The following is a 57,671-nucleotide window of genomic DNA, read 5'->3' as shown; positions in this document are numbered from 1 at the left end:
GCGCTGCGTGTCCCGCCGTGCGGCGTTGCCGTCGCCGGCGCCGCGCAGCGCATTGTCGCGATTGGCGTTCTGCGCGCGGTTTTGCAGTTCGGGGTTCGCCGTGCCGCCGTGGCGGATCCCTTGCAGGCGCTCGCTCGCGCTGCCGCCCAGATTCTGGCCGGTGCGGCTCTGCAAGGTCTGCTGTGCCTGAGCGCGGGCGTTGTCCCGGCCGCGATACGCCTCGCGCTGCGTGCCGCCGACGTTGTTGTTCAGGTTGCGTTCGAGATTCGCGTTGTTGACGTTGCGGTTGACGTTGCTATTGCGATTCCAGTTCGTCGTGCTGCCGTTCACGTTGAGCCGGTTGTTCACGTTGATCGTGTTGTACCGGTTCACGTTGATATTGACGTCATGCGAGTTCCAGTTGAAGCCGCCCCACAGTGCGTTCGCGACGGCGATACCCGTGCCGAATGCGAGGCCGGCCATGAAGCTGGTGGCGATGGTGTAGCCGGGCGGCGGCGGCACATAAACGGGCGGATACGCGGGATAGGGCCACACGCCGTAGACCACCGTGGGGTTGTAGGTCGGCACGTACACCACCTGCGGATTGGCCGGCACGATCTGAATCGTGCTCTGCTCGACCACGACTGTTTGCTGCGCACTCGTTTTCAGATTGCCGGCCGCTTGCGCTTGCCTGCGCAGACGCTGCACGGAGTCCATCACGTCGCCAGGCTGGGCAAGGAACGCGGTGCCGAGTTGCGCGACCCAATCGGATTTCGAGGCCATGGTGGCGAGCACCTGCGGAAAAGCGACGAGTGACTGCACGCTCGCGTCCCACGGCTCGGCTGCGACCGCTCTGACCGCGTCGTCGCCCTGCAGCCTGGCGTTCGCTTTGGACCATGCGGCCGCAGCCCGCACGTCTTGCGGAAAGGTCGAGGCCATCAGCACCTGGGCGAGCAGGGCGTCCGGATAAAGCGCCACGGGAGCGGCCAGCGAATCGAGCTGCTGGTTCGACATTCTGGTAGCGGCTTGCGCATGGACGGCGTCCGGCGTGGCGAGCCCGCTGAAGAGCGGCGCGCCCGCGAGAACCGCGCAGATGAACAACGCACGCGAGCGGTGTGCTCCGGATCGTTTCACGATGAATTCCTCCCGGTGGTGTTGATAAGACGCGACGTGGATTCGCAGTACTGACTGCGTCGGTTCGTCGCAATGGAATCTGCCATGGAGTGGCGGAGCGAGCAGGTGTCCGGTTTGCCGTCAAGTGGCTCGGCGCAAACACGTGCTGCTAGAGGGAAACGTTCGATCCTATCCGATTGTTTCGCACCACCAGGCGATACGGCGTGCGGCGTTTTGCAGCACGTCATTCCCGCGTTGATCGCGCTATCGACGACAACCGCTAAGGAGTTCTGCGTAAATTAAGGGGTGCGGATCAGTCCGTCAATCTTGTCTGAGGAAAGAAATTGTTGCGAAATCGGGTAAGCATTTGCTGAGTAATGCGTATTATTTTCCGGGAGATGCGTCGATTTAACGCAGTTCGCGTTGATGGCCGTGAGAAGTGTGCGAGGCGCTGAAGGGCGTTGAAGGGCGTTGAAGGGCGCTGAAGGGCGCTGAGGGAATAACAGGCGGGAGAGGGCGAGGCGGGCCGGACTCGTGGATAGTCCGGCCATTGATGCACGGCACTGTTCCGGTGGCGAGTCCCACGAGGGGACTTCCTTCGGGCGTGCCGGCAGGTGCGGCTTATTGCGCCGGTTGCGGCTTGTTCGACAGCGCGAGTCGCAGCAGGTCGGCGACCGTGTTGACGTTGAGCTTTTCCATGATGTTCGCGCGGTGCGCTTCGACCGTCTTGATGCTGATGCCAAGGTCGTCGGCGATCTGCTTGTTCAGGCGGCCCGCGATGATGCGTTCGAGCACCTGGTGCTCACGCGCGGTCAGCTTGCCCAGACGCTCGGCGGCGGCGCGCTGCTGCTGCACGCTGCTGCTTTCGCTACGCGCCTTGTCGAGCATGCGCTCGACCAGCTTGCGCAACTCGGCTTCGTCGAACGGCTTTTCGATGAAGTCCATCGCGCCTTTTTTCATCGTGGACACAGCCATCGGCACATCGCCGTGGCCCGTCACGAAGATGATCGGCAGCGACGCGTTGTCGGCGATCAGGCGTTCCTGCAACTCGAGCCCGCTCATGCCGGACATCCGCACGTCGAGGATCAGGCAGGCGATCTGGCCCGGATGCGTGTGCGGCTGCCATGCGTCGATGAACTGCTCGGCGCTGGAGAAGCATTGCACGCGGTAGCCGTTCGCCTCCAGCAGCCAGCGCAGCGAATCTCGCACGGCCTCGTCGTCGTCGACGACAAAGACAGTTTCCTGTGTGGTGACTGGGCTGTTCATAGCTCTCCCGTAACGGTTTGTGGTGTCGGCGCCTGTGACCCGCCGTTGCTCGGGCCGTCAGGCTCTCCAATAGGCAGACTGCAATGGAACGTGGCGCCCGTGATGTGGCCGTCAGATTCGACGTTGTTGACCACCCACAGACGGCCGCGGTGCGATTCGATAATCGAACGGCAAATATTCAGCCCCATGCCCATACCATCGGACTTGGTGCTGTAAAACGGTTCGAACAGCCGCTCGGCTGTTGCTTCGTCGACGCCTGGCCCCTGGTCGACGACGCTGATGCAGACAAACCCGCCTTCCAGTCGCACGACCACGCGGATCACCGGATCAACCGCGTTCGGACGGGCTTCGGCCATCGCTTCGGCGCCGTTCTTCAGCAGGTTGACCAGCACCTGCTCGATCAGCACCGGATCGACGTAGATCACCGGCAGGCGTGCGCGCAGATCCGTAACGATGCGAATGCGGCGCTTTCTCGCCTCGAGTTCGGCCAGACCCACCGCGTCCGCGACGATATCGGCCACGCGCGTGGCCTGACGCTTCGGCTCGCTGCGCTTCACGAACTCGCGAATGCGCTTGATGATCATGCCGGCACGCACCGCCTGCTGGGCCGTCTTTTCGAGCACGGGCAGCAGATTGTCAGGTGTCGTCCGACCGGATTTAACCAGTGCGACGGTTCCGGAGCAATAGTTATTGATCGCGGCGAGCGGCTGGTTCAACTCGTGGGCGAGCGAGGAGGCCATTTCACCCATCGTCATGAGACGGCTGGTGAACTGCAGCTTTTCGTCCTGCTGGCGCGACAATTCCTGCGCCTGCTTGCGCGTCGTGATGTCGGTTGCGATCTGCATCTGCGCGAGGTGGCCGTCCACCCACTGGATGTACTGGCGGCGCACTTCGAACCACTTCTGGATGCTTTGCACGTAGACTTCCTGCGCATCGGCGGTGCTTTCGGTCAACGCCGCGGCGGGCAGCCCGGCGTAGGTATCCACCATATCGATCGAATCGGACGACGCCTGTGCGCTATCGAACCCGCCGCCCGCCAATTCCAGATGTCCGTCCGGGCGAATCCCGAACAGGTGCCGGTAATAGCGGTTGGCGAACAGCAGTTCGGCTTCGTCGGCGGCCAGCACGGACACGGCCGCGTCGAGGCTTTCGAGCACGGTGGTGAAGCGCTCGTGCGCGGCGGCGAGTTCTTCGCGCGCGCGTTTCGGCTCGGTGATGTCGGTCATCGACGACATCCAGCCGGTCTGGCGGCCCGAACTGTCGATCAGCGGCGAGACGTACAGACGCGCATGGAACAGCGACCCGTCCTTGCGGCGCACCCGCAATTCGAAGCCCGACGAGGGCGCCTTGCCGCGCAGCGTCATGTCGAGCTGGCGCTGCATTTCCGGATAAGCGTCGCGCGGCCAGTAGGCGAACGGCGCGTTCTTGCCGACCAGATCGCTTTCGTCCCAGCCGGTCATGCGGCAAAACGCTGGATTGACGTGGGTGATGCGTCCGTGCATGTCGAGCACGCGCATGCCGATCAGCACCGAGTTTTCCATCGCGCGGCGGAAAAACGCCTCGGCATACAGCGCCTGCTGCGCCTCGAAGCGTTGGCGCGTGTGTTTCCACAAGCTCCACAGGCTCCACAACACGAAACAGGACAGACCCGCCACCAGCCACACCAGCGTGTTGTTGGTGAAGTTGGTCATCTGCGGGAACGCGTAGACGCGCACCGAGACGCCTTGGCCCGGCGGGTCGAGCGGCAGGTCGTAGAACATGTCGCGCGGCAGGCGCGGGCGGGTCGACGTGGTGGTCAACTCGCGGTTGTTCACGTCGATGATCGAGATTTTGTATTTCGCCGAGAGCTCGGGCGGAATGTCGTGCTTGAGGATCCCTTCCACCGAGAACACTGCGGCGATCGTGCCGAGGAAGTCGCGGTCGCGGAACACCGGCGTTTGCAGCGTGATGTAGCCGTTGCCGAGGTCGTCGTAGATGAGCGGCGAATAGACCTGGCGGCGCGTATTGCGCGCCTCGGTGAAGGCGGCTTTGACCGCTTCGTCCATCTGCGTGTCGTTCGGCCTCGCGAGCCGCTGGCCGAACACCGGCAGCGCGGTATTGGGCCAGCGCGGCTGCTGCTGGCTCGTGTACCAGTTCATGTAGAGGATCTCGGGATGCCCCTGCATGATGTCCGTGGTGGACACCTGGAACGAATGCGGATCGGCGTGGCCGGCGACCAGATCGCGCGCGAGCGCCTGGATCTGTTCCTGCGCGCCGGTCATGGAAAGGCGGATCTGCTGCTGCGCCCACGCGACATTACGGTAAAGCGTGTCTTCCTGCTGTTGCTGTTCGCGCCGGTTCAGGCTCCACAGAATCAGACTCATGACGACCAGAAACACCAGGATCGACAGGAGCGGCGTGAGCAAATAGGAATTGGACCACCACGGTCCGTGGTGCCAGCGGGAGGACGGCGTCGAATCCGCAGGCGAACCGGCGGTGCGCGCCGAGCGTGCGAAAAGCCGTTCGGTCAACATGCGAGGCATTGTAGCGCAGCGTGAAGCTAGTAAATGGCGCAAAAAAGCGCTGAAAGTGCCATTAATCGGCGCAAACTAGCCGACGTATCCGTCGATCGGCAGTCAAATCAGGTTGCGTCGCAACAATTTTCCGCATTATGAGAATCGATCTCGTAATTCGAAAATTTTGTTGCGCGGACGTCGGGACCCTTATTACAATCGGCCGAAGCTGCCGCGGCCGTGCTTCGTCCGCGTCGTCTGTTCAAAGAGCGTTCCTCTACATCCAGGAGACGAGCATGTCCGCTGTACCCGACGAAGTCATGAAATATGTCGCTGCTGAAAAAGACGACGATCCCCAGGAAACCGGCGAATGGCTTGAAGCGCTGGATGGCGTGATTTCTGCTGTGGGCCCCGATCGCGCTCACTACCTGATCGAGAAACAGATCGAGTTCGCCCGCGTGCATGGCGAACATCTGCCGTTCTCCGCCAACACGCCGTACATCAACACGATTCCCGTTTCGCGCCAGGCGAAGATCCCCGGCGATCAGGACATTGAACACCGTATCCGCTCGTACACCCGCTGGAACGCCATTGCCATGGTGCTGCGCGCCGGCAAGGAAACCAACGTGGGCGGCCATATCGCCTCGTTCGCTTCGGCCGCCACGCTGTACGACGTCGGCTACAACCACTTCTGGCATGCGCCGTCGGCTGAACATGGCGGCGATCTCGTGTTCGTGCAGGGCCATTCGTCGCCGGGTGTGTACTCGCGCGCGTTCCTGCTCGGCCGCCTGACCGAGAACCAGCTCGACAACTTCCGCCAGGAAGTGGGCGGCGAGGGCATCTCGTCGTACCCGCACCCGTGGCTGATGCCGGACTTCTGGCAATTCCCGACCGTCTCGATGGGCCTCGGCCCGATCATGGCGATCTATCAGGCGCGCTTCATGAAGTACATGCAGGCGCGCGGCATTGCGAAGACCGACGGCCGCAAGGTCTGGGCGTTCCTCGGCGACGGCGAAACGGACGAGCCGGAATCGCTCGGCGCGATCGGCATGGCCGGCCGCGAACGCCTCGACAACCTCGTGTTCGTGATCAACTGCAACCTGCAGCGTCTCGACGGTCCGGTGCGCGGCAACGGCAAGATCATCCAGGAACTGGAAAGCGAATTCCGCGGCGCCGGCTGGAACGTCATCAAGGTCATCTGGGGCAGCCGTTGGGACGCGCTGTTCCAACGCGACAAGTCGGGCGCGCTGATGCGCCGCATGATGGCTGTGGTCGACGGCGAATATCAGACGTACAAGTCGGAGTCGGGCGCGTATGTGCGCGAACACTTCTTCAACACGCCGGAACTCAAGGCGCTGGTCGCCGAATGGTCCGACGAGGAAATCTGGAACCTGAACCGCGGCGGCCACGATCCGCACAAGATCTACGCAGCGTTCCAGGAAGCGTCGAATTCGCAGGGCCAGCCGACCGTCATTCTCGCGAAGACGATCAAGGGCTACGGCATGGGCGAAGCCGGCCAGGCCATGAACATCACCCACCAGCAGAAAAAGCTGCACGTGGATCAGCTGAAGAAATTCCGCGACCAGTTCCGCCTGCCGATCTCCGACGAAGATCTCGTCAACGTGCCGTACCTCAAGTTCGAAGAAGGTTCGAAGGAACTGGAGTACATGCGTGCTCGCCGCCAGGACCTCGGCGGCTATCTGCCGGCGCGTCGCCAGAAGGCCGAGTCGCTGCCGGTGCCGGAGCTGTCGGTATTCGAGCCGCTGCTCAAGGGCACGGGCGAAGGCCGCGAGATCTCCACGACCATGGCGTTCGTGCGGATCCTGAACATTCTGCTGAAGGACAAGGCACTCGGTAAGCGCATCGTGCCGATCGTGCCGGACGAGTCGCGTACGTTCGGTATGGAAGGCCTCTTCCGTCAGATCGGCATCTGGAATCAGGACGGCCAGAAGTACGTGCCGGAAGATTCCGACCAGCTGATGTTCTACCGTGAGTCGGAAACCGGTCAGATCCTGCAGGAAGGTATCAACGAAGCCGGTGGTATGGCCGACTGGATCGCAGCCGCGACGTCGTACTCGACGCACGGCGAGATCATGATCCCGTTCTACATCTTCTACTCGATGTTCGGCTTCCAGCGCATCGGCGACCTGGCATGGGCAGCGGGCGACATGCGCTCGCGCGGCTTCCTGCTTGGCGGCACGGCTGGCCGCACGACGCTGAACGGCGAAGGTCTGCAGCACGAAGACGGCCACTCGCTGCTGTGGGCGGCTTCGGTGCCGAACTGCATCAGCTACGACCCGACGTTCGGTTACGAACTCGCGGTCATCATGCAGGACGGCCTGCGCCGCATGGTCGCGGATCAGGAAGACGTGTACTACTACATCACGGTGATGAACGAGAACTACGAGCACCCGGCTATTCCGCAGGGCGACGCTGTAGCGGCCGACATCATCAAGGGTATGTACGCGTTCCGTAAGGCCGAAGCGGACAAGAAGGCGCCGCGCGTGCAACTGATGGGCGCGGGCACGATCTTCAACGAAGTGATCGCCGCCGCCGACCTGCTGAAGAACGACTGGGGCGTCGCCGCCGATCTGTGGAGCGTGCCGAGCTTCACCGAACTCGCGCGCGAAGGCCATGAAGTGCAGCGCTGGAACCTGCTGCACCCGACCGAAGAGAAGAAGCTCTCGCACGTCGAGAAGCTGCTGAAGGATGCGCAAGGTCCGGTCATCGCTTCGACCGACTATGTGCGCGCGCTGACCGAGCAGATTCGCGCGTTCGTGCCGCAGAAGTTCGTCGTGCTGGGCACGGATGGCTACGGCCGTTCGGACACGCGCGAAAAGCTGCGCCACTTCTTCGAAGTCGACCGCTACTGGGTCACGGTTGCCGCGTTGAATGCACTGGCAGATGAAGGCACGATCGAACGCAAGGTCGTCGCCGAGGCGCTCAAGAAATACAACCTTGATCCCGCCAAACCCAACCCGATGACCGTCTAAGGCATCCTTCCCCGTGTGCCACGGCGTGCGCACCCGCCCCCTGATCGACAGGGGCCGGGCGCGTGCGCGGCCCAGGAGACACTAACAATGAGTCAAGCGATCGAAGTCAAGGTGCCGGACATCGGCGATTACAAAGACATCCCTGTGATCGAGGTGCTGGTGAAGGCGGGTGACACCGTCGAGAAAGAGCAATCGCTCGTTACGCTGGAATCCGACAAGGCGACCATGGACGTGCCGAGCTCGGCCGCCGGCGTCGTCAAGGAAGTGAAGGTCAAGGTCGGCGACAACGTCTCGGAAGGTTCGTTGATCGTCGTGCTGGAAGGCGCTGAAGGCGGCGCGGCTGCGCCTGCTCCGGCGCCTGCCGCTGCACCGGCTCCGGCTGCGGCGCCGGCACCAGCTGCCGCACCCGCGGCCGCCGCGGGCGGCGGTCTGCAGGAAGTCAAAGTACCGGATATCGGCGACTACAAAGATATTCCCGTGATCGAAGTCGCGGTGAAGGTCGGCGATCGCGTCGAGAAAGAGCAGTCGCTCGTGACGCTCGAATCCGACAAGGCGACCATGGACGTGCCGAGCTCGGCTGCCGGTATTGTCAAGGAACTGAAGGTCAAGGTCGGCGATACCGTTTCGGAAGGCTCGGTGATCGTGGTGGTGGAAGCGGAAGGCGGCGCGGCTGCGCCGGCTCCGGCTCCGAAGCAGGAAGCCGTCGAGAAGCCGTCCGATGCGCCGGCCACGCCGTCGCCGGCTCCGGCGGCGCCGTCGGCGCTCGCTCAGGCACCGGTCATTCCGGCCGGCGAAGGTGGCGCGCGTCACGCGAGCCATGCGTCGCCGTCGGTGCGCAAGTTCGCGCGCGAACTCGGCGTCGACGTGACACAGGTGCAGGGCACGGGTCCGAAGGGCCGCATCACGCAAGCCGACGTGACCGCCTTTATCAAGGGCGTCATGACCGGCCAGCGTGCGGCGCCGGCCGGTGCTGCTGCGCCGGCTGCGGCAGGTGGTGGCGAACTGAACCTGCTGCCGTGGCCGAAGGTCGACTTCACGAAATTCGGTCCGGTCGATCCGAAGCCGCTGTCGCGCATCAAGAAAATTTCGGGCGCGAATCTGCATCGCAACTGGGTCATGATTCCGCACGTCACGAACAACGACGAAGCGGACATCACCGATCTCGAAGCGCTGCGCGTGCAGTTGAACAAGGAGAACGAAAAGGCAGGCGTGAAGATCACCATGCTGGCTTTCGTGATCAAAGCTGTTGTTTCGGCCTTGAAGCAGTTCCCGACGTTCAATGCCAGCCTCGACGGCGACAACCTGGTGTTCAAGCAGTACTTCCATATCGGGTTTGCGGCTGACACGCCGAATGGTCTGGTCGTTCCTGTCATTCGCGATGCGGACAAGAAGGGCTTGATCGATATCGCCAAGGAAATGGCCGAGCTCTCGAAGGCCGCCCGCGACGGCAAGTTGAAGCCGGATCAGATGCAAGGCGGGTGCTTCTCGATTTCGTCTTTGGGTGGCATTGGCGGCACGAACTTCACGCCGATTATCAATGCGCCTGAAGTCGCCATTCTTGGTCTGTCGCGCGGTGCGATGAAGCCGGTTTGGGATGGTAAGCAGTTCGTGCCGCGTTTGATCCTGCCGCTTTCTTTGTCGTATGACCATCGGGTGATTGATGGTGCTGCGGCGGCCAGGTTCAATGCGTATCTTGGGGCGCTTCTTGCCGATTTCCGGCGTGTGATTCTTTGATGTGGTGATGGTTGTGCGGGGCGCGGGTTGTTTTTCTGTGATCCGCGTCTCTCTGTAGAACCTGCTTTTTTGTCGGTCTATTAGTGTCGCCCCTGTGCGGGGCGGCACCTACTTTTCTTTGTCCCACAGGGACTACCTTCGGGTCGTCTTCCAAAGAAAAGTAGGCAAAAGAAAGGCGCGTCCTTCGGCGGACTGCAAAGGATGATTCTGTTCGCCGCGCTGCCAGCTTGTAGGCTGCTTTTTTGAGGTTCTTCCTTCATCACGGTCAATAAGAGAAGGGGACACTAATGAGTCTCGTCGAAGTAAAAGTGCCGGATATCGGCGACTTCAAAGACGTCGATGTCATCGAAGTCAATATCAAACCGGGCGATGTCATCGAGAATGAACAGGCGCTGATGACGCTCGAGTCCGACAAGGCCTCCATCGAAGTGCCGAGCGATACCGCCGGCACGGTCAAGGAAGTCCGCGTCAAAGCCGGCGACAAAGTCTCGCAAGGTACGGTGATCGCGCTCGTCGAAACATCGGCGGACGCGGCGCCCGCGAAAGATGCACCGAAGGCTCCGGCCAAAGAACCCGAGAAAGCGCCCGCTCAAGCGGAAGCCAAACCGCAGGCGGCCCAGGCTGCGGCGGCTCCGGCCAAGGCGGCAGCACCCGCGCCGCAAGCCGGCAGCTATTCCGGCAGCGCGGATATCGAATGCGACATGCTCGTGCTCGGTTCGGGCCCCGGTGGTTATTCCGCCGCGTTCCGTTCCGCCGACCTCGGCATGAAGACCGTGCTCGTGGAGCGTTACTCGACGCTCGGCGGCGTGTGTCTGAACGTCGGCTGTATTCCGTCGAAGGCGCTGTTGCACACCGCGCTCGTGATCGACGAAGCCGAAGCGCTCGGCGCGCACGGCATCACGTTCGGCAAGCCGCAAATCGATCTCGACAAGCTGCGCGACTTCAAGTCTGGCGTCGTCAAGAAGCTGACCGGCGGTCTCGCCGGCATGGCGAAGATGCGCAAGGTCGAAGTCGTGACGGGTAACGGCTCGTTCGTCGATCCGTACCACATGGAAGTGCAGACCGAGGGCGGCAAGAAGGTCGTCAAGTTCAAGCAGGCGATCATCGCCGCGGGCTCGGAAGCGGTGAAGCTGCCGTTCATTCCGGAAGATCCGCGTGTGGTCGATTCGACCGGCGCGCTCGAACTGCGTCAGATTCCGCAGCGCATGCTGGTGATCGGCGGCGGCATCATCGGTCTGGAAATGGCCACGGTGTACGCCACGCTCGGCGCGAAGATCGATGTGGTCGAAATGCTCGACGGTCTGATGGCCGGCGCGGACCGCGATCTGGTCAAGGTCTGGGAGAAGTACAACAGCAAGCGTTTCGCCAACGTCATGCTGAAGACCAAGACTACCGGTGCGCAAGCCAAAGACGACGGCATCTACGTGTCGTTCGAAGGCGAAAAAGCCCCGGCCGAAGCGCAGCGTTACGACCTCGTGCTGGTCGCCGTCGGCCGTACGCCGAACGGCAAGAAGATCGGCGCGGACAAGGCCGGCGTCGCGGTGACGGAGCGTGGCTTCATCGACGTCGACAAGCAGATGCGCACCAATGTGCCGCACATCTTCGCGATCGGCGATATCGTCGGTCAGCCGATGCTCGCGCATAAGGCCGTGCACGAAGGCCACGTTGCCGCCGAAGCCGCGCATGGCGAGAAAGCGTACTTCGACGCGCTGCAGATTCCGTCGGTGGCCTACACCGACCCGGAAGTGGCATGGGCGGGCAAGACGGAAGACCAGTTGAAGGCAGCCGGCATCAAGTACGGCAAAGCGGTGTTCCCGTGGGCGGCTTCCGGCCGCGCGATCGCCAACGGCCGCGACGAAGGCTTCACGAAGCTGCTGTTCGACGAGGAAACGCATCGCGTGATCGGCGGCGGGATCGTCGGTCTGAATGCGGGCGACCTGATCAGCGAAGTGTGTCTCGCGGTCGAGATGGGTGCGGACGCAACGGATATCGGTAAGACGATTCACCCGCATCCGACGCTCGGCGAATCGATCGGTATGGCCGCCGAGTTGTATGAAGGCGTGTGTACCGACTTGCCACCGCAGAAAAAGAAGTAATGCGCTCTGGCCCGCCCGCATTCATGCGGGTGGTCCGGATAAAAAAACGGCGCGTCCCGCAAAGGACGCGCCGTTTTTCTTTCGGACAGCAGGGCAGAGCCATTACCGTGCAATGACGCACGGTATCAAATCCGCTCAACGTCACCGGCGCCGGAACAGACGCGGCGGGAAAAAAAATCCCGGCCTTGCGCCGGGCAAACGATACGCTGTTCAACGTATCGGAGCGTTCGGCCAATTAACACCGTGTGAGCGGCAACGGCACGACGCTGTTGCTTGCGGTAACGCCGGCACAGCGGTGAGCCGTGCCGGCGTTGAATGCTGCCTGCAGAGGTGATGCTTGAGACGGAAGCTTAGACGGCCTTCTTGGCCGAGCGCGACGCTTGTGCTGCAGCTTGCGAAGCTGCCTTCGATGCGGCCGTTGCGGCTGCATTGAAGTTGCTTTCAGCGATTTCGACCGCTTGCTTGGTTGCCTTGTGAACCGTTTCGTACGTGGTGTTGGCGGCGGTGATAGCCGACTTCATCACGGCGACAGCGGTTTCCGAACCAGCCGGGGCATTCTTTGCAACGTTTTCGACGAGCGATTGAACCTTGCGGTTTTGCTCTTCGAATTGCGCTTCAGCGACGCGGGCGAATTCGCCTTGCGTTGCCGAAACGATCTCATACACGTGACGGCCATACGACAGCGCCTTTTCGGCTACCGGCTGTGCAAGGCTTGCCTGCAGTGCCAGCAGTTCCTGCGCGTCTTTCACCGACAGCGCACGTTGAGCATTTTCCTGGCTTTCCGCGAGCGTCGATTTCACGACCTGCAGGTTCAGCTCAACCAGCTTTTCGACGCCTTCGAATGCTTTGGTCGTCAGGCCGAACAGCGTTTCAAAGTTGGCTTTCTGGGCTGCGGCGAATTGCTCAGGGGTCAGCAGAGTCATGGTTTACGCTCCTGGATCGCGGTCTGTCTGTGCGGACCGCATTGGTGGGTGGTGAGACACATTGGTGCGTCCCGCCGGACCGCGATGTATGGTGCATCGCAGCAATGGTTCCCATTTTAGGATGGCCACGACGAATGTCAAGTGTTTTTTGTGCGTCGCACCATATTAAGAAACCGCTGATAAAACAAGATGTTATGCGTTGGGCATGACGTTCGCGTGACGCAGGTCAAATTGAGCGCTGCACCGCGCTGGTGCTAACGAAATACTGTCGTTATTGCCGCGTTGTGGGGCATTTCGACCTCCCGTCACACGCCAGCAAGGGAAGCCGGTAACATCCGACAATTAACAAAACGCCGCAAATGCAAATCGATGTAAACCGGAAAGTGTCACGGAACGTTAATGACTGAATCCGGTCGAATGCGCGTTGGCGGTTTCCAGTGGACGTTTAACACGCCGCTGGATTGATCCCAACTTCGTACTGTGGCACTGGCAGCACCCGTTCGCCCGTGCTCTGACCGTATTTCCCCTGATCAAGGTTGTCTCGAAATTGCCGTTATGCTGGAAGAATCACCTCGATTCTGGCGCATGGCGGCAGCCGCGAGGCGAAACGCCTGGGCGATCGTTTTTTTCGATCGAGGCGTGGCACTTATTCGTGTTTTTGCGATCGGAGCTTACAAGCCGGTTTAAGGAGCGCGTATAAGTGCTTCAAATTGCTAATTTTTCGTTGTTTTACTACACTTGCGGAAAACCTCTCGCCGCTCCCTACCGAACACCCATGAAAACCGACATGTTTTCGTCGCTAAAAGTGATCCACGGCGCGGCCCGCAGCACCGCTCTGTCGGTGGCCGCCTCCATGGTCATCGCAGCGGCGTTCGCCACGCCTGTGAGCGCTTTTGCCGCCACGCCCGCTGCACCTGCAAAAACCTCCAAACACGCGAAAGCAGCCAAAAAGCCGGCTGCCGCCCCCGCCAAGGTGTCGAAGGCATCGAAAGCGGCGGCTGCAAAGTCGGTAGCCGCTGAGGACGACGCGCCACGCGCGGGCGTCAAGCGCAAGCGCGTAACCTATACGTCGAATGGCCGTCACCACTCGGTGGTGCGCCGTGTCGCGTATGAACCGCGTTCGCCGAGCGTCGGCCAGGCTTTCGGCCTGCACGAAACGCCGGACGCGCTCATGCTGCGCTCCAGCGTCGCCTACGTGATCGATCAGAACTCCGGGGAACCGCTGTTCGACAAGAATTCGCGCGCCGTGGTGCCGATCGCGTCGATCACGAAACTGATGACGGCGATGGTGGTGCTCGACTCGAAAGAGCCGATGACCGATCAGATCGAAGTCACCGACGAAGACCGCGACTACGAAAAGAACACCGGCTCGCGTCTGTCGGTGGGCTCCGTGCTCTCGCGTGAAGACATGCTGCATATCGCGCTGATGGCATCGGAAAATCGCGCGGCCGCAGCGCTGTCGCGCTACTTCCCGGGCGGCCGTCCGGCGTTTCTCGCGGCCATGAACGCGAAGGCCAAGCAACTTGGCATGACCGACACGCACTTTGAAAACCCGACGGGTTTGACGAGCCAGAACGTATCGAGCGCGCGCGACCTCGTGAAGATGGTCAACGCCGCGTATCAGTATCCGGTGATTCGCAAGTTCTCGACAGATCACAGCTACGAGGTGTACACCGGCAAGCGTTCGCTGGCGTACAACAGCACGAATGCGCTGGTGCGTAACCCGACTTGGGACATCGGTCTGCAAAAGACCGGCTTCATCAACGAAGCGGGTGAGTGCCTCGTGATGCAGGCGACCATTCACGGCCGTCCGATGATCATGGTGCTGCTGGACTCGTCGGGTAAGTACTCGCGGTTCGCGGACGCAACGCGTCTGCGCACGTGGCTGGACAATGGCGGCGACCAGCCGCGCATTACCAGCGCGGACGCCGGCGGTTCGGGTACCTGAAGCCGCTCGTGAGCGGCCGGTTTCCGGATCGGCCTGTAGAAAAAAGCCTCGCATTTGCGAGGCTTTTTTATTGCGCTGAAAGTCAGGCGCCAGCTTACGCGTGATGGCTATGCGAATGGTCTTGCGCCGGTTGCGGCCGGTAGCCGAGCGACTCGGAGATCATCAGCGCGGTCTGGCTGAGTTGGCCAAGCCAGGAGTCCTGCAGGCGGTCTGCCGGCGCGGACAGCGACAGACCGGCGACCAGTTTGCCGGTGTCGTCGTAAATGCCGGCGGCGATGCAGCGCACACCGAGTTCCAGTTCTTCGTTATCACGCGCGCAGGCTTGCTGACGCACGTGCGAGAGTTCGCGCTCCAGTTTCGTCAGGTCGGTGATGCTGTTCTGCGTGTGGCCCGACAGGCCGGTACGGGTGGCGTAGGCGCGCACGCGGGTGGATTCGTCTGCGGCGAGGAACAGCTTGCCGACCGACGTCAGATGCAACGGCGCCCGCCCGCCGATGGCGCGCACGACCTGCATGCCGGAACGCTCGGAATAAGCGCGCTCGATATAGACGATCTCGTCACCCTGACGTACCGACAGGTTCACCGTCTGGCCGGTCTGACGGTGCAATTCACGCATCGGCGTGAGCGCCGCGTCGCGTACCGACAGGCGGGCTTTCACCAGATTGCCGAGTTCGAGCAGGCGCATGCCCAGACGGTAAGTGCCGGGGTCGGACCGGTCCACCAGCCGGCACATCACCATGTCGTTCAGGATGCGGTGGGCGGTGGAAGGGTGCAACTCGGTGCGGATGGCGAGTTCTTTCAGGCTGACCGGGTCGCTATGCGCAGCAAGGGCATCGAGCAAGCGCATCATGCGTTCGATCACCTGGATCGAAGTCTTGGGATCCGGGTTCGTATCGCTCATGGGGAGGAATCGGTTGACGCGTCAAACAGCGGAAATTGATTGTATCCCGTATTGTGAAAAAAAAGAAAGCGGTTGGAGGCGCTATTCCAATCGGACTTGATCTGTGTCCTATGCCTTCCGGCCGTTGGTATTGTGCGCCAAACAGCGGATAATCAGGGACGTTTTCCCGAAGGAGGGCTCATGCGAGTCGGATTGTTCGTTACCTGCCTGATCGACCTGATGCGTCCTGAGATCGGGTTTTCGGTCATCAAGCTGATCGAAGCCGCGGGTTTCGAGGTGATGGTGCCACCTGCCCAAACCTGTTGCGGGCAGCCTGCCTACAACTCAGGGGAACGGCGCATCGCGCGCGATCTGGCCGAGAAAACGCTGCGCGAGTTCGAACAGTTCGATTACGTCGTGGTGCCGTCCGGTTCGTGCGGCGGCATGATCCGCGCGCATTACGGCGACCTTTTCGCCGACGATCCCGAAATGATGAACCGCTTCGGCCGCCTGCGCGCCAAAGTGTTCGAACTGACCGACTTCCTCGTGAATGTGGCCAAAGTGCAGTTGCAGCCGGGTGAGTTCGCGGGTCGCGTCACGTATCACGATTCCTGCTCAGGGTTGCGCGAATTAGGCGTGAAAGCGCAGCCCCGCGCGCTGTTGGCGCAGGTCGGCGTGACGGTGAGCGAGATGAAGGACTGCGAGCATTGCTGTGGCTTCGGCGGCACGTTCGCGCTCAAGTACGGCGATATTTCCACGGCGATCGTCGACGAAAAATGCGCGAATATCCGGGCGAGCGAAACCGGCACGGTGGTGCTCGGCGACCTGGGCTGCATGCTGAATATCGAAGGCCGTTTGCGGCGTACCGGCGACGTCACCACGCGGGTGCTGCACGTCGCCCAGGTCCTGGCCGGCGACGTGTAACGCTGCTCGCCGCATTCCCGCCGTTTCAGATTCGCGCTTCAGCTTTCAGGCGCGTTTTGCCCGATTCCGCATAAGGCCGTCATGCAAGTCCAATCCATGCAATTCAAGGCGCGCGCTGGTCAAAAGCTCGCCGATCAGCGCTTGCAGCAGAACCTGACCAAGCTGTCGACCAAATTCGTCACGGCCCGCGCCTCGGCCATGACCGAGATCGACTTTCCGGCCACGCGCGCCGCGCTGAAGGAGCGCCGCAATCGCGCGCTGGACAATCTCGACGTGTGGCTGGAAACCTTCGAGCGCGAGGCGGCCCGGCGTGGCGTGACCGTCCTGTTCGCCGAGACGACCCAGGAGGCAGCGCGGCTCGTCGGCGACATTGCCCGTCGTCACGAGGTAAAGAAGGTGATCAAGACCAAGTCGATGGTCACCGAAGAAATGCGCCTGAACGAAGTGCTCGGGCAAATGGGCGTGCAATCCATCGAAACGGATCTGGGCGAGTACATCCTCCAGATCAACGACAACGAGCCGCCGAGCCACATCATCGCGCCGGTCGTCCACAAAGATAAGGACGAAATCGCCGAATTGTTCGCAAAGACTCACAACCGGCCGCGCCTGACCGAAATCACCGACATGACGCGCGAAGCGCGCGAGATTCTGCGTCCGCATTTCATGACGGCGGACATGGGTGTGACAGGCGGCAATTTCGTGGTGGCGGAAACCGGCTCGGTCGTGCTGGTCACGAACGAGGGCAATGAAGGCATGTGCACGGTCATGCCACGCGTGCATGTGGCCGTGACCGGTATCGAGAAAGTATTGCCCACGCTCGAGGATCTGGCTACGGCCATGCGTCTGCTGCCGCGCTCGGCGACCGGGCAAGCGACCTCGAACTATTTTTCCGTGTTGACCGGGCCGCGCGGCGAGGGCGATCAGGACGGTCCCGAACATATGTACGTAGTGCTCGTCGACGGCGGGCGCACGGGGCTGATCGGCGGCGACTTCCAGGAAATGTTGAGGTGTATCCGCTGCGGCGCGTGCATGAACCACTGTCCGGTGTACCAGAAGGTGGGCGGCCACGCGTACGGCTGGGTGTATCCAGGGCCGATGGGTTCGGTGTTGACCCCAAGCTATGTCGGTATCGACAAGGCATTGGATTTGCCGCAGGCCGCGACCTTGTGCGGCGAGTGCAATAGCGTGTGCCCGGTGGGGATCCCGCTATCGGATCTGTTGCGCAAGCTGCGCGAGAAGCAGGTGGAGCGGCGGCTGCGCCCCTGGAAAGAACGCGTGGGGCTCGCCGTGTGGGGTTTTCTGGCGCTGCATCCGGATGCTTATGCGCTCTTTACGAAGCTGGCCGTGCGGGTGCTGGAGCGCATGGGTGGCACGAACCGGTCGATTGCCAGGCTGCCGTTAGGCGGCGCGGGCTGGACCGATACGCGGGATATGCCCGCGCCGGTCGGACGGACGTTCAGGGAGTTGTACGCCGCGCAACGCAGTCATATCGGCTGAGCGGACAGGGGCAGGCGGGGCTTGGTGTCGTAGGTCCGAAGTCTCGCGGCATCGTGCGCGAGCCGTAGATTCCGGCATCGCGCTGTCTGCCTGCTCATCTTGCTTTCTGGCTGGCGCGTCGAATGATCTCAGCCAGAGTCGCGGAAGAGGCGCCAGTGCGCTCCCTTGGCCGTTAATTGGAGCGCGGTCGCCAGGTGGATTCGTGCGCCGCGTCGGAACCCGCGTCGGAACTCCAACGCGAACGCTTGACTCAGTGGTCCGTCATCTGGCCGGACTGTCGGCCCGGCACCCCGCGCACGGGTGCCGCGTTGTTGCCGTTGCCATGGCCGCCATTCCCTGCCTGTTGAGGCGGCGGCGGAGGCGGCGGGGCGCCGGCTCCCGGGCGCGGCGCATTCGATCCGCTCGGCCCCCGCGGTCCGCCCGCCGCGCCTTGAGGCGGCGGTCCGCCGTGCGATCCACCGCCACCGGGCTGGCCATGCCAGCCGCCGTTGTCGCCGTGGTTGCCGTTATTTCCATAGTTGCCGTTATTCGGCCGACCGTGGTCGGGATAGCCGCCATAACCGGGCCCGGGGCCGTAATAACGGCCCGGGCCGCCGTAGTAGCCCGGTTCCGAGTAGTTGCCGTAGCCCATGTAGACGTTGGTTTGCGGCACGACCGGCACGCCAGTGGCGTACCCGTCGTACCCGTCATAGGCGTTATAGCCGTTGTATCCGCCATTGGCATTGCCGTACATCGGCGTGCCGTCCGGGTACACCGCACAGCCGCCGAGCAGAGCGGCGACCGCGAGACAGACGATTGGTGCGAAGCGTTTCATGTGAGATAGACCAAGATAGACCAGTGCGAGGGCATGTATTTATAAGACCGCTATTATCGCCATCCGTCACAAGAGCTTTGTATGCGTTTGTAAGGATTTCTTTTTCTGCCGCAAGCCGCGCGCCCGCGATGCGCGCCGCAAACAGCCGATCGACTGTTTCATTGAGAGCAACGATCTGTCTCGCGGCGTTGGGTTTTTCCCGATTGCATATTCCTATAGGATTTGGACTGGGCATAGTGGGCTACAAGCTCATCCGCCCACAATCGGAAGAAACGACATCATGAAAAAGACAATATCGGTGTACTGGCCACTAGCCATCGTTGTGCCGCTCGCTGCGGCTGCCTATCTGCACATTTGCGGGAACACCGCATCGCACGCGTCGCAAGCCCCGCTCGCTGCCGATCAACTGACGGCTGAACTCGCTCGCGCAGTCTCGTACGGCATGGTCGATGCCGCCTCGGCGCTGCCGGCGAAACCGATGCGAGCTGTCACCGCGATGCCGCTCGCGGAAGCGTCGTAAACACGAAGGTAAGTACAAGGTACGCGCGACCGCAGCGGCGCAAGTGTCATCGCCGCGTAGCGCCGCGCCATCCCAAACTGCCGCGCGCCGGGCTTCCGGCGAAATTCCGGCCGGCTTTGTATAATCGCGGCTCCTGTTTGCTAACCGTCGGCCGAAGCGCTGGCGCGCCGGAAAAGCCTCTGATGAAAACCGTGTCGATCTGCTTTGTCTGCCTCGGCAACATCTGCCGTTCACCGACTGCGGAAGGTGTGATGCGCCATCTGGTGAGCGAGGCGAAGCTCGCGGAGCGCATTCTGATCGATTCCGCAGGCACGGGCGACTGGCACATCGGCGAGCCGCCTGACGAGCGCGCGCAGCACGCGGCCGGCCGGCGCGGGTATGAACTGGCCGCGTTGCGCGGCCGCCAGATCGCCCCCGCGGACTTCGAGCGTTTCGATCTGCTGATCGCAATGGACGACAAAAACGTCGCCGCCCTGCGCCAGGTCTGCGCGCCGGAACAGCACGACAAGATTCGTCTGCTGATGGAGTTCGTCCCCGAGGCGGACGTCCGCTGGGGCGGCGCCCGCGAAGTCGTGGATCCGTATTTCGGCGGCGCGGAAGGTTTCGAGCAGGTGCTGGATCAGTGCGAAGCGGCCTGCCGTGGCCTGATCGCGGCGTTGCGCCCGCACTTGCTGGCTTAAGCGTTTGGCGGCCGAGGGCGTTAGTGCGCCGAGCCTATCTCGCAATTAAGCGAATGACCCAAATCGCGATAGGGATACTTGACTAAATCGCTCATGTATTTATACTTGACAAAACTTGTCGAGAATTGCGGTTCCCCTACATATGAGACTCACCACGAAAGGCCGTTTCGCCGTCACGGCGATGATTGACCTGGCGCTGCGCCAGGAGCAGGGCCCGGTGACGCTTGCGGGTATCAGCCAGCGCCAACATATCTCCCTGTCGTACCTCGAGCAGCTGTTTGGAAAGCTGCGTCGTCATGAAATCGTCGAGTCCGTGCGCGGGCCGGGTGGTGGCTACAATCTGGCCCGCCGCTCTGAAGACGTGACCGTGGCCGACATCATCATCGCGGTCGACGAGCCGCTCGACGCCACCCAGTGCGGCGGCAAAGGCTCCTGCGAGGGTACCAAGCAGCACGACGGCCACTGCATGACGCACGAACTGTGGTCCACGCTGAACCAGAAAATGGTCGAGTACCTCGATTCGGTCTCCCTGAAGGATCTGGTCGACCAGCAGCGTTCGCGCGAAGGCGCGCCGGCCGTATTGCGCGACAGGCGCAACGAGGCGCCGGCGGTCGAACCCGTCCGCGTGGCGCCCAAAGGGCCGAATTCCGTTTTCAACATGGCCGGTTCCTAGGCGCGGTATCGAGCAGAAACCGCAGCCTGATCAGAAACCCAGAAGCCAGAGCACATGACGTCCCCGGAGCAATTGATGAACAACGACACTCTCCATCTGCCCATCTACATGGACTACAGCGCGACGACGCCGATCGATCCGCGCGTGGTGGACAAGATGATTCCGTATCTGCGCGAGCAGTTCGGCAACCCCGCATCGCGCAGCCACTCGTATGGCTGGGACGCGGAGCGCGCAGTCGAAGAAGCGCGTGAGAATGTCGCCGCGCTGGTGAACGCCGACCCGCGCGAAATCATCTGGACCTCGGGTGCCACGGAGTCGGACAACCTGGCGATCAAGGGTGCCGCGCACTTCTACAAGAGCAAGGGTAAGCACATCGTCACGGTGAAGACCGAGCACAAGGCCGTGCTCGACACCTGCCGCGAACTCGAACGCGAAGGCTTCGAAGTCACGTATCTGGACGTCAAGGACGACGGCCTGATCGACCTCGAGAAATTCAAGGCCGCGCTGCGTCCGGACACGATTCTGGTGTCGGTCATGTCCGTCAACAACGAGATCGGCGTGATTCAGGACATCGAGGCGATCGGCGAGATCACCCGTGAAAAGGGCATTATTTTCCACGTCGACGCCGCGCAAGCCACCGGCAAGATCGCGATCGACCTGCAAAAGCTGAAGGTCGACCTGATGTCGTTCTCGGCGCACAAGACGTATGGCCCGAAGGGCATCGGCGCGCTGTACGTGCGCCGCAAGCCGCGCATCCGCATCGAAGCGCAGATGCACGGCGGCGGTCACGAGCGCGGCATGCGCTCGGGCACGCTGGCTACGCACCAGATCGTCGGCATGGGTGAAGCGTTCCGGATCGCGCGTGAAGAAATGGCGACGGAGAACGAACGTATCCGCATGTTGCGCGACCGTCTGCTGCGCGGCCTGTCGGAAATGGAAGAGGTATATGTGAATGGCGACATGGAAAAGCGTGTGCCGCACAACCTCAACATCAGCTTCAATTTCGTCGAAGGCGAGTCGCTGATCATGGCGGTGAAAGACGTGGCGGTGTCGTCGGGCTCGGCCTGTACGTCGGCTTCGCTGGAGCCGTCGTACGTGCTGCGCGCGTTGGGCCGTAACGACGAACTGGCGCACAGCTCGATCCGCTTCACGGTGGGCCGCTTCACGACCGAGCAGGATGTCGATTACGTGATCAACCTGCTGAAGACCAAGATTTCGAAGCTGCGCGACTTGTCGCCGCTGTGGGAAATGCACAAGGACGGGATCGATATTTCGACGATCCAATGGGCAGCGCACTGACGCGCCGTTTGGACTACGTCGAATTTATCGAATTGCGAATTTATCGAATTGCGAATTGCACGAATTGCAGGTTGAAACGAATCAAGGAGTGTCATCATGGCTTATAGCGACAAGGTTCTGGACCATTACGAAAACCCGCGCAACGTCGGTTCCTTCGCGAAGGACGACGATGCGGTCGGTACCGGCATGGTCGGCGCGCCCGCATGCGGCGACGTCATGAAGCTGCAGATCCGCGTGGGCGCGGACGGCATTATCGAAGACGCGAAGTTCAAGACGTATGGCTGCGGTTCGGCGATTGCGTCGAGCTCGCTCGTGACCGAATGGGTGAAGGGCAAGACGCTCGATCAGGCCATGTCGATCAAGAACACGCAGATCGCCGAAGAACTGGCGCTGCCGCCGGTGAAGATCCACTGCTCGATCCTCGCGGAAGACGCGATCAAGGCAGCGGTCGCCGACTACAAGCAACGTCACGGTGAAGCGGTCGTCGCGGACGAGAAGCAACACGCTTAAGCGGCGGTTGCGGCGCGGTTTCAGGTGAATGGAAACGGACGGCGCGAATTCAACGCAACCGTCCGACACGAGCGATATTTGATGCAGGCAGGGTAGCAGCGCGTGAGAAGGCAGACGAACGGCCGGCACGCACTGCGCAATGAGAAACGCTATGGCAATTACGTTGACCGAAAAGGCAGCACAGCACGTCCAGAAGTATCTGACCCGGCGCGGTAAAGGCGTCGGCTTGCGCGTCGGCGTGCGCACCACCGGCTGCTCCGGCTTGGCCTACAAGCTCGAGTACGTGGATGAACTCGCGCCCGAAGACGAAGTCTTCGATTGCAACGGCGTGAAGATCATTGTCGACCCGAAGAGCCTCGCCTATATCGACGGCACCGAGCTCGACTTCGCACGTGAAGGGCTGAACGAAGGCTTCAAGTTCAACAACCCGAACGTGAAGGACGAATGCGGTTGCGGCGAATCGTTCCGCGTGTAATTCCGGACATTTCCGCGTGCAGCGGATCAAAGGCGGCGCGGGCCGCCTTTTTAGTTTGATCCGCGCATTCGCCTGCGCCGCGACGCCGCCTTCACGCTCCACCGAGCCGAGTTTTTAGACTGCACTCCGGTGCGCTTTCCTGAACGGACTTCTTCTATCCGATGGCCTCGCTGAACGACAGCCACTTCGACCTGTTCGACCTGCCGGCGCAATTCGCGCTCGACGCGGCGGCGCTCGATCACGCCTACCGCACGGTCCAGGCGCAAGTGCATCCGGACCGCTTCGCGGCGGCCGGCGACGCGCAAAAGCGCATTGCGATGCAGTGGGCGACGCGCACCAACGAGGCGTATCAGACGCTGCGCGATCCGTTGAAGCGCGCCACTTATCTGCTGCATCTGCGCGGCATCGACGTCGGCGCGGAGAACAATACGGCGATGGAGCCGGCGTTCCTCATGCAGCAAATGGAATGGCGCGAAGGGATCGAAGACGCGGCTGCGGCGAAGAACGTCGATGCGCTCGACGCCTTGCTCACGGAACTGCGCGACGAAGAGCGCATGCGTTTCGAAAAGCTAGTCGCGTTGCTCGACAGCGGCGCGAATCAGGCCGCAGGCGAGGCCGTGCGGCAGTTGATGTTCATCGAGCGGGTGGCGTCGGAAATCGGTACGCAGATCGAGCGGCTCGACACCTAGCGAGCTCGCGCCGCGCGCAGCAGCGGGAGCGCGGCCACGTTCGCCAGCCGAGCCGTAGCTTTATATCCAGCAACGCGAAAATTCAGGACGGGGCCGAGCGGCCCCGAGAAGACCCAGATGGCCTTACTGCAAATCTCCGAACCCGGCATGGCGCCGGCACCCCACCAGCGGCGTCTGGCGGTCGGCATCGATCTCGGCACCACCAATTCCCTCGTCGCCGCCGTGCGCAGCGGCGTGCCCGACGTGCTGCCCGACGAAGACGGCCATGCGCTGCTGCCGTCGGTGGTGCGCTACCTGGAAAAGGGCGGCCGCCGCATCGGCCGTACGGCCAAGGCCGAGGCGGCGAGCGATCCGCGCAACACCATCGTTTCGGTCAAGCGGTTCATGGGCCGTGGCAAGGCGGAAGTGGAAGGCGCCGAAAACGCGCCGTACGATTTCGTCGACGCACCCGGCATGGTGCAGATCCGCACCGTGGACGGCGTGAAGAGCCCCGTCGAAGTGTCGGCCGAAATTCTCGCGACGCTGCGTCAGCGCGCCGAGGACACGCTCGGCGATGAACTCGTCGGCGCGGTCATTACGGTGCCGGCTTACTTCGACGAAGCCCAGCGTCAGGCGACCAAAGACGCCGCGCGTCTGGCCGGCCTGAATGTGCTGCGCCTGCTGAACGAACCGACGGCGGCCGCGATTGCCTACGGCCTCGATAACGGTTCCGAGGGGCTGTACGCCGTGTACGACCTGGGCGGCGGCACCTTCGACCTGTCGATTCTCAAGCTCACCAAAGGCGTGTTCGAAGTGCTCGCGGCGGGCGGCGATTCCGCGCTCGGCGGCGACGATTTCGATCACGCCTTGTATCGCTACGTGCTGGAGCAGGTGGGCATCGCGCCGCAAACGCTCGCACCCGAAGACGTCCGCCTGCTGCTGGACAGCGTGCGTGTGGCCAAGGAGGCGCTGTCGGACGCGCCGGATGTGAAGCTGCAGGTCACGCTCTCGAACGGCACCCGGATCGATCTGACGATCGCCGAGGCCACTTTCGAGGCCATCACGCAGGCGTTGGTTCAGCGCACGCTCGGCCCGACGAAAAAGGCGCTGCGCGACGCCAAGGTCACGACGCAAGACATCAAGGGCGTGGTGCTGGTCGGCGGCGCGACGCGCATGCCGGTGATCCGCCGCGCGGTCGAGTCGTTCTTCGGCCAGCCGCCGCTGATCAATCTCGATCCGGATCAGGTCGTCGCGCTCGGCGCGGCGATCCAGGCCGACCTGCTCGCGGGCAACCGCGGCGCGGACGGCGACGAGTGGCTCCTGCTCGACGTGATTCCGCTGTCGCTCGGCGTCGAGACGATGGGCGGTCTGACCGAGAAGATCATCCCGCGCAATTCGACGATTCCGGTCGCCCGCGCGCAGGACTTCACGACCTTCAAGGACGGCCAGACGGCCATGGCGATCCACGTCGTGCAGGGCGAGCGCGAACTCGTCAGCGACTGCCGCTCGCTCGCGCGTTTCGAGCTGCGCGGCATTCCGCCGATGGCCGCGGGCGCCGCGCGCATTCGCGTGACCTACCAGGTCGACGCCGACGGCCTGCTGTCCGTGTTCGCACGTGAGCAGGGCTCGGGGGTGGAGGCGTCGGTGGTAGTCAAGCCGTCCTACGGTCTCGCCGACGACGACATCGCGAAAATGCTCGAAGAGAGCTTCTCGACCGCCGAGGTCGACATGCGGGCACGGGCGCTGCGCGAAGCGCAAGTCGAAGCGCGGCGTCTCGTGGAAGCCACCGACGCGGCGCTCGCCGCCGACGCGGAGCTCCTCGACGACAGCGAGCGCGCCGAACTCGACACGCTGCTCGATGCATTGCGCAATGTCGCGCAGAGCGACGACGTGGATGCAATCGAAGCCGCCACGAAAACCCTCGCTGAAGGCACCGACGAATTCGCCGCCCGCCGCATGAACAAGGGCATTCGCCGCGCGCTTGCCGGCCGCAAGCTCGACGAGATCTGAGCTCGACCCGAGCCTTGCTGCAGCGGCAGGCGGCCAGCTTTGCCCGCCGCTGCAAAAATTCGAATCGCGCCGCGTGGACTTAAAAAGTCCTCGCGTCGCCAGTAAAATGGTACGGAGCCTGTTTGAGGCCGCCGTGCCTCAGACCCAAACGGAAAATGTATGCCTCAAATCGTTGTGCTGCCTCACGTCGAACTGTGCCCGGAAGGCGCGGTGATCGATGCCGTGCCCGGCAAGAGCATTTGCGACAGCCTGCTCGAGCACGGCATTGAAATCGAGCACGCGTGCGAGAAGTCGTGCGCCTGCACGACCTGCCATGTGATCGTGCGTGAGGGTTTCGCCGCCTTGACGCCATCCGAGGAAGACGAGGACGATCTGTTGGACAAGGCATGGGGGCTCGAACCGACCTCGCGCCTGTCATGCCAGGCCATGGTGCCGGCCGAGCAGGATCTGGTTGTCGAAATCCCTCGCTACTCGATCAATCACGCGAAGGAAAACCACTAACAGGAGGATGCAGCCATGAAGTGGACCGATACGCAAGACATCGCGATGGCCCTGACTGACAAGCACCAGGACATCGATCCGCAACAGGTGCGCTTCACCGACTTGCACCGTTGGGTTACCGAATTGGAAGGATTCGACGACGATCCTAACCGTTCGAACGAAAAGATCCTCGAGGCGATTCAGGCTGCATGGATTGAAGACGCGGATTACTGAGCGTCACTGAGTTTCCGGCGCCGGCCGGCTTTCTGCTCGCGCCTCCGGTTGCGGCAAAGAAAAAGGCGATTCCATTGGAATCGCCTTTTTTGCGTCTATCGAAAACGTATTCAGTGGGTGTCTAGCTTGCCACGAGTGTGCCGTTCTCAACACGAACGCGCTGACCCTGCTGGAACGGCGGCGCTTCATGGTAGGTGAAGTAACGCGTCTTGCCGCTTTCCATCCGCACGCGCACCGAGTACGACGTGGTGCTGCGGATATGTTTTTCGACCGAGTTGCCGGCAAGGCCGCCGCCGAGCGCACCGAGAACGGTCATCGCAGTGCGGCCGTTGCCGCTGCCGAACTGATTGCCGACCACGCCGCCGGCTACCGCGCCGCCGACTGCGCCGATGCCGGTGCCGTGACCTTCCTGACGCACCGCCGAGATGGCTTCGACCGTGCCGCATGTCGAGCAGTAGGCCGGTTGTGCGGGCTGTTGCTGGGCGTAATCAGGTGCCGGTCGAGCCTGTTGCTGCTGCGCGTATTGCTGCTGCTGGGCGGGCGTGGGGGCGGGTGCAGGCTGCGGTTGCTGAGCCACCTGCTGTTGGGCAGCCTGCTGCGCCGTGGGGTTGGCGGGCGCTGCCGAATCGACCACGCCCGGCTGTGTGCCTTGCGTAGCGACTTGCGCCGCCTGAGTCTGATCGTTTTGCGCGCCGTTGCTGGACGCCTTCGGAAACAGGCCCGTAACGGCCGCCGTGGCGGCCAGGCTCGCAATGATCACCGCACCGGCAGCGGTCGCGACCAGCGGGTGTATCCGGCGTTGTTGCGCAGGCTGTTGAGATTGCGTAGTGGGTTGCGTGTTGGGATTGTCCATTTTGGCCTCCGTCTTTAGCAGAGTCGACTTTTAGTGAGACGAAGTGTCTGACAAATCGATTCCGCAAGGGTTTCAATTTGTAACGATTTCCGGGCAATCATCCTGACGGCGCCGCGCCGAAGGCAGGTGCTCGAATGGTGAACTCATACAGCCGAGGCCGGCAGGGTGGGCAGTTTTTACCGATGGTTACAAACTTGACAGCCGCCACACGTCTTCGGAGCAGCAAGAAAAACGCCCGGCTCATGCCGGGCGCTTGGGGTGTGTTCAACCGCAACTTCAACCGCGCGGCGATCAGTCTTCGCGGCGCAGATGCGGGAACAGAATCACATCGCGGATGCTCGGGCTGTCGGTCAGCATCATGACCAGGCGGTCGATACCGATGCCGCAACCGCCGGCCGGCGGCATGCCGTATTCCAGCGCGCGAATATAGTCCGCATCGTAGAACATCGCTTCTTCGTCGCCGGCGTCTTTCTGGTCGACCTGCTTCTTGAAGCGCGCTGCCTGGTCTTCCGGATCGTTCAGTTCCGAGAAGCCATTGGCGATTTCACGGCCGGTGATGAACAGTTCGAAACGCTCCGTAATGCCTTCAACCTCGTCCGACGCGCGCGCGAGCGGCGACACCTCGATCGGGTAATCGATGATGTAAGTCGGCTCCCACAATTGCGACTCGGCGGTTTCTTCGAACAGCGCCAGCTGCAGAGAGCCGACGCCCGCGTTCAGGAACTGCGGCTGCGACGCATCCACGCCGAACTTCTTCAGCTCGGTGCGCAGGAAAGCGCTGTCGGCGAGTTGCTCGTTCGTGTATTGCGGCGCATATTTCTGGATGGCTTGCGTGATCGTGAGGCGATGGAACGGCTTCGCCAGATCGAGTTCGCGGCCCTGATACGTGATGGTAGCCGTGCCCAGCGCGTCGATCGCCGCCTGGCGGATCAGCTGCTCGGTGAAATCCATCAGCCACTTGTAGTCGGTGTACGCGGCGTAGAACTCGATCATCGTGAATTCCGGATTGTGGCGCACGGACACGCCCTCATTGCGGAAGTTACGGTTGATCTCGAACACACGCTCGAAGCCGCCGACTACGAGGCGCTTCAGATACAGCTCCGGCGCGATACGCAGGAACATCTGCATGTCGAGCGCGTTGTGGTGCGTGGTGAACGGCTTGGCCGCCGCGCCGCCCGGAATCGGGTGCAGCATGGGCGTTTCGACTTCCATGAAGTCGGCGTCCGACATGAACTTGCGGATCGACGAAATCGCCTTGGTGCGCGCGACGAAAGTCTTGCGCGTTTCCGGCGTGACGATCAGATCGACATAGCGCTGGCGATACTTCATTTCCTGGTCGGCCAGACCGTGGAACTTGTCGGGCAGCGGACGCAGCGACTTCGACAGCAGACGCAGTTCCGTGCAGCGCACCGACAGTTCGCCCTTGTTGGTGCGGAACAGCACGCCGCGCGCCGCGACGATGTCGCCCATGTCCCACTTCTTGAAGGCGTTGTACGTGTCCTGGCCAACGTCGGCAGGCGTAATGAAGAACTGGATCTGACCCGAACCGTCGCGCACCGTCGCAAAGCTTGCCTTGCCCATCACGCGTTTGAGCATCATGCGGCCGGCGATCGCGACTTCGAGCGGATTCGCTTCGAGCGCTTCCTTGTCGGCGTGCTCGTATTGCGACTGCAGATCTTCGGCGTGATGCGTAGGGCGGAAATCGTTCGGATAGGCGACGCCTTGCTCACGCAACTCGCGCAGCTTTTCGCGGCGCTCGGTCATGATTTTGTTGTCGTCCACCTCGGGCACGGCATTCGGTCGGGCCGCGTCAGGCTGGGCCGCGTTAGGCTGGGTCGGTTCGGTCATGATGATTTGGTATTCGGTGGCCCGCACGCGAGTGGCGCGCTTGCGGGTGGCCAGTCAGTAAAAACCTCAGGCGGTGTAAAGAAACAGCGAAGAAACAGGAAGAAGCAGCAGAAGACGGCGAAGATGCGGCGCGGCTTTTCAGGCCGCGCCGGTTGCGCTTAGACGCCCTGTTTCAGGCTGGCGCTGATGAACGGATCGAGGTCGCCGTCGAGCACACTCTTCGTGTTGCTGATTTCGACGTTGGTGCGCAGATCCTTGATACGGCTGTTGTCCAGCACGTACGAGCGGATCTGATGACCCCAGCCCACGTCGGTCTTGCCGGCTTCGAGCTTGTCCTGCTCTTCCTGACGCTTGCGGATTTCCGCTTCGTACAGGCGCGATTTCAGCATGGCCATGGCTTCGGCACGGTTGCGGTGCTGCGAACGGTCGTTCTGACACTGCACGACGATGCCCGACGGCATGTGCGTAATACGCACCGCGGAGTCGGTCTTGTTGATGTGCTGACCGCCCGCGCCGGACGCGCGGTACGTGTCGATCCGCAGATCGGCTGGATTGATGTCCACTTCGATCGAGTCGTCGATTTCCGGGTACACGAACACCGAGGAGAACGACGTGTGACGGCCGCCCGACGAGTCGAACGGCGACTTGCGCACGAGGCGGTGCACACCGGTTTCGGTGCGCAGAAAGCCGTACGCGTATTCGCCTTCGATCTTGATCGTGGCGTTCTTGATGCCCGCGACGTCGCCGTCGGTCTGTTCCAGCACTTCGGTCTTGAAGCCCTTGCGCTCGCAGTAGCGCAGGTACTGGCGCAGCAGCATGGATGCCCAGTCGCACGCCTCGGTGCCGCCGGCGCCGGCCTGGATGTCCAGGAACGCGTTGTTCGGATCGGCCGGGTTCGCGAACATGCGGCGGAATTCCATGTCCGCCACGCGCTGTTCGATGCCTTGCGCGTCGGCTTCGCAGGCGAGGAGGGTTTCCTCGTCGTCTTCTTCGCGGGCCATGTCGAACAGGTCCTGCGCGTCGCGCAGGTCGTTATCGAGCGACGTGAGCTTGCCCACCGTGTCGTCGAGCAGCTTTTTTTCCCGGCCGAGGGCCTGGGCGTGCTTCGAGTCGTTCCAGACGTCCGGGTCTTCGAGTTCCCGGTTGACTTCGATTAGACGCAGTGCTTTGTCGTCGTAGTCAAAGATACCCCCGTAGCGAGTCCGCGCGAGTGCGCAGGTCCGCCAGTGAGGCTTCGATCGCGTTGAGACGTTCCGCTTCCATGTCGATCTTTTATAGCTTCGTAAAAAGACGAAATTATAGCCGATCGGCGCGCCGCGCCGGAGGCTCTTGAGCGATCCGGCGCGTGTTTGGGGTTGATTTTGTGGAGATTTTCGACCTTTTCAGGACACCGGACCCCGGCGCGCTGCGCGAGCTTCAGCTCGCCGCGTGCTCGACGATCAACTGCACGCGCGACACGCCGTTCCACGTATCGCTCGCGAGACGGTAGGCGACCGTGGTGCGGGCGGGCAGGGTGTCCGTGTGGTTGAACCAGATCGCGTTGAAGCGCTGGCGGCCGCGCACGAGTTGCAGTTTCAGGTGCTTGTCCTTCACCAGCGCCTGCGACGCGATATCGAATTCGCCCGAAAACACCGGCGCCGGAAAGCCTTGACCCCACACGGCGGCGTCGAGCATTTCGACGAATTGCGGCGTGAAGTACGCGTCCTCGAGCTCGCCGTCGGTTTCCACCGTGCGCGAGAGCGCCTCTTCGGACAGCCATTCGCGGCCGACCGCTTCGAACGCGGCGGTGAAGCGCGGCACGTCGGCGGCGGCGAGCGTAAGGCCCGCGGCCATCGCGTGGCCGCCGAACTTCACGATCAGGCCCGGCTCGCGCTTCGAGATCAGGTCGAGCGCGTCGCGCAGATGGAAGCCCGCAATGGAGCGGCCCGAGCCTTTGACGGTCTGGCCGCTGTCGTCGGCGAGCGCGAAAGTGAACGAGGGCCGGTGGAATTTCTCCTTCAGCCGTCCCGCGACGATGCCGATCACGCCCTGGTGCCAGTCGGGATTGAAGAGCGTGATGGTGGTCCTGCCGTCCGGGTCGATCGCCGAGAGGTCGTCGAGCGCCTGTTGCTGCATGCCGGCTTCGATTTCGCGGCGCTCGCGGTTCATCGTGTCGAGTTGCTGCGCAAGGTCCCAGGCGCGGCCGATGTCGTCGGTCGTCAGGCATTCGATTCCGAGCGACATGTCCGACAGGCGGCCCGCCGCATTCAGGCGCGGCCCGAGCGCGAAGCCGAGGTCGAACCCCGACGCGCTGCGGGCGTCGCGCGCGGCGGCGCGAAACAGCGCGGCGATGCCCGGCTGCATCTTGCCTTTGCGGATGCGTTGCAACCCTTGCGCGACCAGCACGCGGTTATTGCCGTCGAGCTTGACCACGTCCGCGACCGTGCCGAGCGCGACCAGATCGAGCAGACCGTCGAGGCGCGGTTCGGGGAAGTTATCGTTGAACGCGCCACGGCGGCGCAATTCCGCGCGCAACGCGAGCAGCACATAAAACATCACGCCGACGCCCGCAATGCACTTGCTCGGAAACGTGCAGCCCGGCTGGTTCGGATTGACGATCGCGCGGGCGGGCGGCAGTTCGTCGCCGGGCAGGTGGTGATCCGTGACCAGCACGTCGATGCCGAGCGCGTTGGCCGCTTCCACGCCGTCCACGCTGGCGATGCCGTTATCCACCGTGATCAGCAGTTCCGGTTTGCCCGACGGATTGCGCGCCGCCAGCTCGACGATCTCCGGCGTCAGGCCGTAGCCGTACTCGAAACGGTTCGGCACCAGGTAGTCGATCCGGCCGCCGAACATGCGCAGGCCGCGCACGGCGACCGCGCAGGCGGTGGCGCCGTCGCAGTCGTAGTCGGCGACCACCAGCATGCGACGCTGGTTCTGGATCGCGTCGGCGAGCAGGGCGGCGGCGTCTTCGCAGCCTTTGAGCGCGACCGGCGGCACGAGCCGCGCGAGGCCCGTTTCGATCTCGTCGGGCATGCACACGCCGCGCGCCGCGTAGAGGCGCGCGAGCACCGGATGCAGGCCGTGGCGGGTGAGAATTTCAGCGTCGACAGGAGAGCAGGTGCGCGTAACGATTCGAGTCATTCGGAAAGGCCGTGGATCATTCGTTGGGTCATTCGATCATTCATTCGATGAACAGCGAGGCGAGCACGCGCCGCCGCCAGAATTTGCGCAGATCGCCGCGCGTAACGGAGAGCGTCACCGAGCCCGTGTCGCCGCACAAGGTCAGGCCGAGTTCGCCGAGCTCGCCGGATTGCAGCGCGGCGAGCGCCGGTTCGAACCAGTCCGTTTGCATGGCGGCGAAGGCGTCGTTCCAGCGCGCCCAATCCTGCTCGATGTAGGGCGCGGAGAACGGATCGAGTTCGACCAGCGTGGAACCGCTCGTGTCCGTGTTTGCATTCGAGTTGGCGTTGGCGTTGAGCGCGGGCGCGCCGCCCGACGTGCCGCGCAGCGCGTTATCCGCAGCGCCGCGCGTCGCGCCCGCCGCCCGCAGCGCCGCAAACGACGCCGGCGGCGCAGCCGCCGCGACGCCCGCGGTCATCGCGAGGCCACGTGTGGCGGCGGCGTCGGAGAACACCCGTGCAAACGGGCTGCGCACCGGTTGCGCCGCGCCTTGCGCGTGAAACCAGATCGAGTTGACGGCCGGCAGGCCGCGCGCTTCGCGCGCTTCATTGACCGGATGTTCGAACCATGCCATTTGCACTTCGTTCTGCAGCTTCATCCAGGCGCGCGAACGCTCGCCGGAATGCGCCTCGTGCGGCAGCCAGATTTCGATGTTGCGCCCGCTCGCGCGCAACGGCGACGCGCCGGCCAACGTGCCGAACCCTTCGCCCGACAGATACCAGCGCGCGGGCCGCGGCGCTTCGATACGCACGCCGAGTTCCTCGATCAGCGGCCGCGCGACCGCCAGCAGGGCGCCGGCTTCCGCATCGGACAGATCGAGCGAGGCCGGATCGATGAGCACCAGATGGTCGTGCGCGATGCGCACATGCACCGGCTGCACGCAGGCCCATGTCGCGTTGCCGGGTTCACCGCCGTCGGCGCGCAGCATGTAGGGCGCGAGCGGCGCTTCGTCGGCGGCGGCCGCGCCGCTCGGCAGCGCGCCGAACTGGCGCGCGACCCAGCGCTCGTGCGGCAGCGTGCGCTGAAAGTCTTCGCCGATCACGCGCTCCACCAGCGTCGCGCGTGAAATCAGCCGGTCGAGGGCGGGACTGCGGATATCGTGAAGGGCGGTTGCGGCGTCCGCTGCGGCGGGCAGCGCGAAGGGCAGGAGAAGATGGAGGCGGTTGGCGAGCATGATGCTGCGCATTGTAGGGCAAAGAGTGCGAGTATTCCGTCCATCAGCTCCCGCTTGCTGAAGCCGCGGCGGCGGGCCATGCGTTCGCCGCCGTATCAGCCTGGCGTGGTCAGACCCGGGCCTGAAGCGTGGAGCAACAGCCGCGCGCGGCGGCACCGCGCAGAGGACGATGGAGACCGTCATGTCGCGTGAACTCAAAACCGAACAGGAACTGCTGGCGCTGGTCGTCAAGGCGCTCGATGCCAATCCGGCCACGGCCGGCTGGATTCCAACCGGTTTCCACGAAACCGTGGACGACGAGACCGGCTGCAACTGGGACATCAGCCATCTGCACCGCGACCGCAAGGACGCCGACGTGGCCGGGGTCGCCAACAGCGCCGCCGCGGGCATCATCAATGAGCTGCGCGGGCGTTACAACCTGCGGTAGGTGGAATGGGCGTGCGTTTCGGGGCCGGTCATTGCGCCTGCGCTCCGCTGCAGACTGCCTTTGCGCGAGTCGGCGGCATTGTATGGCAAACTTCGCGCTTGATTGGTGGTGGCAGTGGCGGTGCCAGCGGCGGCGGGCGTCTTCCAGACCGCCGCGGATCGGGGTGGCGCGCCCATTGCTAAGGGCATGGCGCGTCATGCCGGAACCATCCGCTGCGCAACGACACCAATAATCACGACGCTCGGGCCGCACGGCAGGCGCTTCACGCCTTCGTGCGCGGCACAAAGCCGAAGAAACGCAGAAAAGGATTCGCTTGAAATTTCCCTACGAATGGCAGATTGGCTGGCGCTACACCCGCGCCGGCAAACGCACGACCGGTAACGGCTTCATTTCCTTCATCGCGCTCGTCTCGATGTCGGGCATCGCGCTCGGCGTCGCGGCGCTGATCGTCGTGTTGTCCGTGATGAACGGTTTTCAGAAAGAGGTGCGCGACCGCATGCTGTCGGTGCTCGCGCACGTGGAAATTTTCTCGCCGACCGGGTCGATGCCCAACTGGCAGTTGACCGCCCAGGAAGCCCGCCAGAACAAGGAAGTGATCGGCGCGGCGCCGTATGTCGAAGCGCAGGCGCTGCTCACGCGTCAGGACGCGGTGAGCGGGGTGGCGCTGCGCGGCGTCGAGCCGTCGCTCGAGCCGCAGGTGTCCGATATCGGCAAGGAAATGAAAGGCGGCAGTCTGAACGCGCTGGTGCCGGGCGATTTCGGCATCGTGCTCGGCGCCGATCTCGCCACCAGTCTCGGCGTCACGGTCAACGACAAGATCACGCTGGTCGCGCCGGAAGGCACGATCACGCCCGCCGGCATGCTGCCACGGCTCAAGCAGTTCACGGTGGTCGGCATCTTCGAGTCGGGGCATTACGAATACGACAGCACGCTCGCGCTGATCAACATCAAGGACGCGCAGGCGCTGTTCCGGCTGCCCGCGCCGACCGGCGTGCGGTTGCGCCTGACCGACATGCAGCGCGCGCCAGAAGTCGCGCATCAGCTCGCGCGCACGCTGTCCGGTGATCTGTACATTCGCGACTGGACGCAGCAGAACAAGACCTGGTTCTCGGCGGTGCAGATCGAAAAACGCATGATGTTCATCATCCTCACGCTGATCATCGCGGTGGCGGCGTTCAATCTGGTCTCGTCGCTCGTCATGACGGTGACCAACAAGCAGGCCGACATCGCGATTCTGCGCACGCTCGGCGCGCAGCCCGGCTCGATCATGAAGATCTTTGTGGTGCAGGGCGTGACGATCGGCTTTATCGGCACGGCCACCGGCGTCGCGCTCGGTTGCCTGATCGCGTGGAGCATTCCGTGGCTCGTGCCCATGATCGAGCACATGCTCGGCGTGCAGTTCCTGCCGCCGTCGGTGTATTTCATCAGCGAATTGCCGTCCGAACTGATTCCGGCCGACGTCGCGCGGATCGGCATCATCGCCTTCCTGATGTCGGCGCTGGCAACCTTGTACCCGAGCTGGCGTGGTGCGAAAGTCCGTCCCGCGGAGGCACTGCGCTATGAATGACCGTTCCGCTACTCTATCCATGGCTTCTTCAGATACCGTGCTGCATCCCTATGTGCTGGAAGCGACCGGCATTTCCAAGTCGTTCGTGCAGGGCGGTCTGAACGTGACGGTGCTCAACAACGCGGAACTGAACGTGCGGCGCGGCGAGAAGCTGGCGATCGTCGGCGCGTCGGGGTCCGGCAAGAGCACGCTGCTGCATGTGCTCGGCGGCCTCGACGACCCGAGCGCCGGGCATGTCTCCGTCATGGGCAAACCGTTCACCAGGCTCTCCGAGCGCGAGCGCAACGACCTGCGTAACCGCGCGCTGGGATTCGTGTATCAGTTCCACCACCTGCTGCCCGAGTTTTCCGCGCTCGATAACGTCGCGATGCCGCTGCGAATCCGCCGCATGTCCACCGAAGCGTCGCGCCGCGAAGCGCTCGCGGTGCTGGAGCGCGTCGGCATGGGGCATCGCGCGAAGCATCGTCCGGGCGAGTTGTCGGGCGGCGAGCGTCAGCGTGTCGCGATTGCGCGCGCGTTGGTGACGAAGCCCGCCTGCGTGCTGGCCGACGAACCGACCGGCAATCTCGACGGCGGCACCGCCGACACCGTGTTCAACCTGATGCTCGAACTGTCGCAAACGCTCGAAACGAGCTTCGTGATCGTCACGCACGATCCGGAACTGGCGGGACGTTGCGACCGCATCATGCGGCTGCGCGACGGGGTGCTGCACGAAGAGCCGGTGGTGCCGGTCTGATTGCCGGACACCGAAAGCTTGGGCTGAGCCGTTAGCGAGGCACGCCATGTGGATCGATACGCACTGTCATCTCGATGCATCGGAATTCGACGCCGACCGCGCGCAAGTCGCGGCGGCGGCGCAGCGCGCGGGCGTGGGGCGGATCGTGATTCCGGCGATCGGCCGCGAGAACTTCGCCACGGTGCGCGAACTGGCGCACCGGGTCGCCGGCGGCGCGTATGCGCTCGGCATCCATCCGTTGTTCACGCCGTCGGCGCAAGAGAGCGATCTTGATTTGTTGCGCATGGAAATCGAGGCGAGTCTCGACGATCCGCTGTTTGTCGGTATCGGTGAGATCGGGCTGGATTATTTCGTCGACGGTCTCGACGACGCGCGCCAGCAGTTCTTCTACAACGCTCAGTTGCAACTCGCACGCGAATTCGATCTGCCGGTGATCTGCCATGTGCGCAAATCGCAGGATCAGGTGATCAAGGGGCTGCGGCGGCATCAGATTCACCGCGGCATTGCGCATGCATTCAACGGCAGTTTTCAGCAGGCTCAGGCGTATATCGACCAGGGCATGCATCTCGGTTTCGGCGGCAATCTGACGTTCGAGCGGGCGCGGCAAATCCGCCGCCTCGCCGAACAGTTGCCGTTCGACGCACTGGTCGTCGAGACCGATGCGCCGGACATCGCTCCGGCCTGGATCTACAAGCAGCGCAACTCGCCGGAGCAGATTCCGGCGATCGGCGCGGGCCTCGCGGAACTGCGCGGCATGACAGCCGATGAAGCCGCCCTAGGCACAACGGCTAACGCGCTCGCCGCGCTGCCGCGGCTCGCACTTTCCTCTGCATAATTGAACTCGATGGTCTGAGTGGTTCGCGCCGGGCGACACCCACGCCCGGCGGGTTCGTTGACGCCCGCGCGTAGGCGTTGTGTCGTCCGGCGTCTGCTGGCGGAGGGCGGATGCGGGCATGGTGGTGCGGGTTTGCGTTGGGAGTGGTCTGGCTGCAGCGGCAGGCGGCGCTGCCGGATTGGGTGGCGATGTGCGGGCTGGTGATGGTCGCGTGCGCTGCGGTTGTCGTGGCGGTGTGGGGGTTGGGCGGGGCTGAGGGGTTGGTGGAGGGGCATGGGGCGGTGGGTGCGGCAGCCGGTTTGGCTGCTGGCGCGAAGGAGTGTTTAGCTCCTGCGTCGGCGTCGTCGCCGCCGCCAACCGCCGCGCCTACGTTTGGCGCGTACGCTCGCGCCGCGAAGCTCGCTTCACTCATAACTCGCGTCCGCTTTACCCCGCGCTTGCGTTCAGTCGCCGGTTGGGGCGCCCTGTGGTGCGCCGCGTTGTGCGCGGGCTTCGGCTACGCCGCCCTGCGCGCGGAGATGCGCCTCGCGGTGAGCTTGCCGACTGCATGGGAAGGTCGCGATATCGAAGTCTCCGGCACTATCAAAGGCTTGCCGTCACGCGACGAAAACGGCGCGCGTTTTCTATTCGACGTCGAATCGGCCGACGCGCCTATTGCCAATTTCCCGCGCGTGATCCAGCTATCGTGGATTGCCGAAGATGCGCCGCCGCCGATCCTCGAACCCGGCGCACGCTGGCAGTTGACCGTCCGGCTCAAACGTCCGCATGGCAACGCCAACTTCGGCGTGCGGGATGCCGAGGCCAATCTGCTCGCCCGCAACGTGCGGGCCACCGGCTACGTGAGCGCGCCGGCTCGCGCGGTGCGATTGCGTGGCCACGCACGCGGGATCGGCGTGACGGTGGACCGCTGGCGTGCGGCGCTGCGCGCGCGGATCGGCGCGGTACTCGGGGATGCGCCACACCGCTGACTTCGTCGTGGCGCTCGCCATCGGCGCGCAGGACGAAGTCAGCGCCGCGGACTGGCTGCTGATGCGCGGCACGGGCACGAGTCATCTCGTGGCGATTAAAGGTTCAATTAAACCAATTTTTGAGAATATGATTTGGTTTTATCGAACCTTTCAGTACCATTATATATCCACATCTTAACGTCAAGATCGATTTTTACGTGTAGCCCTGCAGCTCTCTTTCTGCCTGAGCGCTCGCTCGACATCTGGCGTTTGGCCCAACTTTTCCAGTGTTTCAGCTCGTCCGGTTTCAGCTTGTCCTAATCGCTCACCCGCCCACGCGTCGTTTACCGTTGACGTGAAATACGAGCCTCCATTTGCACCGATGATCTCAGCCCTGCGGAATGATCGATCTGGTTTCTCCGCCTCCATTCCTTCCTGACTACCAACCCAGTGTGAGTCTGCATCTTCCGGGTCTGGATCTTCCCGATCTACAAGATAAGCGCCACCCGGGTACACGTTGATACGCGTGACCGTTCGTCGGATTTGCAATGCAAGACGCGCGCGGAGTTGGTACAGTTCGTCACCTTCAACCTGCCGCATTCGCTCATCGAGTGCGAGCACTGAGTCCTTGATTGTAGCCATGTCGGACAGTGTGTTCTTTAGCCCGAACAGCTCTCGTTCCCTAGCGTCAATTTCCGACTCTATCTCGTCTTTGGCTTTCTGCTGTGAAGCAAACCTCTCTTGGAGCGCGTCGACGACAATCTCTCCGCTTTCGATAGCATCCAGCAGTCGCTGGACTTTCAAATGCACCTCGTTTCGCTTGGCGCGAAGTCCGATGATTTGCGTTTCTACAGCAGTGATTTTTCCACTCAGACTATTTCCGGTACCAATCAGGTCGGAAAAATCAATACCTTTCAGATAGGTTAAAACTGTTTTCTCGAAATCCTCCAGGTTCCACATAATGAAATGACAGCCGAGTCCGCGTTTCGCATTGGAGCATGCGATAAAACGCTTTGTTCGGAGAGCCTTTGCTGGCTTGTGCCCGGCTACGGTCATAGATTCTCCGCAATAGCCACACTTAAGAAGCCCCGAAAAAATATTTGTGAATTCAGCCCCTTTCGCACCCCGTCCACGGGACAGTCGGTCGGCGCGTGCAGCTTGCAGTGCATGGAACTCGTCCTTCGTAAGCAAAGCCGGGAAGTAGTTCTCAACGAGAAACCCCGCAGGCTTGCGCGAAATGCCGTCCGTCATCGTCGGCTGGTAACCGCCATACAGAGCGGGATTCGTGCAAATTTTCTGGATGGTCGAAGGGTGCCATCCATTGCCGAGGCGCGAACGATAGTTGATTGGCGGAATTCCCTCCTGATTGAGCAACTTGACGATAGCCTGCTGCCCCATACCCGTCATCTGCAAATCAACGATACGCCGTACGATGTCAGCCTTTTCAGGAATCAGTTCGAATTCGAACATGTCTTTATCACCTATCGCACGTATCCACTGAGGGCATGTACGGGTAACTTTCTTAATTGACGCTTTGTCGCGTTTGGCTTGCCATGCCGCTCGTCCACGCTCGCTTTTTCGCGCCGATTCCTCATGGGCGCGAGTCATGACCGCGATTGATAGCATCATCGGCCCCATAGCGTTTTGTCCTTTAAGGCGCTCCGAGTTAAATACCTGGCCATCGGCGAGCGTCACGATCGTGATTCCCTGATTAACGATGTCCTGGAACAAACCAAACGCCTTCCACGGATCCTGACGCGAAATGCGATCAAAGGACTCGACGAGCAGGACTGCTCCCTCCGGAATCAGCCCCTTTCTTGCCGATTCGAGGAAGGCCCCAAGGGCACCTTTTGCAATGTTTGCCCCATCGAACGCCGAGAGTCCGAGGTCCCGAAGAGTCAGTGCCTCATCGAGAATTAAACCGTGTTCGCTGGCGTACTCAACCGAAAGCTTGGTCTGCCGTCGAACAGAATCCCCTCGCTCTTGCGGCGCAGAAGAAAAGCGAATGTACGAATAGGCCTTCGTACCGGGCGGAAAGTTAGGCTTGTCCATCTGATGTCATTTGGTTTTATTGAACCTTTAATAGTCAAAACTGGACTAGTACGGGGCCAAAAAAGTGAATACATATGTCGTTACGTTGCGAACTACGACGTCTTCCGAAGTTCGAGTCGTCACGGTTCAGGCATCGACAGAAGCAGGTGCGATGAGCAAGGCCATGTCGCAAGCCCCCGGGTGGGTGATCACAGGCCGTCCCAAGCAGATTGCTTAAGGTGCTCCGTCGATAAAAACTCGACATTATCGGAACGCGCTCTTAAAATTTTTACTACGGCGATAAGCATGAAAAAAATCAAAAGCAATATCCTGGGAAAGATGCTTCAAAGCGTCACGGCCTCCATCCTCTTTAGTCTGTCGTTGCCCTCGTCAACATTTGCTGGCGAGGATGGCGGCCACCAAGCGACGGCATTTGCGTGCAGCGTTGTCGACCCGAACAACTATCACCTGATGGCATTTGACGAAGACGGCCGCTTCCTGGAAACAAATGTACTGGGCGGCGCAGACGGGAAAACGTCATTTGACAACCCATGGTTCGGGACGTATCGCAAAACCGGAAACCAAATTGAAGTGCATCTGTTGAATATGGCTTTCCCCGTGACAGGCGAAAACGTACGCATCGATTTGACAAACGTGTACAGAATTACGACAAGCGGCACCGACTTCGACTTCAACATGATCAGCGCCTTCGATCGAAAGACCGGGCGCCGCGATTTCACTAGCTCGCACCGTAAATGTTTTCGTGCTCCTGATAAAGATAAAGCCACGACGGACATGTTTAAGCGGATCTCACCGTCCGCGTTCTACGGGTAGCAAATGACAGGCGGACACCCTGTCAAGCGGCTGGCTAGATTGCCGCTTCTTATTGCGACGAGGGCGTTTTCACAGAAACCCCGAGGGAAAAATTCCCTCGGCGGTCGGATTCATGGATCACACGTGTTGTCAGCGCGAATGTCGGTGTGGGAATATTGACTGCTAGGAATTGCAAACGCATGCACGCTCCATTCTCTTTTGTAGAGTTAATTGGAACGTGAAAGAGAAAAGACAGAGGCGCAACTTTCACGAGGATTCGATACGATGAAGAACGTGACGGTGTGGTTTCGTCGTGGGATCAAGTATGCCGACGCATGGACCGGCACGCAATTTTTTTATGCACGACGCCGTGACTGTGTGTCCGCGGAAAGCCGAGGTCGTTTTCTTTGCCGCAGCGTTCGCCGCTGGTGCTATCGACACGGGATGGCCGTGCGTCCTCCTCGGAGTCGCTATTAGTAGCGTCAGGTCACTTCTTTTACGATCGTATCGAAAGGAGCGGCTTTCCTGCCCTTCATGCCTCCGCTTACTGACTGCCAGAAAGTGAAGGCGAGCGGTGATGGTTGAGCGGATATCGGATTAGCGGGCGGCGCGCTCGAAGTGCTCCAGTCATTGAACGCGCAAATGTCCGGCGGCTATGCGATTGGCATAATCCGACCCTGAGCGGACCTATCAGATCGCCGTAAGCGGCCGTTCTCCGGCTCTATACTCCATCGGTCACGTAACCTGACCGCCCATATGAGCTCAGCATCACCCAACGACCTGCAAGCAGACTTTATGAAGCATTTGCGATCTCGTTATGAGCAAAAATGCCCAAGCCCATTGCTATCGCAGCGTGACCTGGAACGCTGGACCGAGATTACCGGCTCGACTAGGCGCGAGGCCTACAACGTGATGGCTCGACATTTGGCTGTCGGGTTTCATGAGGGCCGACTTCCCTTTTGGTTTTGTGACGCAGTCGCGATCGCTCTAATCGGTTTCGTCTACGACGACTTCATTAAGCTGGGAGAAGACTCTTGGCCTGTGCTATTTAACGAAGTATATCTAGCGTTCGACGCGGGCGAGATCGGCCCCCCCGGGGTAGACCCGATCGCTGTCCACACCCGCCCCATGATTGCGAAAATTGTTGATGATTTGGCAGGCAACGCCGGATGACCCCTTGTGGCCGACTTGCGCCTGACGGTGCAATTTCGTCCTTCTTGCCGTTCACGTCAAGGCGGCTGCAAGGCGCTCTCGCAGAAGCTGCGAAATGAATGCCGATACGGACTGATTTTTTTCGGCGGCTGCAAGCTTCACGAGGGCATCCAGGTCCTTCGGCAATCGGGCGGACACGATGCTAGAGGCGTTAGTTGACGATCCCCCGGTAGGATTTGGTTTATCCATAGGCATATTACGAACTCGGCGTATCGAGCATGCGGCTTACAATGAAGCCGCTATAGCTGAACGGTCGCTCAGCGAGCTTGGTGATGTAGTGAGCCACGCATGACACATCCTTGGCGGCAGCAAGTGCCTGAACATCGCATCTGCCTGTCGGGACAAGTGATTTCCACAGCGACGGCGCGCACTTCACAAACCAATCTCGGCGCTCCTCGGCGACGTATACAAGCCCGTGGTAGTGCAGGTGCCCTGATGACGGCGCGTACTCAGGAAATACGGTAAAGCAAAATAGCTCGTCACGCGGACGCTTCTCGAATTTTCTCGATCGGAACAGCCGGGAGCGCACGTTTAGATTCCACTGGCGCATGGGCTTGAATGCCGACCGTTCTGTATAGGCGGCGTGAAAATTCAAGGTCAAGAAGTGAGTGTGCTCGGAGCTCTTCAGCCACTCGATGTGCGCACGACGTAACTCAAGACCGGAGTCTGTTTTTCGGAAGGGATTGATATTCATATAGATGGTGATCAACGAGGTTCATGCAGGACCTCTCATGCATTAGCCTGTGCAGCTAGAGTCGGTTCTTGCATTCAAGCTCGCCAGAAGGATGTGATCTTGTAAAGTTTTAGATAAAGCTATGCCAATGCGCGTCGCTTGAACGACGAACATGGCGGCGTGGTATAGCCGTGTAGAGGCGGCTCCTGCGCGGGGACGCGGAGGTGTTGGGGATACTCGGCGGCAGATCGCGCGAGTCGCCGGTTCAGGACCGGGTTGATGTTGGTGAAAAATCGGCCGCTTGTTTGGCGGCCGATCGTATTTATACTTTGGTTCGATAATGTTTACAATTTTAATTTCGTAAACCTTATCAATCAGGAGCAATCATCTTGACATCGACCTGCTACCTGGGCAGCCGAAGATGTTTTTATTGTTCCCGTTGCGGAACGTTATAAACATTGTCCGCGCAGGCTGCGGGCGGCAGCACGCGAATCATCGATCGAGCCGTGCATGCCGCCGCATTCTTTCCATTCGATCGATTGGGAGGCAAGCTGCTTGTGAAGCTCGGGAGCCTCTCGTTCCATCAGGCCGCTCTCTAACGCGTGACCAATGCTCGAACACAGCCCGGACGAAAGCAGGAAGAACTGCTCTTTGTCGGCGTGTTTCGGCAGCTCGATTTCGTAGTCGACCATTCGGAGATTGCTCTCAAGCGCCATCTTTTTTTTCAGGGCCAACTCGGCGTGAGTTCGCGCGACGTACGGACGAGGTAGCGTCGTGCACGAGTACCCGATTTCCCATTCGTCGCGTAGAACGAACTCGGCGAGCGCCTCCCAGGCGGGCGGGCTCAGCGAAATCGATCCCCGCTGCTTATAGTGCGACAGAACTCCAATATTGGCGTGTGGGCCGGATGCCGGGTAAGCGACGGTCGGATTCAGCGGGCGAAGGATGATTCGATTGGACGGCATAACGTTCTCCAGGAAACGTCGATGGCACAATTGCGATCGACTGGACGCCGGTTTGGGGCGCTGGAGTTCATTTGCCATCGAAGGCGCACACGTCCATCATGGACTGCGACGAACTGAATATCGGTTTGCTGCGCGCGGCGATTTCGTGTGGACGAAGTTTGCCGTGACCGCAGATCCGAATGTACCGGACAGCACTACATCCGGCAATTTTCCTAACAGGCGCGGCCGGCGATGCACCGCTTTAACTGCCGCGCCTTGGATTACGTCCGGGTGGGCGGCTATCCGGTGACTACAGTGCCGAGTAGTCCGCCGCTGTCCTCGAGAGCTGCCATCAGCGGTTCGACGGCATCTGCCAAGGATGGGTCGAAACGACGAAGCTCGCCACAGCGGATTGACTGAAGTAGTTTTGCGCAGCATCCGCGCGTCATGTAGATTTTCGCAAGCGTGTTCTCCGGATCAAGCGGGTCGACCGCGGCGTATGACAGATGCGCGGGCGCTTCGTCGTGTTGCGCAAAGCCTGCGATGAGCGTGAGCTCGCGGTAGCTGTCGAGCGCGGCATCCTCGGGAATCAAGAGGTCGTCCGCGATTCCGTTGCTGAACATGAAATCCGTCAGACGCATCCAGTCGCTGAACCGGAAATGCAGCTCGTCTTCGAAGCCCATGCAGTAAAGCTCAAGATATTTGTCGGACGGAGCAAGCGGCCGCAGATGAAAGTATGCGTTGCCGATGGAAAAATCGATTGATTGGGTTTGGCCAGACATGCACGCTCCATTCTCTTTCGAGAGTTAAGTGGAACGTGAAAGAGATGAGGATAGCAGTGCAGCTTTCACGGAGGGTAAAGACGGCGACAAGAAACTTAGTGTTACGCCTCGCCGTGGAATGAAGTATGCCAGCGTCGCGATTGGGCCGCAATTATTTTTTCATATTCACGTTTCCGGGGATCGAGAGTTGCTGGTGGACCTGTACGTGACGAGAGTCAGGGTGGGCAGATCGCACCCTGAAACAGCCATCAGCGCTTCACATGCAGTCAGAGCGAGAACCTGCGTTCGAGTGAAGCTACTGTGGGCTGCCGACCAAGATGGCGGTTGCCGGGCGGGCGCAAGTCCGGTCTGGCAAATTTTTCAAGCTAAATGCCGGGCTTATTGCGTGACCGCTTGTCGTCGAATCGGGCAGAGAGTTGAGGCGCGATCCATAGAAAGTCGTCCCTAGACAGACGACGCTTCTATCGTGTCTAGCACCATACGCGGGGTCAGTTCTGCCAGAGCGGGGTCCTTCAGTGACAAATGATTCCAGACAAAAACAATATTATCTGCAGTTAATGGAATGCGAGGAACCAGCCTGAAAAGTGCGTAAAATACATCTGCCCGGCGTATCCGAATTAATCTGCGAGCCGTTTCACTGTTTGAGTCAAGAATCGCGCATACGTTTTCGCCTAAGGGAGCCGTAATCCTCATGCGAAGCGTCGAGTGTAACATCGCGTCCCACTTGTGACTCTTGTAATGCTTATATGCAAGATCATCAAATATTTTTCTCATGCTCCACTCTGCAGTTTCCAACGTTGCCACTACGCCGTTCAGACCTCGGCTCATGTCATCATGTCCGCTCCAATCCTCCTTCCGCTTATAGCGGAGATCGTGCTCCACCTCGTGCCAGCCTTCAGACAGAATAGTTCGAATCTGGACCTCAAATGCGCGGTCGACCGGAAGTTCTGTACTGGGTTTTGACATATCTCGGAAATACACTTCCGGCAGCCGAAAAACCAGGTTATATCTTGAAACGGAGAAGACAGTGTCGGTAGGCTTGTCTATCGTCGAGGAAGCATCATCGCAGTCGAACTTGAGACGAAGCACTTTCTCAACTATCTGGACATCCTCGGGAAAGTACACGACAACGCGAATACCGACAGCGTCCTGAATTAGCTTTCCCCCGATTGCATACTTACCGGGCACTGACCGTAATTTTGCTTCTAGCGAGCTAGCCGATTTGCCTCTGCCGAAAACGCGGCACAGTAGACCAATTGACATGAGTTCTTGCTCAATCTCGCGACGAAGAACGTCTGCGACACGCATGAACGCCGAAATCTGTATCATTCGACACTCTCGAATATTGCTTGGGCCTTACCGATGGCATCAGTATTCAATGCAATAAGGTTAGACCGGTTTAATTCAAACAAGATTCCAGCTTTGAGTAGGCGACCAATACCATTGTAAAGCTCCGCCGAACTAAAGTCGTCAATCGGCTGACATAGGAATTTCATTGGCTTATACACCGGCCTGCTCGGTTTTTGAGCAAGTGAATCGCCAATTGGCCAAAATCTCTTCAACAATACCCGTTCGATTGCATTGTCCCTGCTCCCCAAGGCTGTGCTTTTATCTTCGATTAGTGCATTGGAAAGTTGAGATGCAATTTCTGGCGAGCTTGCTCCACCTAGTACATAAATCGGTCCAACAGGGTCATCGGGTAAAACTTCACAATCAAAGAAACGACAATTAAGAAATGTGACGTTGGAGAGGCCAGATTTTATAAATCGGCAATTCTTAAAAATTACCTCATTAAACTGAAATGAAGAAATACCAGGATTGCCCACATTTATCAAGGATAATTCCATGCCTTCAGCAGTTCCGTTGACTAGATCCTCAGGCAATATTCCGATGAGTCCCGACGAAACCTCTATTCGTGCCCGCTCATCAAGGAACGGCATAGAATTTAGCAACCCTTGATATAGCATCTGGCGAGACGCGGGGGTTCGCGGGGCATAGGACCTTACGGCAGGATCAATGAAACGGAGATCGTCCCCTAACCATTCCGGGTTCGCCGTAATATTCTCTGCAACGTAATTCCCTAAAGCGAATTCATTAACAAATCCGATTTTTGTTGCCTCTGCTGCACTCCTGTCTAAAAGAGCATGACTCGCCAACTTGTTCGCAATTTCCTCTCTACTTGGTCTGTCGCTCGTAGCATATTGACTACGTGCAAGCTCGATTTCCTTGCTACTCGTTTCTAGCAGAATTTTTATGATGTAATCTCGTTGTTCAGCGGTGTAACCCTTCATCATCATGTCGTCAGCAATGCCGCGTAGTACACCGGATTGCATCTGAACGGTCATTCGCAGATCTTGGCGCGCGCGCTCGCGATCGAGCATGTACTCAAAGTAACTTTGGACGATAGTTTCTGGTTCATTCGCCGCAGCGCTGAACGCCGACTCGTCAATGCACCGAAGATATGACAGCAGAACCGGGTTGGCCATGGCATCCAAATTAAGCCCGGCGCTTTTCAACCGCTCAACGCGATCGTACGGCAGCCAATCGTTGATCTTCGGCTCTTGGATACGGATACGGACGACTGAAAAAGTACCGGCATGCCGATCCAGCCATTGATGAAATTCGTCTCCATCGAATAGCACGGTCCGCCGTGTGGTTATTATTATTTTAGCGCATCCTGTCAATAATTCGCTGACAGTTTCCAGCATCGGCTCTTTATTCTCGAAGTTTCCGCTTTCCTCGCCTTTTCTGAGCAGTTCATCAAAGCCATCCAATATTGCAGCTACACGTCCATTTTTTATTTCGGTTTGAACGAGACTGGAACTTAGCAGTGGAAACGTGCGATCTATTTCGTCGAGTAAAATGTATCGAAATATCCTGGCTTGACGATTTCGCGACAGCTCTGCATACAGCGGCAATCGTTTCTCATGATTTGCAAGGAGTTGAACGATTTCTTGGGCGGTGCAAGTTTTCCCAAATCCAGCAGCCGCTTCAATTAGAAACAAAATTGGCCTGCCTTCGTCAATCCGAGACATTACTTCTTCAGGCGGAGTTTTCTGCCCTTCTTTGCCGTCGATTTGATAGGGAGCTCTGATATATTCATATTTCGCTTTTTCTCCGTATGGTTGCACCAAAGCGGAGGTGAAGCGGCGATAGTCGTCAATTAGACGTGTCCGTGTTGAATCAACGGAGAAAAATCCATTAAATAGTTCTTCTTCTGCTTGCTCTGGAGATTTCGCGTCCCTGACCGTGCATGCATATCCAGCGGAAGAAAAGTCTTTAAAAATATTTTCGGTAACTGCGTTTGCGCTAAGCTTTATTATCTCCGCATTATCAAAATAACCTGTCTTTAGCGTAAAAACCAATACGTCATCTCGTGCGCCGTCACGTGCCAAAGTAAACCCGTAACGTCTATAAGCGGCCACGAGTCCTGCTTTTAAATCCATGAATCCTCCGGAGTTGTTGCCGACTCGGCGAACAAGAAATTCAGCTTCGTAGCAATTTGCGCGTCTGGGCTTATTTCAGTTTTGCCAACGTCACAAGTTCTTGGATGACCACACGCAGGTCGGGAATCAGCTTATCGATATCTTGCCGATGGGCGACAAAGTAGCGGCTATGGGCAGACTGATCTCCCACATCTTTCAATCGGGGAAGCGCCGCCTTCGCGTTTCGCGATAAATTCCAGTCTCGCTCGGCCGTTAAGGCGGAGATCAAATCCCGCAGGTAAAGAAAATCTCCCTTGGGGTTCTTGATTCTGTCAGCGATTCCGCGGGCCTCGAACAATTCGATGATTAGCGTTTCCACAAGTCGACGCGTCATGACCGCTGATGCGTCATACCACCCGCCTTCGTACGATCCATTTATCTGATGCACGATCTTTTCGAGATAAGGCCGCGTTCCTCTGACCAGCGAAAAATAGACAACGGGCTCAACTAGGCTAGGCGCACCTTCTTCGGGCGGCGGATTCTTCGCCCGCACTGCATCACGCAGTTGCTTTGCCACTTCCAAGGTTTTGGCGACATCCATGTTCTTGCTCAAGAATGGAAGTCCTTAAGGTGCTTGGCCATGCTTTCAAAAATCTTGTCGATCTGTTCAGAGCTACTATCCGGCGAGATGTGAATTTGCACATCGATATGGAGTTTTGGCGAAAACGTATGTACCTTTTGCCCTTCCGGTAAGTGCCCAAGCAAGGCCGTTGCGCCTTTTGAGCCGTTGGCCGTTGCCAGAGATTTGACTGGCTGTGGCTTCACGATCCTTGAAGGAGCGGGTGACGATTTGGAAGGCAGTTTTGACTTGCCAGGTGTGGCGTCCTTGGCCTTTTCCAAATCTGCCTCAAGCAACATCAGGTATGTCGTCGCATGCATTCTGGCCGCGGACTCGCCCACTTTCCCGTCGCGGGCAAACCACGCGCTTACGTTCTTAAGAGGGACGTCTGGAGAGTGGAATAGGTCGCGGAGTTGTTGGGGATAGGTATTTTCGATGAGCGCCGCACAGACTTGCTCATATTTGTCGTCATCTCGCCATTCATAAGCAAGTTCTGTCGGCTTGCCCGACTCTTCGATCAATCCGAACGTCCGTAGCGGAGGGATGATGTTTGCGCTTGCTGACGCAGGACTCATGTTCATTGCCGAAGCCAGATAGTTCGGAGAAACTTCCGCTGGCACCTTTTGCTTAAACTTTTCGCGAAGGCCGAACCAATTATTCCTCGCAATTTTTGGATAACTGCGTTTCTTGTTTTCTTCTGCCACGCTTCACCCCGCTCGGTGGACGCCTATTGACCTACCCAGCCATTTTTGAACACTTCGGCCCGGGCTCTCTCGATAGCTGGAAATAGTGACACAAATCAGCGCTGAGGGGGGACGTGGAAACTTAGCGGCGAGTGCTGTGTTTGCTCGTCGAGGAAAGGGTAACCAACGATGATCGCGCGAGTTGCAACTACAGCCGTCCGACGAGAGTTCGGCGAAGATCAGAAAATCGCCGGTACGGCGAGTTGACATAATCGGCCATTCAGGTTGAACAGGTTCCTGTTTCATTGCTCACGGCATTGATTTAAAATTATCATAACAAAATCAATGGTTTATATGTTATGCGGGGTAAGGCGGCAGTTCCATCGGCGATTGAGTTGCGGCGACTTCTGACCGTGGCGAAAGCAGCCAAGCATGGTCGGCGAAACGCCGCCATCGTCAACGTCTCATATCGGCTCGGGCTGCGGGCGAAAGAGATTGCGGGCCTTCGCGTTTCCGATGTGCTGGACGGCGAACTACGACTTCGCGACGAATGTAGGTTGTCCAGCAAGGTGACGAAAGGTGGCAAACCGCGGGTCGCCTACCTTTCGAATACACATCTGCGTGCATCGCTGCTTGATTATATTCGCTGGCGACAAGCCCGCGAAGGCATCCTGTTCAACCGTGACGCGTCCCTTTTCAAATCGCAGAAAGGCTCCGCGTTTTCTCCGAACACGATGCAGCAACTCCTCGCGCGGTTGCACGCTGAGGCCGGAGTTCAGGGGGGGCGCAGTCATTCCGGCCGTCGGTGGTTCGCTACTGAACTGATCAGCCGAGGTATCGACCTGAAGTCTGTCTCGGTGCTGATGGGCCATTCATCGGTGTCGATGACGGCGCACTATGCCGAAGACAACCCTCAGAAACTCAGAAAGATCGCGGCGGACCTGTAACGGTGCCACAAGACAAAAACCTTTTCCCGACTGGCAACGCACATCGCCGGGACGCGGAGCCAATCCTTTTAATTCACTTGGAGAAATGACATGAGCCTGAAGCGTGAAGCAGGAAAAGAGATCAACCATCCGAGTGCTGATACCGATGCTAATGGCACTACCGGTAGGGCGCAGACACAAGGCGTCGAAGCGGTCAAAACCGAAAAGCAGCAACTTGTTGCGTCGCTGGCGGAACTGGATGCGGAACGTCTGACTCTTGTTCAGAGCACCATCGACCAGCTCAGCGCTGGTGGTGCGGTGGACAAGGGTGCCTATCGCCGGATCAAGACGATCGACGCCCGTAAGAACCAGTTGATCGTGGCGCGATTTGTGTCGGTGCTTCGTGAGAATGGGCCGCAGGTCAGGACTCTCGTGGCGCAGTTGCTCGAAATTTGAGGGCGTTAGCACCTAAGGCCAGACTTTTCAAGTGTCAATTTGGTTTAATTGAACCCAAGATTGCGATTTCGGGACTGCACATTGGCTTCGTCGCGGGTCTCGCGGGCTGGTTCGCGGGAGCGCTGTGGCGGCGCTCCGGTTGGATCGGCCGCGACTGGCCCTTGCGGCTGCCCGCACAAGTCGTCGCGATGACGGGCGGTGCGCTGTTCGCCGCGCTGCACGCCGCGTTGGCCGGCTTCAATGTGCCGGCGCAGCGCGCGCTATGGATGGCGGCTGTGGTCGCACTCGCGTTCGTCAGCGGGCGCAATGTGGCGCGGTCCGCGGTGCTTGCCTGGGCATTGGGGCTCGTGCTGCTGATCGATCCCTGGGCGGTCGTGTCGGCGGGATTCTGGTTGTCCTTCTGCGCGGTCGCGGCAATCCTGTTCGCCATGTCGGGACGCCCGCAAGTGCAGGACCACGAACAGCACCACGACGATGCGAACGTGAACGGTGAGGCACCGTCCTGGCTATCGAGGCTGCGTGCCGGATTGCCGCGCCGCGTGCGCGGTGCAGGCGTAAGACTGCGCAGTGCGGCGCAGGTGCAGTTCGCCGTGACGGTCGCGCTCGCGCCGCTCACCGTTTACTGGTTCGCGCAGATTCCGCTGATCGGTCCGCTCGCGAATGCATTCGCGATTCCGTGGGTGAGCCTGCTGGTGACGCCGTCGGTACTGGCGGGCGTCGCGCTGCCCGCACCGCTCGACGCTTACGCGTGGCATGTCGCGCATGCTTTGCTGGAGTGCCTGGCCGCGGGCTTGCAGCGGCTGTCGGGCCCCGCCTGGGCGCTCTGGCGCCTGCCGCAACCGGATGCGTGGACGCTGGCCGCCGCCGCGCTCGGCGTGCTCTGGTGTCTGGCGCCGCGCGGCTGGCCGTTGCGCTGGGCCGCACCGCTGACGTGGCTGCCGCTCGTCATGCCGGCGCCGTCCGGGCCACCGCACGGCAGCTTCCGCCTCACGGCGCTGGACGTCGGTCAAGGTACGTCCGTGCTGGTGCAAACGGCGCGTCACACGTTGCTGTTCGATACGGGTCCGGGACCGGAATCGACTCACGCGGGCGAGCGGGTGGTCGTGCCGTTCTTGCAGGCGCATGGTGTGAACGCGCTCGATACGCTGATCGTCAGCCACGCCGATTCCGATCATTCGGGCGGCGCGCCCGCTGTTCTCGACGCGATCGAGGTGCATCAAATGGTGGCGGCGTTGGCGCCGTCGAATGCGCTGTGGTCGAACGCGCGCCGGCACGGCGCCGACACGCTGCCCTGCGCGGCTGGGCAGCGCTGGCAGTGGGACGGCGTCGAGTTCACGATGCTCTGGCCCGACGCCGGTCCGCTGCAAGGCAAGCCGAACGCGCATTGCTGCGTGCTGCGGGTCAGCACGTTGCCGCCCGCCACCGGTCAGCCGACCGCGGGCGTTCAACCCGTTCAAACAACGCCGCCGGTCATGACCGCCTTGCTCACGGCGGATATCGAGGCGCCCGTGGAACGTGTTCTGCTCGCGCGTGATCGCGGCGCATTGCAGGCTCAGGTGCTGGTCGTGCCGCATCACGGCAGCAAGACCTCGTCGACCGAGCCGTTCCTCGACTCTATCGACCCGCTCGTCGCGCTATTTCAGGTAGGCTATCGCAACCGTTTTCATCATCCGAGTGCGGGTGTGTTCGAGCGCTACAAGGCACGGCAGATCGAACTTGGCCGCAGCGATACGGACGGTGCGGTGCGGGTCGAGGTGAACCCGGGCGCCGGGTCGAATCCTCGCGCCACGAGCGAAAGTGCGGGGCTCACGCTCGAGCGTTATCGCGACACGCAGCGCCGCTACTGGATGGATCGCTAGCAGGCTTGTCGGCGAAATGCCGGCCGGCATGGATGGACGAAACGCAGCAGGACCGCACAAGAAACGCGCTGCTGGGCAAAGCGCCTGCGCGCAAGCGCGCACGGAAGCCCCGCGCGCAAAAAACAGAACGGAGATAGCCGCAGTTGAAAAACATCATCCACTTCTCGCACGCGAACGGCTTTCCGGCGTCGACCTACCGGACGATCTTCGCCGAACTCGCCGACGACTATGAACTGCGCTCCATCGAGCGGATCGGTCACGACGCGCGCTTTCCGGTGACGCAGGACTGGCCGCATCTGGTCGAGCAGTTGCTCGACGACATTGGCAGAACGTACGAACACCCGGTGTGGCTGGTGGGGCATTCGCTCGGCGGCTATCTGTCGCTGATGGCCGCGCTGAAAAAGCCGCAGTGGGTGAGAGGGGTCGTGATGCTCGATTCGCCGGTGATCGCCGGCTGGCGCAGCAGCATGCTGCGGGTGTCGCAATGGACCGGGCTCGACGAGCGTCTCTCGCCCGCGGCCGCCACCCGTACGCGCCGCACCCAGTGGGCGAGCCGCGACGAAGCGTGGCGGCATTTCCATTCGAAGCCGGCATTCGCGCGCTGGGATGAGCGCATGCTCTCCGACTACATCGACTTCGGGATTCCGCAAACTTCGCCGGACGGCTCGCGTTCGCTGGCGTTCGATCGCCGCACCGAGTATCAGATCTATAGAACCTTGCCGCATACGCTCGGCTCGCGGCTCGCCCGGGGCGCACCGGTGCCGGTGGGTTTCATCGCCGGCACGCGTTCGAAGGAAATTCGCCAGGCCGGTCTCGCGGCAACCCGCCGCGCGACCGGCGGTCATGTGGAATGGATCGAGGGCAGTCATCTGTACCCGATGGAAAAACCGCTCGAAACCGCGCGCGCGGTGCAACGCATGTTGCATGAACTGGAGCGGCGCGCCTGACGCCGCGTTGAGTGCGGCGCATGGCCGCCGTGCATGCGCCGCAAAAAACGGTGCATGATCGACCTGCGGCGACGGCCGCCGCGGTGGCATATGCGCGCGCAGACATCGCTCGGATTTTGCTGGGTTGAGACCCTGCTTTACGGTATAATCCGTTTTTCCCGCGAGCATCCAGCGATGACCAAATATGTTTTCGTCACCGGCGGCGTAGTATCTTCCCTCGGCAAGGGTATTGCCGCCGCTTCCCTCGCCGCGATCCTCGAATCGCGCGGTCTTAAAGTCACCCTCCTCAAGCTCGATCCCTACATCAATGTCGACCCCGGCACGATGAGCCCGTTTCAACACGGCGAAGTGTTCGTGACGGAAGACGGAGCGGAGACCGACCTCGACCTCGGCCACTATGAGCGCTTCATCAGCACGAAGATGCGCAAGGCCAACAACTTCACCACGGGCCAGATTTACGAATCGGTGATCCGCAAGGAACGTCGCGGCGATTATCTCGGCAAGACGGTGCAGGTCATCCCGCACATCACGAACGAAATCCAGGCGTTCATCGAACGCGGCGCGGCTTCCGCAACGTGCGGTGAGCCGGACGTCGCCATCGTCGAAGTGGGCGGCACGGTGGGCGACATCGAATCGCTGCCGTTCCTCGAAGCAGCCCGTCAGATGAGCCTGCGCATGGGTCGCAACAGCGCGTGCTTCGTGCACCTCACGCTGGTGCCCTGGGTTGCCACGGCCGGCGAACTGAAGACCAAGCCCACGCAGCACAGCGTGCAGAAGCTGCGCGAAATCGGTATCTCGCCGCACGTGCTGCTGTGCCGTGCCGACCGCCGCATTCCGGACGACGAGCGCGCGAAGATCTCCATGTTCTCGAACGTGCCGGAAGACGCCGTGATCTCCGTGTGGGACGCGGACAGCATCTACAAGATTCCGCAGATGCTGCACGATCAGGGCCTCGACGCGATCATCTGCGAAGAGCTCAAGCTCACGCCGAAGCCGGCCGATCTGTCCATGTGGTCCGATCTGGTCGAGAAGCTGCAGCATCCGAAGAATGAAGTCACGATCGGCATGGTCGGCAAGTATGTCGATCTGACCGAGTCGTACAAGTCGCTGATCGAAGCGCTGCGCCATGCGTCGATGCATACGTCGACCAAGGTCAACATCGAATACATCGACTCGGAAGAAATCGAGACGCAAGGCGTCGAAAGCCTCAAGCATCTGGACGCGGTCCTCGTGCCGGGTGGCTTCGGCCGTCGTGGCACCGAAGGCAAGATCGCCGCGATCCGTTATGCGCGTGAAGCGAAGGTGCCGTATCTTGGCATCTGCCTCGGCATGCAGCTGGCGGTGATCGAATTCGCCCGCGACGTGGTGGGTCTGAAAGACGCGAACAGCACCGAGTTCGATCAGGAAACGCCGAACCGCGTGGTCGCACTGATCACCGAATGGTACGACCGTGAAGGCCGCGTCGAGAAGCGCACGGAAGAGTCGGATCTGGGCGGCACGATGCGCCTCGGCTCGCAACGCTGCCCGATCAAACCCGGCACGATGGCCGAAGAGATCTATGGCAAGGACGTGAACGAGCGCCATCGCCACCGTTATGAAGTCAATAACCGCTTCGTGCCCCAACTCGAAGCGGGCGGCCTTATCATCAGCGCCCGTACCCCGAGTGAAGATCTGCCGGAAATGATGGAATTGCCGCGCAGCATGCACCCGTGGTTCGTCGGTGTGCAATTCCACCCGGAATTCACGTCCACGCCGCGTGACGGCCATCCGTTGTTCAAGTCGTTCGTCGAAGCAGCGCTCGCGCACCACGAGGCAAGCACGGCGAGCGCAGTCGGGGAGAAAGCATGAAACTGGGCGATTTCGAAATCGGGCTCGATAAGCCGTTTTTCCTGATCGCAGGCACCTGTGTCGTCGAATCCGAACAGATGACGATCGACACAGCCGGCCGGCTGAAGGAAATCTGCGCGAAGCTGAATATTCCGTTCATCTACAAATCGTCGTACGACAAGGCCAACCGCAGCAGCGGCAAGTCGTTTCGCGGTCTGGGCATGGACGAAGGTTTGCGCATCCTGTCCGAAGTGAAGCGTCAACTCGGTCTGCCCGTGCTGACCGATGTTCACGCCGAGCACGAGATCGAGCAGGTCGCCTCGGTGGTCGACGTGCTGCAAACGCCGGCTTTCCTGTGCCGTCAAACGGACTTCATCCACGCTTGCGCGCGTTCGGGCAAACCGGTCAACATCAAGAAGGGCCAGTTTCTCGCACCGCACGACATGAAGAACGTGATCGACAAGGCGCGTGATGCGGCGCGTGAAGCGGGTCTGTCGGAAGACCGTTTCATGGCGTGTGAGCGCGGCGTGTCGTTTGGCTATAACAATCTCGTGTCGGACATGCGCTCGCTCGCGATCATGCGCGAAACCAACGCGCCGGTCGTGTTCGACGCCACCCACTCGGTGCAGTTGCCGGGCGGGCAGGGCACGAGCTCGGGTGGCCAGCGTGAGTTCGTGCCGGTGCTGGCGCGTGCCGCGGTGGCGGTGGGCGTGTCGGGACTCTTCATGGAGACTCACCCGAATCCGGCCGAAGCCAAATCGGACGGTCCGAACGCGGTGCCGCTTCATCGCATGGCCGATCTGCTCGAGACGCTGGTTACGCTCGATCAGGCCGTCAAGCGCGCGCCGTTCCTCGAAAGCGATTTCAACTGATTCAGGCATTCACCGCGTGTCACGATCGGATTGCACAATCGGCACGCGGCGAATGCACGCAATGGTCGTCGAACGTATCGGCGCGCAAGCAGTTTGCCGGGGAGACCGGTCTGCGCCAGATACAGTGTCACAGTAAAGAATTCAACGTCATTTCTTGAGGAAACCATGAGTGCTATCGTAGATATCATCGGTCGAGAGATTCTCGATTCGCGAGGCAACCCCACCGTCGAATGCGACGTGCTGCTCGAGTCGGGCACGATGGGCCGCGCTGCGGTGCCGTCGGGTGCGTCGACGGGTTCGCGCGAAGCGATCGAACTGCGCGACGGCGAAGCCGGCCGTTACGGCGGCAAGGGCGTGCTGAAGGCCGTCGAGCACATCAACACCGAAATCTCCGAAGCGATCATGGGTCTGGACGCTTCCGAGCAGGCGTTCCTCGACAAGACGCTGCTGGAGCTCGACGGCACCGACAACAAGTCGCGCCTCGGCGCGAACGCGATGCTGGCTGTCTCGATGGCCGTCGCCAAAGCCGCTGCTGAAGAAGCCGGCCTGCCGCTGTACCGCTACTTCGGCGGCTCGGGCGCGATGCAACTGCCGGTGCCGATGATGAACATCGTCAACGGCGGCGCGCACGCCAACAACAGCCTGGACATCCAGGAATTCATGATCGTGCCGGTCAGCCAGCCGACCTTCCGCGAAGCACTGCGCTGCGGCGCCGAAGTGTTCCACGCGCTGAAGAAGATCCTGTCGGATCGCGGCATGAGCACGGCAGTGGGCGACGAAGGCGGCTTCGCACCGAACTTCGGCAGCAACGACGAATGCCTGTCGACCATCCTGCAAGCCATTGAGAAAGCAGGCTACCGCGCCGGTGAAGACGTGCTGCTCGCGCTCGACTGCGCAGCGAGCGAGTTCTACCACGACGGCAAGTACCAGCTGGCTGGCGAAGGCCTGCAACTGTCGTCGACGGAATTCGCGGATTACCTCGCGAACCTGGCCGACAAATTCCCGATCGTCTCGATCGAAGACGGCATGCACGAAAGCGACTGGGCCGGCTGGAAGACGCTGACCGACAAGCTCGGCAAGAAGGTCCAGCTCGTGGGCGACGATCTGTTCGTCACCAACACGCGCATCCTGAAGGAAGGCATCGAGAAGGGCATCGCCAACTCGATCCTGATCAAGATCAACCAGATCGGCACGCTGACGGAAACCTTCGCGGCAATCGAAATGGCCAAGCGCGCGGGCTATACGGCCGTGATCTCGCACCGTTCGGGCGAAACCGAAGATTCGACGATTGCGGATATCGCAGTCGGCCTGAACGCCGGTCAGATCAAGACGGGTTCGCTGTCGCGCTCGGACCGCATCTCGAAGTACAACCAGTTGCTGCGCATCGAAGAAGACCTCGGTGATATCGCCAGCTATCCGGGCAAGTCGGCGTTCTACAATCTGCGCTAATGGCTGTTGTGCTGGCGCTGACCGATGAGCCGGTTATCCTTCGTTTCTGATTGACCCCGCCGCCCTGCGTATAGCGCAGGGCGGCGTGTATTTATTGTGCTTACTTCATGCGGCTTGTCACTGCTGTCCTGATCGTTCTACTGGCGCTGATCCAGTACCCGCTCTGGTGGGGGCATGGCGGCTGGCTGCGCGTCCACGAGTTGCAGCAGCAACTGGCGCAGCAGGTGCAAAAGAATGCCGACTCGAAGCTACGTAACGAGCGCATTCAAGGTGAAGTACAGGATTTGCAGAACGGCACGGCCGCGGTCGAAGAGCGGGCGCGCTATGAAATGGGCATGGTGAAGGACGGCGAAGTGTTCGTGCAGTTCGTATCGCCGAATGCGCCGTTGCCGACGG

49 protein-coding genes and 2 pseudogenes (2 of these 51 cut by a window edge) are annotated in these 57,671 nt (G+C 60.8%); 31 read left to right on the top strand and 20 right to left on the bottom strand.

Annotated features, from left to right (window positions below; genetic code table 11):
- The 3 genes from P0D68_RS27105 to fixL form a co-directional block, all read right to left on the bottom strand.
- Positions 1 to 1,113 carry the 5' portion of a DUF3300 domain-containing protein gene (locus P0D68_RS27105; protein ID WP_408301724.1) on the bottom strand. Its footprint begins 333 nt before the window's first position, so only the first 1,113 of its 1,446 coding nucleotides appear in the window; it begins with the start codon at positions 1,111 to 1,113; its stop codon lies off the left edge, out of view.
- A 600-nt stretch (positions 1,114 to 1,713) separates the two neighbouring features.
- On the bottom strand, positions 1,714 to 2,358 hold the full coding sequence (fixJ, locus tag P0D68_RS27100) for an oxygen response regulator transcription factor FixJ (RefSeq protein ID WP_007181270.1): 645 nt from the start codon (positions 2,356 to 2,358) through the stop codon (positions 1,714 to 1,716).
- Positions 2,355 to 4,871: an oxygen sensor histidine kinase FixL gene (fixL, locus tag P0D68_RS27095; RefSeq protein WP_091792879.1), complete on the bottom strand. Its 2,517-nt coding sequence runs from the start codon at positions 4,869 to 4,871 to the stop codon at positions 2,355 to 2,357. The genes fixJ and fixL overlap by 4 nt, the downstream gene beginning before the upstream one ends.
- Before the next feature lie 275 nt (positions 4,872 to 5,146).
- Here fixL and aceE point away from each other — a divergent pair, with 275 nt between their 5' ends.
- From aceE to lpdA, 3 genes are all read left to right on the top strand, one after another.
- Positions 5,147 to 7,843, top strand: a complete 2,697-nt coding sequence (gene aceE, locus P0D68_RS27090; protein ID WP_091792880.1) for a pyruvate dehydrogenase (acetyl-transferring), homodimeric type — start codon at positions 5,147 to 5,149, stop codon at positions 7,841 to 7,843.
- 87 nt (positions 7,844 to 7,930) lie between these two features.
- Positions 7,931 to 9,577, top strand: coding sequence for a dihydrolipoyllysine-residue acetyltransferase (aceF, locus tag P0D68_RS27085; RefSeq protein WP_408301727.1), 1,647 nt, complete (start codon positions 7,931 to 7,933; stop codon positions 9,575 to 9,577).
- A 287-nt stretch (positions 9,578 to 9,864) separates the two neighbouring features.
- Entirely contained in the window at positions 9,865 to 11,673 is a 1,809-nt protein-coding gene (lpdA, locus tag P0D68_RS27080) for a dihydrolipoyl dehydrogenase (RefSeq protein WP_408301729.1), read from the top strand.
- A gap of 350 nt (positions 11,674 to 12,023) precedes the next feature.
- Here the strand turns inward: lpdA and P0D68_RS27075 are convergent, their stop codons facing one another.
- Positions 12,024 to 12,596: a phasin family protein gene (locus P0D68_RS27075; RefSeq protein WP_007181275.1), complete on the bottom strand. Its 573-nt coding sequence runs from the start codon at positions 12,594 to 12,596 to the stop codon at positions 12,024 to 12,026.
- Between the two features lie 775 nt (positions 12,597 to 13,371).
- Here P0D68_RS27075 and pbpG point away from each other — a divergent pair.
- Positions 13,372 to 14,544, top strand: coding sequence for a D-alanyl-D-alanine endopeptidase (gene pbpG / locus P0D68_RS27070; protein ID WP_091792883.1), 1,173 nt, complete (start codon positions 13,372 to 13,374; stop codon positions 14,542 to 14,544).
- A gap of 94 nt (positions 14,545 to 14,638) precedes the next feature.
- Here the strand turns inward: pbpG and P0D68_RS27065 are convergent, their stop codons facing one another.
- On the bottom strand, positions 14,639 to 15,445 hold the full coding sequence (locus P0D68_RS27065) for an IclR family transcriptional regulator (RefSeq protein WP_091792884.1): 807 nt from the start codon (positions 15,443 to 15,445) through the stop codon (positions 14,639 to 14,641).
- Positions 15,446 to 15,625: 180 nt separating this feature from the next.
- On the opposite strand from P0D68_RS27065, the gene P0D68_RS27060 reads away from it, so the two are divergent.
- Positions 15,626 to 16,348, top strand: coding sequence for a (Fe-S)-binding protein (locus P0D68_RS27060; protein WP_408301732.1), 723 nt, complete (start codon positions 15,626 to 15,628; stop codon positions 16,346 to 16,348).
- An 81-nt stretch (positions 16,349 to 16,429) separates the two neighbouring features.
- On the top strand, positions 16,430 to 17,845 hold the full coding sequence (locus P0D68_RS27055) for a lactate utilization protein B (protein WP_408185433.1): 1,416 nt from the start codon (positions 16,430 to 16,432) through the stop codon (positions 17,843 to 17,845).
- A 250-nt stretch (positions 17,846 to 18,095) separates the two neighbouring features.
- On the opposite strand, the gene P0D68_RS27050 is transcribed toward P0D68_RS27055, so the two are convergent.
- Entirely contained in the window at positions 18,096 to 18,659 is a 564-nt protein-coding gene (locus P0D68_RS27050) for a hypothetical protein (protein ID WP_408185434.1), read from the bottom strand.
- A 280-nt stretch (positions 18,660 to 18,939) separates the two neighbouring features.
- On the opposite strand from P0D68_RS27050, the gene P0D68_RS27045 reads away from it, so the two are divergent.
- From P0D68_RS27045 to iscX, 10 genes are all read left to right on the top strand, one after another.
- Positions 18,940 to 19,179 carry a hypothetical protein gene (locus P0D68_RS27045; protein ID WP_091792887.1) on the top strand — a complete coding sequence of 80 codons (240 nt, stop codon included), beginning with the start codon at positions 18,940 to 18,942 and terminating at the stop codon, positions 19,177 to 19,179.
- Positions 19,180 to 19,361: 182 nt separating this feature from the next.
- The gene (locus P0D68_RS27040; RefSeq protein WP_408301735.1) at positions 19,362 to 19,859 is read left to right on the top strand and encodes a low molecular weight protein-tyrosine-phosphatase; all 498 of its coding nucleotides are present in this window, start codon (positions 19,362 to 19,364) and stop codon (positions 19,857 to 19,859) included.
- Between the two features lie 142 nt (positions 19,860 to 20,001).
- Positions 20,002 to 20,532, top strand: coding sequence for a Fe-S cluster assembly transcriptional regulator IscR (gene iscR / locus P0D68_RS27035; RefSeq protein WP_091792889.1), 531 nt, complete (start codon positions 20,002 to 20,004; stop codon positions 20,530 to 20,532).
- Between the two features lie 75 nt (positions 20,533 to 20,607).
- A complete protein-coding gene (locus P0D68_RS27030; RefSeq protein ID WP_091792890.1) occupies positions 20,608 to 21,831 on the top strand; it encodes an IscS subfamily cysteine desulfurase in 1,224 nt (407 codons plus the stop codon).
- Between the two features lie 96 nt (positions 21,832 to 21,927).
- The gene (iscU, locus tag P0D68_RS27025) at positions 21,928 to 22,341 is read left to right on the top strand and encodes a Fe-S cluster assembly scaffold IscU (RefSeq protein WP_007181285.1); all 414 of its coding nucleotides are present in this window, start codon (positions 21,928 to 21,930) and stop codon (positions 22,339 to 22,341) included.
- A 151-nt stretch (positions 22,342 to 22,492) separates the two neighbouring features.
- Positions 22,493 to 22,816, top strand: coding sequence for an iron-sulfur cluster assembly protein IscA (gene iscA, locus P0D68_RS27020; protein ID WP_028199494.1), 324 nt, complete (start codon positions 22,493 to 22,495; stop codon positions 22,814 to 22,816).
- Between the two features lie 161 nt (positions 22,817 to 22,977).
- A complete protein-coding gene (hscB, locus tag P0D68_RS27015) occupies positions 22,978 to 23,505 on the top strand; it encodes a Fe-S protein assembly co-chaperone HscB (protein WP_408301738.1) in 528 nt (175 codons plus the stop codon).
- A 117-nt stretch (positions 23,506 to 23,622) separates the two neighbouring features.
- Positions 23,623 to 25,494 carry a Fe-S protein assembly chaperone HscA gene (gene hscA / locus P0D68_RS27010; RefSeq protein ID WP_408301740.1) on the top strand — a complete coding sequence of 624 codons (1,872 nt, stop codon included), beginning with the start codon at positions 23,623 to 23,625 and terminating at the stop codon, positions 25,492 to 25,494.
- Between the two features lie 159 nt (positions 25,495 to 25,653).
- Complete coding sequence (gene fdx, locus P0D68_RS27005) at positions 25,654 to 25,995, top strand: ISC system 2Fe-2S type ferredoxin (RefSeq protein WP_091792893.1); 342 nt, start codon at positions 25,654 to 25,656, stop codon at positions 25,993 to 25,995.
- Positions 25,996 to 26,010: 15 nt separating this feature from the next.
- Positions 26,011 to 26,208, top strand: coding sequence for a Fe-S cluster assembly protein IscX (gene iscX / locus P0D68_RS27000; RefSeq protein ID WP_007181290.1), 198 nt, complete (start codon positions 26,011 to 26,013; stop codon positions 26,206 to 26,208).
- Positions 26,209 to 26,329: 121 nt separating this feature from the next.
- Here the strand turns inward: iscX and P0D68_RS26995 are convergent, their stop codons facing one another.
- The 5 genes from P0D68_RS26995 to P0D68_RS26975 form a co-directional block, all read right to left on the bottom strand.
- Positions 26,330 to 27,061, bottom strand: coding sequence for a glycine zipper 2TM domain-containing protein (locus P0D68_RS26995; protein ID WP_408301743.1), 732 nt, complete (start codon positions 27,059 to 27,061; stop codon positions 26,330 to 26,332).
- A 291-nt stretch (positions 27,062 to 27,352) separates the two neighbouring features.
- A complete protein-coding gene (lysS, locus tag P0D68_RS26990) occupies positions 27,353 to 28,909 on the bottom strand; it encodes a lysine--tRNA ligase (RefSeq protein WP_408301745.1) in 1,557 nt (518 codons plus the stop codon).
- Positions 28,910 to 29,067: 158 nt separating this feature from the next.
- A protein-coding gene (gene prfB / locus P0D68_RS26985; protein WP_143048276.1) for a peptide chain release factor 2 occupies positions 29,068 to 30,172 on the bottom strand; the annotation gives its coding sequence in 2 pieces (ribosomal slippage) (positions 29,068 to 30,090 and positions 30,092 to 30,172; 1,104 coding nt in all).
- Between the two features lie 153 nt (positions 30,173 to 30,325).
- Complete coding sequence (recJ, locus tag P0D68_RS26980; protein ID WP_408301747.1) at positions 30,326 to 32,032, bottom strand: single-stranded-DNA-specific exonuclease RecJ; 1,707 nt, start codon at positions 32,030 to 32,032, stop codon at positions 30,326 to 30,328.
- A 40-nt stretch (positions 32,033 to 32,072) separates the two neighbouring features.
- Entirely contained in the window at positions 32,073 to 33,257 is a 1,185-nt protein-coding gene (locus P0D68_RS26975) for a regulator (RefSeq protein ID WP_091792896.1), read from the bottom strand.
- Positions 33,258 to 33,426: 169 nt separating this feature from the next.
- Here P0D68_RS26975 and P0D68_RS26970 point away from each other — a divergent pair, with 169 nt between their 5' ends.
- The 5 genes and pseudogenes from P0D68_RS26970 to P0D68_RS26950 form a co-directional block, all read left to right on the top strand.
- Positions 33,427 to 33,672: a hypothetical protein gene (locus tag P0D68_RS26970; RefSeq protein WP_091792897.1), complete on the top strand. Its 246-nt coding sequence runs from the start codon at positions 33,427 to 33,429 to the stop codon at positions 33,670 to 33,672.
- Positions 33,673 to 33,985: 313 nt separating this feature from the next.
- A complete protein-coding gene (locus tag P0D68_RS26965) occupies positions 33,986 to 35,239 on the top strand; it encodes a lipoprotein-releasing ABC transporter permease subunit (protein WP_091792898.1) in 1,254 nt (417 codons plus the stop codon).
- Positions 35,232 to 35,975, top strand: a complete 744-nt coding sequence (gene lolD / locus P0D68_RS26960) for a lipoprotein-releasing ABC transporter ATP-binding protein LolD (RefSeq protein WP_091792899.1) — start codon at positions 35,232 to 35,234, stop codon at positions 35,973 to 35,975. The genes P0D68_RS26965 and lolD overlap by 8 nt, the downstream gene beginning before the upstream one ends.
- A 46-nt stretch (positions 35,976 to 36,021) precedes the next feature.
- Complete coding sequence (locus tag P0D68_RS26955) at positions 36,022 to 36,810, top strand: TatD family hydrolase (protein ID WP_091792900.1); 789 nt, start codon at positions 36,022 to 36,024, stop codon at positions 36,808 to 36,810.
- 110 nt (positions 36,811 to 36,920) lie between these two features.
- Positions 36,921 to 37,881 (top strand): annotated as a pseudogene (locus P0D68_RS26950) (ComEC/Rec2 family competence protein); the annotation flags it as partial.
- A 77-nt stretch (positions 37,882 to 37,958) separates the two neighbouring features.
- Here P0D68_RS26950 and P0D68_RS26945 read toward each other — a convergent pair.
- Positions 37,959 to 39,809, bottom strand: coding sequence for a recombinase family protein (locus P0D68_RS26945; RefSeq protein WP_408301751.1), 1,851 nt, complete (start codon positions 39,807 to 39,809; stop codon positions 37,959 to 37,961).
- A 285-nt stretch (positions 39,810 to 40,094) separates the two neighbouring features.
- Between P0D68_RS26945 and P0D68_RS26940 the strand changes: the two genes are divergently transcribed.
- Positions 40,095 to 40,622 (top strand): hypothetical protein, encoded by a 528-nt coding sequence (locus P0D68_RS26940; RefSeq protein WP_408301753.1) that lies wholly within the window; start codon positions 40,095 to 40,097, stop codon positions 40,620 to 40,622.
- A 774-nt stretch (positions 40,623 to 41,396) separates the two neighbouring features.
- Positions 41,397 to 41,774: a hypothetical protein gene (locus P0D68_RS26935; protein ID WP_408301755.1), complete on the top strand. Its 378-nt coding sequence runs from the start codon at positions 41,397 to 41,399 to the stop codon at positions 41,772 to 41,774.
- Positions 41,775 to 41,825: 51 nt separating this feature from the next.
- Here the strand turns inward: P0D68_RS26935 and P0D68_RS26930 are convergent, their stop codons facing one another.
- The 8 genes from P0D68_RS26930 to P0D68_RS26895 form a co-directional block, all read right to left on the bottom strand.
- Positions 41,826 to 42,002 carry a ribbon-helix-helix protein, CopG family gene (locus P0D68_RS26930; RefSeq protein ID WP_408468772.1) on the bottom strand — a complete coding sequence of 59 codons (177 nt, stop codon included), beginning with the start codon at positions 42,000 to 42,002 and terminating at the stop codon, positions 41,826 to 41,828.
- 7 nt (positions 42,003 to 42,009) lie between these two features.
- Positions 42,010 to 42,522 carry a hypothetical protein gene (locus tag P0D68_RS26925; protein WP_408301759.1) on the bottom strand — a complete coding sequence of 171 codons (513 nt, stop codon included), beginning with the start codon at positions 42,520 to 42,522 and terminating at the stop codon, positions 42,010 to 42,012.
- Between the two features lie 413 nt (positions 42,523 to 42,935).
- Positions 42,936 to 43,451: a hypothetical protein gene (locus P0D68_RS26920; RefSeq protein ID WP_408301761.1), complete on the bottom strand. Its 516-nt coding sequence runs from the start codon at positions 43,449 to 43,451 to the stop codon at positions 42,936 to 42,938.
- Positions 43,452 to 43,729: 278 nt separating this feature from the next.
- Positions 43,730 to 44,212, bottom strand: coding sequence for a hypothetical protein (locus tag P0D68_RS26915; RefSeq protein ID WP_408301763.1), 483 nt, complete (start codon positions 44,210 to 44,212; stop codon positions 43,730 to 43,732).
- A gap of 444 nt (positions 44,213 to 44,656) precedes the next feature.
- Positions 44,657 to 45,541 (bottom strand): RelA/SpoT-related domain-containing protein, encoded by an 885-nt coding sequence (locus P0D68_RS26910; RefSeq protein ID WP_408301765.1) that lies wholly within the window; start codon positions 45,539 to 45,541, stop codon positions 44,657 to 44,659.
- Positions 45,538 to 47,658, bottom strand: a complete 2,121-nt coding sequence (locus P0D68_RS26905; RefSeq protein ID WP_408301767.1) for an NACHT domain-containing protein — start codon at positions 47,656 to 47,658, stop codon at positions 45,538 to 45,540. Before P0D68_RS26905 ends, P0D68_RS26910 begins: the two co-directional genes overlap by 4 nt.
- A gap of 70 nt (positions 47,659 to 47,728) precedes the next feature.
- Positions 47,729 to 48,250, bottom strand: coding sequence for a hypothetical protein (locus tag P0D68_RS26900; protein ID WP_408301769.1), 522 nt, complete (start codon positions 48,248 to 48,250; stop codon positions 47,729 to 47,731).
- Positions 48,247 to 48,960, bottom strand: a complete 714-nt coding sequence (locus tag P0D68_RS26895; RefSeq protein WP_408301771.1) for a DUF5343 domain-containing protein — start codon at positions 48,958 to 48,960, stop codon at positions 48,247 to 48,249. Before P0D68_RS26895 ends, P0D68_RS26900 begins: the two co-directional genes overlap by 4 nt.
- Positions 48,961 to 49,298: 338 nt before the next feature.
- Between P0D68_RS26895 and P0D68_RS26890 the strand changes: the two genes are divergently transcribed.
- From P0D68_RS26890 to ftsB, 8 genes and pseudogenes are all read left to right on the top strand, one after another.
- Positions 49,299 to 49,886: a tyrosine-type recombinase/integrase gene (locus P0D68_RS26890; protein ID WP_408301773.1), complete on the top strand. Its 588-nt coding sequence runs from the start codon at positions 49,299 to 49,301 to the stop codon at positions 49,884 to 49,886.
- A gap of 90 nt (positions 49,887 to 49,976) precedes the next feature.
- Positions 49,977 to 50,321, top strand: a complete 345-nt coding sequence (locus P0D68_RS26885; protein WP_408301775.1) for a hypothetical protein — start codon at positions 49,977 to 49,979, stop codon at positions 50,319 to 50,321.
- Positions 50,322 to 50,380: 59 nt separating this feature from the next.
- Positions 50,381 to 52,180, top strand: a pseudogene (locus P0D68_RS26880) (DNA internalization-related competence protein ComEC/Rec2); the annotation flags it as partial.
- A gap of 143 nt (positions 52,181 to 52,323) precedes the next feature.
- Complete coding sequence (locus P0D68_RS26875; protein WP_091792902.1) at positions 52,324 to 53,127, top strand: alpha/beta fold hydrolase; 804 nt, start codon at positions 52,324 to 52,326, stop codon at positions 53,125 to 53,127.
- Positions 53,128 to 53,301: 174 nt separating this feature from the next.
- Positions 53,302 to 54,975: a CTP synthase gene (gene pyrG, locus P0D68_RS26870; RefSeq protein WP_408185442.1), complete on the top strand. Its 1,674-nt coding sequence runs from the start codon at positions 53,302 to 53,304 to the stop codon at positions 54,973 to 54,975.
- On the top strand, positions 54,972 to 55,826 hold the full coding sequence (gene kdsA, locus P0D68_RS26865) for a 3-deoxy-8-phosphooctulonate synthase (RefSeq protein ID WP_091792904.1): 855 nt from the start codon (positions 54,972 to 54,974) through the stop codon (positions 55,824 to 55,826). The genes pyrG and kdsA overlap by 4 nt, the downstream gene beginning before the upstream one ends.
- Before the next feature lie 165 nt (positions 55,827 to 55,991).
- Positions 55,992 to 57,275, top strand: a complete 1,284-nt coding sequence (eno, locus tag P0D68_RS26860) for a phosphopyruvate hydratase (protein ID WP_042322785.1) — start codon at positions 55,992 to 55,994, stop codon at positions 57,273 to 57,275.
- A gap of 107 nt (positions 57,276 to 57,382) precedes the next feature.
- Positions 57,383 to 57,671, top strand: the 5' portion of a protein-coding gene (gene ftsB, locus P0D68_RS26855) for a cell division protein FtsB (RefSeq protein ID WP_091792905.1). The gene runs 146 nt beyond the window's last position; the window shows 289 of its 435 coding nt (coding positions 1–289); it begins with the start codon at positions 57,383 to 57,385; its stop codon lies off the right edge, out of view.

This window comes from Paraburkholderia sp. RL17-380-BIE-A, assembly GCF_046028085.1.
GTDB lineage: Bacteria > Pseudomonadota > Gammaproteobacteria > Burkholderiales > Burkholderiaceae > Paraburkholderia.
The sequence above is the reverse complement of the archived record's forward strand: the minus strand, read 5'-3'. Positions and strand labels throughout refer to the sequence as shown.

Coding starts and splice junctions, on each gene's coding strand:
- lolD (WP_091792899.1), top strand. CDS start 35,232: ATGAATGACCGTTCCGCTACTCTATCCATGGCTTCTTCAGATACCGTG.
- P0D68_RS26910 (WP_408301765.1), bottom strand. CDS start 45,541: ATGATACAGATTTCGGCGTTCATGCGTGTCGCAGACGTTCTTCGTCGC.
- P0D68_RS26920 (WP_408301761.1), bottom strand. CDS start 43,451: ATGCCGTCCAATCGAATCATCCTTCGCCCGCTGAATCCGACCGTCGCT.
- iscX (WP_007181290.1), top strand. CDS start 26,011: ATGAAGTGGACCGATACGCAAGACATCGCGATGGCCCTGACTGACAAG.
- fixJ (WP_007181270.1), bottom strand. CDS start 2,358: ATGAACAGCCCAGTCACCACACAGGAAACTGTCTTTGTCGTCGACGAC.
- pbpG (WP_091792883.1), top strand. CDS start 13,372: ATGAAAACCGACATGTTTTCGTCGCTAAAAGTGATCCACGGCGCGGCC.
- pyrG (WP_408185442.1), top strand. CDS start 53,302: ATGACCAAATATGTTTTCGTCACCGGCGGCGTAGTATCTTCCCTCGGC.
- hscA (WP_408301740.1), top strand. CDS start 23,623: ATGGCCTTACTGCAAATCTCCGAACCCGGCATGGCGCCGGCACCCCAC.
- lpdA (WP_408301729.1), top strand. CDS start 9,865: ATGAGTCTCGTCGAAGTAAAAGTGCCGGATATCGGCGACTTCAAAGAC.
- fixL (WP_091792879.1), bottom strand. CDS start 4,871: ATGTTGACCGAACGGCTTTTCGCACGCTCGGCGCGCACCGCCGGTTCG.
- eno (WP_042322785.1), top strand. CDS start 55,992: ATGAGTGCTATCGTAGATATCATCGGTCGAGAGATTCTCGATTCGCGA.
- lysS (WP_408301745.1), bottom strand. CDS start 28,909: ATGACCGAACCGACCCAGCCTAACGCGGCCCAGCCTGACGCGGCCCGA.
- P0D68_RS26885 (WP_408301775.1), top strand. CDS start 49,977: ATGAGCCTGAAGCGTGAAGCAGGAAAAGAGATCAACCATCCGAGTGCT.
- recJ (WP_408301747.1), bottom strand. CDS start 32,032: ATGACTCGAATCGTTACGCGCACCTGCTCTCCTGTCGACGCTGAAATT.
- P0D68_RS26905 (WP_408301767.1), bottom strand. CDS start 47,658: ATGGATTTAAAAGCAGGACTCGTGGCCGCTTATAGACGTTACGGGTTT.
- P0D68_RS26935 (WP_408301755.1), top strand. CDS start 41,397: ATGAAGCATTTGCGATCTCGTTATGAGCAAAAATGCCCAAGCCCATTG.
- P0D68_RS27030 (WP_091792890.1), top strand. CDS start 20,608: ATGAACAACGACACTCTCCATCTGCCCATCTACATGGACTACAGCGCG.
- P0D68_RS27045 (WP_091792887.1), top strand. CDS start 18,940: ATGAAAAAGACAATATCGGTGTACTGGCCACTAGCCATCGTTGTGCCG.
- iscR (WP_091792889.1), top strand. CDS start 20,002: ATGAGACTCACCACGAAAGGCCGTTTCGCCGTCACGGCGATGATTGAC.
- P0D68_RS27075 (WP_007181275.1), bottom strand. CDS start 12,596: ATGACTCTGCTGACCCCTGAGCAATTCGCCGCAGCCCAGAAAGCCAAC.
- P0D68_RS27065 (WP_091792884.1), bottom strand. CDS start 15,445: ATGAGCGATACGAACCCGGATCCCAAGACTTCGATCCAGGTGATCGAA.
- P0D68_RS27040 (WP_408301735.1), top strand. CDS start 19,362: ATGAAAACCGTGTCGATCTGCTTTGTCTGCCTCGGCAACATCTGCCGT.
- P0D68_RS26945 (WP_408301751.1), bottom strand. CDS start 39,809: ATGGACAAGCCTAACTTTCCGCCCGGTACGAAGGCCTATTCGTACATT.
- P0D68_RS27060 (WP_408301732.1), top strand. CDS start 15,626: ATGCGAGTCGGATTGTTCGTTACCTGCCTGATCGACCTGATGCGTCCT.
- P0D68_RS26955 (WP_091792900.1), top strand. CDS start 36,022: ATGTGGATCGATACGCACTGTCATCTCGATGCATCGGAATTCGACGCC.
- P0D68_RS26995 (WP_408301743.1), bottom strand. CDS start 27,061: ATGGACAATCCCAACACGCAACCCACTACGCAATCTCAACAGCCTGCG.
- P0D68_RS26890 (WP_408301773.1), top strand. CDS start 49,299: ATGCGGGGTAAGGCGGCAGTTCCATCGGCGATTGAGTTGCGGCGACTT.
- aceE (WP_091792880.1), top strand. CDS start 5,147: ATGTCCGCTGTACCCGACGAAGTCATGAAATATGTCGCTGCTGAAAAA.
- P0D68_RS27050 (WP_408185434.1), bottom strand. CDS start 18,659: ATGAAACGCTTCGCACCAATCGTCTGTCTCGCGGTCGCCGCTCTGCTC.
- iscA (WP_028199494.1), top strand. CDS start 22,493: ATGGCAATTACGTTGACCGAAAAGGCAGCACAGCACGTCCAGAAGTAT.
- aceF (WP_408301727.1), top strand. CDS start 7,931: ATGAGTCAAGCGATCGAAGTCAAGGTGCCGGACATCGGCGATTACAAA.
- kdsA (WP_091792904.1), top strand. CDS start 54,972: ATGAAACTGGGCGATTTCGAAATCGGGCTCGATAAGCCGTTTTTCCTG.
- hscB (WP_408301738.1), top strand. CDS start 22,978: ATGGCCTCGCTGAACGACAGCCACTTCGACCTGTTCGACCTGCCGGCG.
- P0D68_RS27055 (WP_408185433.1), top strand. CDS start 16,430: ATGCAAGTCCAATCCATGCAATTCAAGGCGCGCGCTGGTCAAAAGCTC.
- P0D68_RS26970 (WP_091792897.1), top strand. CDS start 33,427: ATGTCGCGTGAACTCAAAACCGAACAGGAACTGCTGGCGCTGGTCGTC.
- P0D68_RS26915 (WP_408301763.1), bottom strand. CDS start 44,212: ATGTCTGGCCAAACCCAATCAATCGATTTTTCCATCGGCAACGCATAC.
- P0D68_RS26940 (WP_408301753.1), top strand. CDS start 40,095: ATGAAAAAAATCAAAAGCAATATCCTGGGAAAGATGCTTCAAAGCGTC.
- P0D68_RS26975 (WP_091792896.1), bottom strand. CDS start 33,257: ATGCGCAGCATCATGCTCGCCAACCGCCTCCATCTTCTCCTGCCCTTC.
- iscU (WP_007181285.1), top strand. CDS start 21,928: ATGGCTTATAGCGACAAGGTTCTGGACCATTACGAAAACCCGCGCAAC.
- P0D68_RS26930 (WP_408468772.1), bottom strand. CDS start 42,002: ATGGATAAACCAAATCCTACCGGGGGATCGTCAACTAACGCCTCTAGC.
- fdx (WP_091792893.1), top strand. CDS start 25,654: ATGCCTCAAATCGTTGTGCTGCCTCACGTCGAACTGTGCCCGGAAGGC.